General features: G+C 38.4%; 57 protein-coding genes and 2 tRNA genes. 28 read left to right on the forward strand and 31 right to left on the reverse strand.

Annotated elements, in window-relative coordinates; genetic code table 11:
* From CCY97_RS05245 to CCY97_RS05270, 6 genes are all read right to left on the reverse strand, one after another.
* A partial coding sequence (locus CCY97_RS05245; RefSeq protein ID WP_146744507.1) for a glycosyltransferase family A protein occupies positions 1 to 138 on the reverse strand: 138 nt, incomplete at its 3' end.
* 29 nt (positions 139 to 167) lie between these two features.
* Positions 168 to 1,097 (reverse strand): ribose-phosphate pyrophosphokinase, encoded by a 930-nt coding sequence (locus CCY97_RS05250; RefSeq protein ID WP_112064439.1) that lies wholly within the window; start codon positions 1,095 to 1,097, stop codon positions 168 to 170.
* A 53-nt stretch (positions 1,098 to 1,150) separates the two neighbouring features.
* The gene (gene der / locus CCY97_RS05255) at positions 1,151 to 2,542 is read right to left on the reverse strand and encodes a ribosome biogenesis GTPase Der (RefSeq protein ID WP_112064440.1); all 1,392 of its coding nucleotides are present in this window, start codon (positions 2,540 to 2,542) and stop codon (positions 1,151 to 1,153) included.
* 183 nt (positions 2,543 to 2,725) lie between these two features.
* The gene (locus tag CCY97_RS05260) at positions 2,726 to 3,103 is read right to left on the reverse strand and encodes a hypothetical protein (RefSeq protein WP_112064441.1); all 378 of its coding nucleotides are present in this window, start codon (positions 3,101 to 3,103) and stop codon (positions 2,726 to 2,728) included.
* On the reverse strand, positions 3,090 to 3,287 hold the full coding sequence (locus CCY97_RS05265; RefSeq protein WP_112064442.1) for a hypothetical protein: 198 nt from the start codon (positions 3,285 to 3,287) through the stop codon (positions 3,090 to 3,092). Before CCY97_RS05265 ends, CCY97_RS05260 begins: the two co-directional genes overlap by 14 nt.
* Before the next feature lie 110 nt (positions 3,288 to 3,397).
* Positions 3,398 to 3,601, reverse strand: a complete 204-nt coding sequence (locus CCY97_RS05270; RefSeq protein ID WP_112064443.1) for a hypothetical protein — start codon at positions 3,599 to 3,601, stop codon at positions 3,398 to 3,400.
* Between CCY97_RS05270 and CCY97_RS05275 the strand changes: the two genes are divergently transcribed.
* Complete coding sequence (locus CCY97_RS05275) at positions 3,601 to 3,861, forward strand: hypothetical protein (RefSeq protein WP_112064444.1); 261 nt, start codon at positions 3,601 to 3,603, stop codon at positions 3,859 to 3,861. The genes CCY97_RS05270 and CCY97_RS05275 overlap by 1 nt on opposite strands.
* Positions 3,862 to 3,872: 11 nt before the next feature.
* Here CCY97_RS05275 and CCY97_RS05280 read toward each other — a convergent pair whose 3' ends face one another.
* The 5 genes from CCY97_RS05280 to xseB form a co-directional block, all read right to left on the reverse strand.
* Positions 3,873 to 4,997 carry a site-specific integrase gene (locus CCY97_RS05280; RefSeq protein WP_112064445.1) on the reverse strand — a complete coding sequence of 375 codons (1,125 nt, stop codon included), beginning with the start codon at positions 4,995 to 4,997 and terminating at the stop codon, positions 3,873 to 3,875.
* A gap of 191 nt (positions 4,998 to 5,188) precedes the next feature.
* Positions 5,189 to 5,276, reverse strand: a tRNA-Ser gene (locus CCY97_RS05285).
* Positions 5,277 to 5,313: 37 nt separating this feature from the next.
* Positions 5,314 to 5,391 (reverse strand) — tRNA-Pro (locus tag CCY97_RS05290).
* A 60-nt stretch (positions 5,392 to 5,451) separates the two neighbouring features.
* Complete coding sequence (fliR, locus tag CCY97_RS05295) at positions 5,452 to 6,225, reverse strand: flagellar biosynthetic protein FliR (RefSeq protein ID WP_112064446.1); 774 nt, start codon at positions 6,223 to 6,225, stop codon at positions 5,452 to 5,454.
* A 4-nt stretch (positions 6,226 to 6,229) separates the two neighbouring features.
* Positions 6,230 to 6,526 (reverse strand): exodeoxyribonuclease VII small subunit, encoded by a 297-nt coding sequence (xseB, locus tag CCY97_RS05300; RefSeq protein WP_112064447.1) that lies wholly within the window; start codon positions 6,524 to 6,526, stop codon positions 6,230 to 6,232.
* A gap of 69 nt (positions 6,527 to 6,595) precedes the next feature.
* Between xseB and CCY97_RS05305 the strand changes: the two genes are divergently transcribed.
* Together CCY97_RS05305 and CCY97_RS05310 are read left to right on the forward strand one after the other, a co-directional pair.
* Positions 6,596 to 6,952 carry a hypothetical protein gene (locus CCY97_RS05305; RefSeq protein WP_112064448.1) on the forward strand — a complete coding sequence of 119 codons (357 nt, stop codon included), beginning with the start codon at positions 6,596 to 6,598 and terminating at the stop codon, positions 6,950 to 6,952.
* On the forward strand, positions 6,953 to 9,163 hold the full coding sequence (locus CCY97_RS05310; protein WP_112064449.1) for a Smr/MutS family protein: 2,211 nt from the start codon (positions 6,953 to 6,955) through the stop codon (positions 9,161 to 9,163).
* A 37-nt stretch (positions 9,164 to 9,200) separates the two neighbouring features.
* On the opposite strand, the gene CCY97_RS05315 is transcribed toward CCY97_RS05310, so the two are convergent.
* From CCY97_RS05315 to CCY97_RS08270, 8 genes are all read right to left on the reverse strand, one after another.
* Positions 9,201 to 9,461: a hypothetical protein gene (locus CCY97_RS05315; protein ID WP_112064450.1), complete on the reverse strand. Its 261-nt coding sequence runs from the start codon at positions 9,459 to 9,461 to the stop codon at positions 9,201 to 9,203.
* Positions 9,462 to 9,480: 19 nt separating this feature from the next.
* Positions 9,481 to 10,353 (reverse strand): carbon-nitrogen hydrolase, encoded by an 873-nt coding sequence (locus CCY97_RS05320; RefSeq protein ID WP_112064451.1) that lies wholly within the window; start codon positions 10,351 to 10,353, stop codon positions 9,481 to 9,483.
* Positions 10,353 to 10,493 (reverse strand): hypothetical protein, encoded by a 141-nt coding sequence (locus CCY97_RS08265; protein WP_181562836.1) that lies wholly within the window; start codon positions 10,491 to 10,493, stop codon positions 10,353 to 10,355. The genes CCY97_RS05320 and CCY97_RS08265 overlap by 1 nt, the downstream gene beginning before the upstream one ends.
* Entirely contained in the window at positions 10,490 to 11,311 is an 822-nt protein-coding gene (surE, locus tag CCY97_RS05325) for a 5'/3'-nucleotidase SurE (protein ID WP_112064452.1), read from the reverse strand. The genes CCY97_RS08265 and surE overlap by 4 nt, the downstream gene beginning before the upstream one ends.
* Before the next feature lie 46 nt (positions 11,312 to 11,357).
* A complete protein-coding gene (locus CCY97_RS05330; RefSeq protein ID WP_112064453.1) occupies positions 11,358 to 12,227 on the reverse strand; it encodes a polyprenyl synthetase family protein in 870 nt (289 codons plus the stop codon).
* Between the two features lie 50 nt (positions 12,228 to 12,277).
* The gene (locus tag CCY97_RS05335) at positions 12,278 to 12,583 is read right to left on the reverse strand and encodes a YbaB/EbfC family nucleoid-associated protein (protein WP_112064454.1); all 306 of its coding nucleotides are present in this window, start codon (positions 12,581 to 12,583) and stop codon (positions 12,278 to 12,280) included.
* The gene (gene panD / locus CCY97_RS05340) at positions 12,583 to 12,936 is read right to left on the reverse strand and encodes an aspartate 1-decarboxylase (protein WP_112064455.1); all 354 of its coding nucleotides are present in this window, start codon (positions 12,934 to 12,936) and stop codon (positions 12,583 to 12,585) included. The genes CCY97_RS05335 and panD overlap by 1 nt, the downstream gene beginning before the upstream one ends.
* A gap of 69 nt (positions 12,937 to 13,005) precedes the next feature.
* Complete coding sequence (locus CCY97_RS08270; protein ID WP_181562837.1) at positions 13,006 to 13,152, reverse strand: hypothetical protein; 147 nt, start codon at positions 13,150 to 13,152, stop codon at positions 13,006 to 13,008.
* A 23-nt stretch (positions 13,153 to 13,175) separates the two neighbouring features.
* Here CCY97_RS08270 and flhA point away from each other — a divergent pair, with 23 nt between their 5' ends.
* From flhA to CCY97_RS05390, 10 genes are all read left to right on the forward strand, one after another.
* Positions 13,176 to 15,350 carry a flagellar biosynthesis protein FlhA gene (gene flhA, locus CCY97_RS05345; protein ID WP_112064456.1) on the forward strand — a complete coding sequence of 725 codons (2,175 nt, stop codon included), beginning with the start codon at positions 13,176 to 13,178 and terminating at the stop codon, positions 15,348 to 15,350.
* A gap of 22 nt (positions 15,351 to 15,372) precedes the next feature.
* On the forward strand, positions 15,373 to 16,467 hold the full coding sequence (locus CCY97_RS05350) for a DHHA1 domain-containing protein (protein ID WP_112064457.1): 1,095 nt from the start codon (positions 15,373 to 15,375) through the stop codon (positions 16,465 to 16,467).
* 13 nt (positions 16,468 to 16,480) lie between these two features.
* Complete coding sequence (locus CCY97_RS05355) at positions 16,481 to 16,708, forward strand: hypothetical protein (protein ID WP_112064458.1); 228 nt, start codon at positions 16,481 to 16,483, stop codon at positions 16,706 to 16,708.
* On the forward strand, positions 16,705 to 17,313 hold the full coding sequence (gene purN / locus CCY97_RS05360) for a phosphoribosylglycinamide formyltransferase (RefSeq protein WP_112064459.1): 609 nt from the start codon (positions 16,705 to 16,707) through the stop codon (positions 17,311 to 17,313). The genes CCY97_RS05355 and purN overlap by 4 nt, the downstream gene beginning before the upstream one ends.
* Positions 17,314 to 17,353: 40 nt before the next feature.
* Positions 17,354 to 18,520, forward strand: a complete 1,167-nt coding sequence (locus tag CCY97_RS05365; RefSeq protein ID WP_112064460.1) for a cation:proton antiporter — start codon at positions 17,354 to 17,356, stop codon at positions 18,518 to 18,520.
* 40 nt (positions 18,521 to 18,560) lie between these two features.
* Positions 18,561 to 18,884, forward strand: coding sequence for a histidine triad nucleotide-binding protein (locus CCY97_RS05370; RefSeq protein WP_112064461.1), 324 nt, complete (start codon positions 18,561 to 18,563; stop codon positions 18,882 to 18,884).
* Positions 18,885 to 18,916: 32 nt separating this feature from the next.
* Positions 18,917 to 20,137 (forward strand): phosphoglycerate kinase, encoded by a 1,221-nt coding sequence (locus tag CCY97_RS05375; protein ID WP_112064462.1) that lies wholly within the window; start codon positions 18,917 to 18,919, stop codon positions 20,135 to 20,137.
* A gap of 150 nt (positions 20,138 to 20,287) precedes the next feature.
* Positions 20,288 to 20,569 carry a NifU family protein gene (locus tag CCY97_RS05380; protein WP_112064463.1) on the forward strand — a complete coding sequence of 94 codons (282 nt, stop codon included), beginning with the start codon at positions 20,288 to 20,290 and terminating at the stop codon, positions 20,567 to 20,569.
* A 37-nt stretch (positions 20,570 to 20,606) separates the two neighbouring features.
* Entirely contained in the window at positions 20,607 to 21,230 is a 624-nt protein-coding gene (locus CCY97_RS05385) for a hypothetical protein (RefSeq protein WP_112064464.1), read from the forward strand.
* The gene (locus CCY97_RS05390; RefSeq protein WP_112064465.1) at positions 21,199 to 22,569 is read left to right on the forward strand and encodes a UDP-N-acetylmuramoyl-L-alanyl-D-glutamate--2,6-diaminopimelate ligase; all 1,371 of its coding nucleotides are present in this window, start codon (positions 21,199 to 21,201) and stop codon (positions 22,567 to 22,569) included. The genes CCY97_RS05385 and CCY97_RS05390 overlap by 32 nt, the downstream gene beginning before the upstream one ends.
* Here the strand turns inward: CCY97_RS05390 and CCY97_RS05395 are convergent.
* On the reverse strand, positions 22,566 to 24,119 hold the full coding sequence (locus tag CCY97_RS05395; protein ID WP_112064488.1) for a glycosyltransferase: 1,554 nt from the start codon (positions 24,117 to 24,119) through the stop codon (positions 22,566 to 22,568). The two genes, CCY97_RS05390 and CCY97_RS05395, sit on opposite strands and share 4 nt — an antisense overlap.
* Before the next feature lie 87 nt (positions 24,120 to 24,206).
* Here CCY97_RS05395 and CCY97_RS05400 point away from each other — a divergent pair, with 87 nt between their 5' ends.
* A complete protein-coding gene (locus CCY97_RS05400; RefSeq protein WP_112064466.1) occupies positions 24,207 to 25,205 on the forward strand; it encodes a YeiH family protein in 999 nt (332 codons plus the stop codon).
* Here the strand turns inward: CCY97_RS05400 and CCY97_RS05405 are convergent.
* The 4 genes from CCY97_RS05405 to CCY97_RS05420 form a co-directional block, all read right to left on the reverse strand.
* Entirely contained in the window at positions 25,195 to 25,902 is a 708-nt protein-coding gene (locus tag CCY97_RS05405) for a TonB C-terminal domain-containing protein (RefSeq protein WP_112064467.1), read from the reverse strand. The two genes, CCY97_RS05400 and CCY97_RS05405, sit on opposite strands and share 11 nt — an antisense overlap.
* Before the next feature lie 3 nt (positions 25,903 to 25,905).
* Positions 25,906 to 26,307, reverse strand: coding sequence for a biopolymer transporter ExbD (locus CCY97_RS05410; protein WP_112064468.1), 402 nt, complete (start codon positions 26,305 to 26,307; stop codon positions 25,906 to 25,908).
* Complete coding sequence (locus tag CCY97_RS05415) at positions 26,300 to 26,875, reverse strand: MotA/TolQ/ExbB proton channel family protein (protein WP_112064469.1); 576 nt, start codon at positions 26,873 to 26,875, stop codon at positions 26,300 to 26,302. The genes CCY97_RS05410 and CCY97_RS05415 overlap by 8 nt, the downstream gene beginning before the upstream one ends.
* 261 nt (positions 26,876 to 27,136) lie before the next feature.
* Positions 27,137 to 28,603 (reverse strand): major outer membrane protein, encoded by a 1,467-nt coding sequence (locus CCY97_RS05420; RefSeq protein ID WP_112064470.1) that lies wholly within the window; start codon positions 28,601 to 28,603, stop codon positions 27,137 to 27,139.
* 256 nt (positions 28,604 to 28,859) lie between these two features.
* On the opposite strand from CCY97_RS05420, the gene CCY97_RS05425 reads away from it, so the two are divergent.
* Together CCY97_RS05425 and recG are read left to right on the forward strand one after the other, a co-directional pair.
* Positions 28,860 to 29,885: a glyceraldehyde 3-phosphate dehydrogenase NAD-binding domain-containing protein gene (locus CCY97_RS05425; RefSeq protein WP_220091891.1), complete on the forward strand. Its 1,026-nt coding sequence runs from the start codon at positions 28,860 to 28,862 to the stop codon at positions 29,883 to 29,885.
* A gap of 9 nt (positions 29,886 to 29,894) precedes the next feature.
* Positions 29,895 to 31,832: an ATP-dependent DNA helicase RecG gene (gene recG, locus CCY97_RS05430; protein ID WP_258457032.1), complete on the forward strand. Its 1,938-nt coding sequence runs from the start codon at positions 29,895 to 29,897 to the stop codon at positions 31,830 to 31,832.
* A gap of 3 nt (positions 31,833 to 31,835) precedes the next feature.
* Here recG and CCY97_RS05435 read toward each other — a convergent pair whose 3' ends face one another.
* Both CCY97_RS05435 and CCY97_RS05440 read right to left on the reverse strand, forming a co-directional pair.
* Positions 31,836 to 33,155, reverse strand: coding sequence for a peptidase U32 family protein (locus tag CCY97_RS05435; protein WP_258457034.1), 1,320 nt, complete (start codon positions 33,153 to 33,155; stop codon positions 31,836 to 31,838).
* 5 nt (positions 33,156 to 33,160) lie between these two features.
* A complete protein-coding gene (locus CCY97_RS05440; RefSeq protein ID WP_112064472.1) occupies positions 33,161 to 33,853 on the reverse strand; it encodes a chemotaxis protein in 693 nt (230 codons plus the stop codon).
* Positions 33,854 to 34,138: 285 nt separating this feature from the next.
* On the opposite strand from CCY97_RS05440, the gene CCY97_RS05445 reads away from it, so the two are divergent.
* Positions 34,139 to 35,302 (forward strand): glycosyltransferase, encoded by a 1,164-nt coding sequence (locus tag CCY97_RS05445; RefSeq protein ID WP_112064473.1) that lies wholly within the window; start codon positions 34,139 to 34,141, stop codon positions 35,300 to 35,302.
* A 293-nt stretch (positions 35,303 to 35,595) separates the two neighbouring features.
* On the opposite strand, the gene prpD is transcribed toward CCY97_RS05445, so the two are convergent.
* From prpD to CCY97_RS05465, 4 genes are read right to left on the reverse strand one after another with little or no spacing between them, the layout of a single operon-like run.
* A complete protein-coding gene (gene prpD / locus CCY97_RS05450) occupies positions 35,596 to 37,050 on the reverse strand; it encodes a 2-methylcitrate dehydratase (RefSeq protein ID WP_112064474.1) in 1,455 nt (484 codons plus the stop codon).
* Positions 37,051 to 37,077: 27 nt separating this feature from the next.
* The gene (gene prpC / locus CCY97_RS05455; protein WP_112064475.1) at positions 37,078 to 38,223 is read right to left on the reverse strand and encodes a 2-methylcitrate synthase; all 1,146 of its coding nucleotides are present in this window, start codon (positions 38,221 to 38,223) and stop codon (positions 37,078 to 37,080) included.
* A 9-nt stretch (positions 38,224 to 38,232) separates the two neighbouring features.
* Entirely contained in the window at positions 38,233 to 39,108 is an 876-nt protein-coding gene (gene prpB / locus CCY97_RS05460; protein ID WP_112064476.1) for a methylisocitrate lyase, read from the reverse strand.
* Positions 39,109 to 39,115: 7 nt separating this feature from the next.
* Entirely contained in the window at positions 39,116 to 41,020 is a 1,905-nt protein-coding gene (locus tag CCY97_RS05465) for a propionyl-CoA synthetase (protein WP_112064477.1), read from the reverse strand.
* A 389-nt stretch (positions 41,021 to 41,409) separates the two neighbouring features.
* Here CCY97_RS05465 and CCY97_RS05470 point away from each other — a divergent pair, with 389 nt between their 5' ends.
* From CCY97_RS05470 to CCY97_RS05505, 8 genes are all read left to right on the forward strand, one after another.
* Positions 41,410 to 42,222 (forward strand): substrate-binding domain-containing protein, encoded by an 813-nt coding sequence (locus CCY97_RS05470; protein ID WP_112064478.1) that lies wholly within the window; start codon positions 41,410 to 41,412, stop codon positions 42,220 to 42,222.
* Positions 42,219 to 43,073 (forward strand): phosphate ABC transporter permease subunit PstC, encoded by an 855-nt coding sequence (pstC, locus tag CCY97_RS05475; protein ID WP_112064479.1) that lies wholly within the window; start codon positions 42,219 to 42,221, stop codon positions 43,071 to 43,073. The genes CCY97_RS05470 and pstC overlap by 4 nt, the downstream gene beginning before the upstream one ends.
* 10 nt (positions 43,074 to 43,083) lie before the next feature.
* Complete coding sequence (gene pstA / locus CCY97_RS05480) at positions 43,084 to 43,908, forward strand: phosphate ABC transporter permease PstA (protein WP_258457038.1); 825 nt, start codon at positions 43,084 to 43,086, stop codon at positions 43,906 to 43,908.
* Positions 43,905 to 44,663 carry a phosphate ABC transporter ATP-binding protein PstB gene (pstB, locus tag CCY97_RS05485; RefSeq protein ID WP_112064480.1) on the forward strand — a complete coding sequence of 253 codons (759 nt, stop codon included), beginning with the start codon at positions 43,905 to 43,907 and terminating at the stop codon, positions 44,661 to 44,663. Before pstA ends, pstB begins: the two co-directional genes overlap by 4 nt.
* Before the next feature lie 34 nt (positions 44,664 to 44,697).
* Positions 44,698 to 45,357, forward strand: coding sequence for a response regulator transcription factor (locus CCY97_RS05490; RefSeq protein WP_112064481.1), 660 nt, complete (start codon positions 44,698 to 44,700; stop codon positions 45,355 to 45,357).
* On the forward strand, positions 45,347 to 46,633 hold the full coding sequence (locus CCY97_RS05495) for an ATP-binding protein (RefSeq protein WP_112064482.1): 1,287 nt from the start codon (positions 45,347 to 45,349) through the stop codon (positions 46,631 to 46,633). Before CCY97_RS05490 ends, CCY97_RS05495 begins: the two co-directional genes overlap by 11 nt.
* Before the next feature lie 9 nt (positions 46,634 to 46,642).
* Positions 46,643 to 47,674: an agmatine deiminase family protein gene (locus tag CCY97_RS05500; protein WP_112064483.1), complete on the forward strand. Its 1,032-nt coding sequence runs from the start codon at positions 46,643 to 46,645 to the stop codon at positions 47,672 to 47,674.
* A 72-nt stretch (positions 47,675 to 47,746) separates the two neighbouring features.
* Positions 47,747 to 47,986, forward strand: coding sequence for a hypothetical protein (locus tag CCY97_RS05505; RefSeq protein ID WP_112064484.1), 240 nt, complete (start codon positions 47,747 to 47,749; stop codon positions 47,984 to 47,986).
* 39 nt (positions 47,987 to 48,025) lie between these two features.
* Here CCY97_RS05505 and CCY97_RS05510 read toward each other — a convergent pair whose 3' ends face one another.
* The gene (locus tag CCY97_RS05510; RefSeq protein WP_112064485.1) at positions 48,026 to 48,313 is read right to left on the reverse strand and encodes a hypothetical protein; all 288 of its coding nucleotides are present in this window, start codon (positions 48,311 to 48,313) and stop codon (positions 48,026 to 48,028) included.
* A 173-nt stretch (positions 48,314 to 48,486) separates the two neighbouring features.
* Here CCY97_RS05510 and rpsO point away from each other — a divergent pair, with 173 nt between their 5' ends.
* The 3 genes from rpsO (at position 48,487) to tilS (ending at position 50,773) form a co-directional block, all read left to right on the forward strand.
* Positions 48,487 to 48,759 carry a 30S ribosomal protein S15 gene (rpsO, locus tag CCY97_RS05515; protein WP_112064486.1) on the forward strand — a complete coding sequence of 91 codons (273 nt, stop codon included), beginning with the start codon at positions 48,487 to 48,489 and terminating at the stop codon, positions 48,757 to 48,759.
* A 131-nt stretch (positions 48,760 to 48,890) separates the two neighbouring features.
* Positions 48,891 to 49,748 (forward strand): signal peptide peptidase SppA, encoded by an 858-nt coding sequence (sppA, locus tag CCY97_RS05520; RefSeq protein ID WP_181562838.1) that lies wholly within the window; start codon positions 48,891 to 48,893, stop codon positions 49,746 to 49,748.
* A 2-nt stretch (positions 49,749 to 49,750) separates the two neighbouring features.
* Positions 49,751 to 50,773 (forward strand): tRNA lysidine(34) synthetase TilS, encoded by a 1,023-nt coding sequence (gene tilS / locus CCY97_RS05525; protein ID WP_112064487.1) that lies wholly within the window; start codon positions 49,751 to 49,753, stop codon positions 50,771 to 50,773.
* The last annotated feature ends 238 nt before the right edge of the window (positions 50,774 to 51,011 follow it).

Genomic DNA, 51,011 nt, shown 5'->3' on the forward strand with positions numbered 1-51,011 from the left:
TACATGCAGATTCTTATAAGTCTGATTGATTACAGAATCAAGACATTCTCTTAAGTAAGGAGCTACATTGTAGATTGGGATGACGACACCTATGGATTGGTTGAGAGTAGGGGGATTTTGGAGTTGATTATTTAGCATGATTTATCCTTAGTTTAAATACAAAGTGACTAGATAAAAAGCGAATTAACACTTTCGCTATGACAGATTCTTCTGATGACTTCAGCAAACAATGGAACGACACTTAAAACTTTTATTTTCTTACTTTGTGTGTGCAGGGGAATTGAGTTTGTCACAACAACCTCATCCAAACTACTTTTTTCAATCCTCTCATAAGCTGGACCACTCAGTACAGGATGAGTGCTTAGTGCTATGACATTATTTGCTCCACGTGATTTGAGAGCATCTGCGGCTTTGCACATCGTGCCCGCAGTATCTATCATATCATCAACCAAAATTACATCTTTTCCACTGACATCACCTATGATATTCATAACTTCGCTTTGATTGGCTTTCTCGCGCTTTTTATCTACAATCACCAAATCAAGCCCTAATTTGTTAGCAAAATATCGCGCACGTGCTACTCCACCAATATCTGGGCTTGCCACAATGGGATTACCAAAGTGTTTGGATTTGATGTAGTCACGAAATACAATCGACCCATACAAATTATCGACCGGAATATCAAAAAATCCTTGAATCTGCCCTGCATGCAAATCCATAGTAATAAGCCTATTGATACCTGCATTTTGGATGAGATTGGCCACAAGTTTGGCAGAAATAGGCACACGTGGTGCTGCCTTTCTGTCTTGTCTCGCGTAGCCAAAATACGGCATAACAGCATTGATACTATTTGCTGCGCTTCTCTTGAGTGCATCGGTCATAATAAGAAGTTCTAAAAGATTGTCGTTTGTAGGGGCGCAAGTTGGCTGGATAATAAATACATCTTTCCCTCGCACAGATTCTCCAATCTGCACGCTTATCTCACCATCACTAAAGCGTGTAACACAAGCATCTGAGAGCATAATATCAAGATATTTGCTCACCTCAGCTCCAAAGCTAGGATGGGCTGAACCACAAAAAATTTTATAATTTCGCATAACAAACCTTAGAGACGAAGTTTTAGAGCCCGTCAATTATAAGAGACTTTAACTTAAAAGTTCGTTTTCTTATCAGTGGGGTTTAAGATAATAGGCACGCCTTTGAAACCAAATTCCTCACGCAAGCAATTTATCAAATATCGTTTGTAGCTAAAGTGTAATGCTTTTGGGCGATTCATCACTAGGCTGATTTGTGGTGGGCATGTAGCAAATTGTGTAGCATAATAGATTTTAACAATCTTGCCTCTATCACTTGGTAGATGGTGTCTCATGCCTGCTTGTGCCATAATCTCATTGAGTTTAGCAGTGGGGATTCTGTAATTGTAGTTTTGCCATACTGTTAGGATCATTTCCTTCAGGGAGTTGATATTGCGTTTATTTTTAGCACTCACACATACTATAGGCGCAAATTCTAAGAATCTAAACTTGCGCTGCAATTCTTGCCTCATACTTTTAAAATCCATACATGCAATATCCCATTTATTCAGCACGATAATCACAGCAAGATTGTGCTTTGGGATAAGCGCGCTGATTTTTTCATCGAGTTCTACAAAGTTTTGGGAAGCATCGAGGACTAAGAGTGCAATGTGTGACCTTTCTAATGCTTTATTTGTCCTATCAAGTGCATACTTCTCAATACCCTCAATCTTGCCTGCGCGCCTAATACCAGCAGTATCCACAAAACACAATCTATAGTCATGAAATTTTGTGTAATCATCAACTGGATCAATCGTAGTTCCAGCCACATCGCTCACAATACTGCGATTTTTTCCAAGCAGTGCGTTTAATAGGGAGCTTTTGCCTACATTCACGCGTCCAATAATGCCAATTTGGATATTCTCTTGCTCTTGTGATTCTAAAAATTCTTCAATGCTCTGCTGCTCTTGGCTGTCTCGTGGAGTTTGTGCCACAAGATCAAAAACCTTTGCAATATGGTTTTGCAGAATACTTAAACCCCGATTGTGGCTTACAGAAATAAAGAACATGTCTTTTATGCCAAGTGTGCTAAAACTCCAGGCCTGTTCTTTGAGCTTGTCATTGTCAATTTTATTTAGCACCAACCATACTGGGACTTGCTTTTGTAAGATTCTTACTACACGTTTGTCTTCATCATCAATACATGAGCGTCCATCAACCACATACAGCACCAAATCAGCATTTAATCCCGCATCAATACTCGCTTGGCTTACTTGTTTGAAAAGTTCTGAATACTTTCTGTTGTCTTGCAGGCTACTTTTTTTGCTAAGTTCTGGATTATAGGATTTGTCGATACCACCGGAATCTAGCAAGCTACACTCATATCCATTGATAATACACACACCTTTTTTTATATCTCTTGTCGTGCCGCTTATCTCAGACGTGATAGCGACATTTTCTTTACAAAGCCGATTGAATAGGGAGCTTTTGCCTACATTTGGTCTGCCCAAAATCGCAATGGTTTTCATCTATTCTCCTTAGTCAAAATGGCGTTACTAGAGAGGTATTTGTGAAGTAGAATCTAGGAATAAAAAAAAGCTATGGCAGAGAGGATATGCAACCTATTGCTAAATGTTACAAATTCCTTGCGCCCACTTCTTTTGCTACGAATATAGAGTTTGAGAAATAGGAGAACCTAATTCTGATTCTCGCTAATCCAAAGGAATATGATATTTTTTGATGTATTTGTTAATATTATCAAAACCTTTTAAATCCTTTTTAATGTCATCTTTAAAACATTGAATTGCCCCTTTGAAGAATTCTGTATTATTACTAGACAACTCTTCATCTAAGTGTCCATTGACTTCATATTTGCAATACAAATCTATTGCTGTTAAAAACTGATTTTTTGCATTTTCTTTTTTATCTGTTTCCATATAGTTTTTATAGGCGTTGAGAAAAAATATCTCTGCCTCTAAAGTGGTAGTTTTTCTAAAAACTGAAATTGTAGCTCTAACCGCTATTGCTGCGGTTATTATTGTAACCAATATGGTAAGAATATCACCTATGGCTATTTCACACTTCATCATTAGGGTTATCTTCTGAATTTTGATTTGAACTATTTGTATCGGATTGCTGTGGTTGTATGTTTTGGGATGTGCTGAAATTATCACTTTGGTTATCTGTATTCTTTAAGTCTTTTAGTAAGGGGTTAAAACTTTCTGTTGAAATTGTTAGATTACTTTCAGATTTATTATTATTTTGATTAGCCATTTTGGCTCCTTTATGAATTGAATTTGCCTTGTAATGTCCAAAACCTCAAGGCAGGTAAATAATATCGTCCATTTTTGAATTTTCTTTAGAGTTGTTTTTCATTTTTTGAATTAAGGTTCTAAAGCTTTGGCGACATCGTCCAAAGTTTTGGCTTTAGCATAATTCTCTAGCCACGAATCTACCCAAATAGGGATAGGCTTACTCTCATCTTTCCAATTTGCCACAGAACTATAGGCTAACCCTGTCATATCGCAAAAATCTTGCCGTGAAATACCAAGACTCTTAAGTTTGGCATCAAAATCTTTTTTATTCATTGTTTTATTCCTTTACAGATTTACTCGCGGAACATAATCTCTTGGAATCTTGTGCGATTATGGCAGATTTTGCGCAAAATGCACATTTTTTAGCAAAAGTGCTTAGGAAGCTTGCACAAAAATATGAGGCAAATGCGCAGTTTGCAGAATCTCGCCTTAAATCAGCTCTCAAACATCGTCCCGATGTTTTGAAAAAAGCAAGGAATATAAGCAAAGATAATGAATCAAGTCGGATAGAGTTGAAGTTTTTCTTGCATTGAATAGTGCGGGGCTACTCCCATAGCTTCTCTACCCATTCACGCCCACTATTAGGGAGCAAATGAGCATACCTCATCGTCATTTGTATGTCTTTGTGATTTAAGAGCTTTTGGATTATTTGAATCGGCGTGCCTTTGATAGCGAGATGTGAGGCAAAAGTGTGTCTTGTGGTATGAATCACCACTCTATGTTTTCTATCCTTAGGGTCTAATTCTTTGTTAAAAAGTTCATTAAGTATCGTTTGCATAGCTCTAGTGATGGTGCGTTCTGGAGTTTTGAAAATAATATTTTCTGTATGCTCTTGCAACACTTGCCTCGCTAAAGGTGTAAGAAATGCTGTGTATTTAGAGTTATTCTTAAAATCTTGTATTTTAATAGTGTCATTCTTAAAGTCAATATCTTCTAACTTGATATTGAGAATGCTATTAAGCCTTGCTCTTGTGCTAAAAGCAAGGACAAAGAAATAATATACTTCTTTATTCTTATGCTCTTTTGCCACATGTAAAAGTTTTTCTATCTCATCTTTATACAAAAATCGCTCTCTTGCATTATCGAGCTTTAGCTTTTTGATGAGTTTTAGTGGATTTTGCATAGGGATTTTGTATTCTGTTATGGCAAATTCCATAATGGAGTGTAATCGCTCAAGGAGCTTATTGATTGTTTTATTGCTTTTGCCCTCAAGAGATAGCATAAAATCAGTAATATGCTTTGTTTGGATATTTTGCGGGGCAAATGCACCAAAAAATGGAGTAATGTGCAAAAGACATTGTCCTTTGTAGTCTATAAAAGTTTGATGTTTTAGTCTTATTTTTTGGATTTCAAGATAGCGTGTGATGATAGATTCTAAAGTAAGATTTGTGGGCGTGTGTGGCTCATTGATAATGTCCATTCTTTTTAAGTGTGCCTTTTTCTCACTCCAGCCACTTGCCTTTGTGCCAACCTTACGCTCAAATCTATTGCCATTTGTATCAGTCCATCGCACATAGTAAGCAATATCACCATTATTAAGCTCTTTGCTTCTTACTCCTTCATATTTTTGACTTGTTTTAAGTGTAGCATTGCGCTTATGATTTGTTTTATGTATCCCCATTTTACTTTTTTGAGTGCTATTTTCTATTGCTATTGTAGAGTTTTTCATAGTTTTTCTATCCCCAATCTATCCCCACTAAAAAAATATTTTGCGGTATTTTTTAGATTTTCTACAAGATTATGTATGATTATTGCTTATAATCAAAAGAAGCGTTTAATACCATAAAATAGAGTATTTAGAGGTTATTTTATAATATAAAATATTGTAAGTGATAATTTAAGATTTGAAAGTTAAAGCTATGGCAGAGAGGAAGGGATTCGAACCCTCGAAAGCTTGCACTTTACACGCGTTCCAGGCGTGCTCCTTCAACCACTCGGACACCTCTCTAAAAAATTTATCCAATCATTGCAAGAAATTATTGTAATGGTCGGAGTAGCGGGATTTGAACCCACGACCTCACCCACCCCAAGGGTGTGCGCTAGCCAGACTGCGCTATACTCCGAAACTTCGCAAAGCCTGCATTATACAAGCTTTCAATAATAATTAAAATGCAATCAAAGTCCTAAAATCGCATAAATAGCGAACTCATTGCAAAAAATGCATCATTGATCTCTGTCTTAAAATGTACAAAAATTGCAGGTAAAACGATGATAAGCACCACTAATGCAACAGCAATTTTTATCGGGAATCCAATAGCAAAAATATTGAATTGTGGATGGGTTTTCATAATCATCCCAAAAATAATGTCTAACAAAAGAATGATCGCCAAAATAGGAAATGCCATGCTAAAGCCTACAACAAAGAGATTTCCAAAAGCCTTAATAAAATATTTCGCATTATTCTCTAAGACAAATCCGCCAAGTGGCACAGAATCTAGGCTATGTGCTACAAGCATAAAAACAAGATGGTGAAAATCAAGTGCTAGCGCTAACATCAGAGCGAGCAGACTCAAAATCTGCGCAACTATTGGCTTTTGTGTTCCGCTCATCGGATCGTATGCACTTGCCATCGTAAGCCCCATAGAAAAGCTGATGATTTCGCCGCTAAAACTCACCATAGCAAAGACAATCTGTAGGCACAATCCGGCCAAAAATCCAAAAGCAAACTCAAACATCCCAGCTATCAGTAAATCTGTCAGAGTAATATGGGAAAAACTTGTGTTTACAAGCGGAAAAAAAACCAACGCCATAAAAAAAATCATCGCCCCACGCACACTTGGAGGAACGAGATTATTGTCAAAAAATGGAAAAAAGCTAAACACTCCACTAAAGCGCAAGATAAGCAACAAGAATGCAATCACATTGGTTTCATTTGTAAGATATGGGATTATCTGCATTGGACTAGAACTGGTTTTGTAGCTCTTCAAATTCAAGTTGGGCAGATTCTAAAAGCTTTTGTGCTAGTGATAGGGTATGTACCCCTTGCTTATAGAGGCTAAGAGAATCTTTTAAGTTTATTTCTTGGGAATTGAGCTTGGTGATAATCTCACGCACACAAGATAAAAGCTGCTCAAAATCTTGATTTTCAAGCTCTTGTGAGTGTGTCTTGGCGGTATTTGGGTTATTGTAATGTTGAGATTCCATAAACAAACCTTGGGTTATAAAGTCTTCTAAGTAGAGGTGCGCGGATTCTATCATAACTCCCACAACACCCTTTGTTGCGAATTTGCTACAATTGCACCCAAGTTTGTTCCAAGGATTATCAAGATGGGTTATTTACTCTTTATTCTTTTTATCTTTCTGTTCATTGCATTGGGAGTTGTTATCTCAAAAGATTCTCAAGATTTCACGAAACGCAAAAAAATTAGCATTATTGCAGTCCTTGCTCTAACCATTGGGCTTGGTGTGATTTATACGCAATTACAAAATAAAGATTCCCAAACCCTTGTAGATTTGCAAAGTCGCTTTGAGCGACTAGAGACACTCACGTGTAATTTTGAAGATAAAGAGATTGCAGTGCATAAAAAAGACTTTGATGTAACAAGTGGAATCAAGTCCTTTGTCGGCAGAAAAGGAAGTGAATACGAAGGCGTGAGCGTGCTTTTTAGTTCGTGCAGGATTTAGATGCGATTAGTACAAACGCTTGATTTACAAGAGTATATAGCGCAATTTTCAGCTTTCTTAGCCCGAGAAAAAAGCTTCATACCACAGGGTGATAGGCAGATTCTCTCGCATCTTATTCAAGAGTTAGAAGTTCTTGATCTAAAAGCTCCTATGCGAGTGAAAGATCTTAGCAGCGAGCTAGCATCTCTCCAGAAGTTTGGGATTCTCAATCTCAATGAGATTTTTGAATTTGTAAAAATCATTCGCTATTTTTCCTATCTTAAGAAATCATTCACTCCTAATTCCAAGCATCTCTTTGCTTGGCTACAAACCTTTCATATCCCACAGGCTCTTTTGGAAATAAGCGATTGTTTTGAAGACAATGCAAAGCTTAAGTATGGAATCTTTGCGCAAATTGACAGCATGCATCTTGCGCTAAAAACTTTGAAAGCAGAAATCCAGCTTGCACTGAGCAATGCCAAAGAAAATCCCAAACTCCAAAGCTATCTTGTGGATTCCCAAGTGCATTTTATTGAACAAAACCAATGCTTACTACTAAAAGCGGGATTCCATAATGTAATAAAAGGCATAGTGCTTGCACGCTCACAAAGTGGATTTTTCTATGTACTTCCACAAAATGTCGCAGATCTCAAAACACATTTAAGCATGCTCTATGATCGCTTGCAAACACTGATTTTGGAAGTCTGCTCTGACTTTAGTAGGACATTCAATAAATACTTTTTATTTCTGCGGTATATAGACAAAGAGTTTGATAAGTTTGATCATCTTTATGCGCGCGTTGCCTTTGCTAAGGCTTCTGGCTTAGAATTTATCTATCAACTAGAATCCCAAGGTGCTATTATCTTAGATAACTTCTCTCATCCAGCATTAAAAAATCCAACGCCAATCAGCATAAGTCTTGAGAAAACCATAACCTTTATCACAGGCGTGAATGCAGGCGGGAAAACTATGCTTTTAAAATCAATTCTTAGCGCTTGTTTTCTTAGCAAATACCTACTTCCTCTTAGGCTTAATCCCCACAAATCGCGCCTATTAAGTTTTAAAAACATCTTTTCCATCATCTCTGATCCACAAAATAGCAAGAATGATATATCTACATTTGCGGGTAGAATGCTAGGGTTTTCTGAGGTTCTAGAGAAAGACCATTTCTTACTCGGGATTGATGAAATCGAGCTTGGTACAGATTCTGATGAGGCGGCAAGCTTGTATAAGGTGCTTTTAGAATTTTTGAGCAAAAAAGATTGCAGGATTGTTGTTACAACCCATCACAAACGCCTAAGCGCACTTATGGCGCATAGAAGCGATGTAGGGCTGATAGCTGCGCTTTATGATGAGAAAAATATGCGTCCTATTTTTCGCTTTTTGGAAGGCAGTATTGGTAAGAGTTATGCTTTTGAAGTGGCTCAAACTTATGGGATTCCCCAAGCTCTCATTGCCAAAGCCAAGAAAATTTATGGTGAGGATAAAGAGCGGTTAAATGAACTTATCACGCGCTCAAGTGCTTTAGAGCTAGAACTACAAGAGCGTATTGCTGCATATAATGTAAAAATAGATGCGCTAGATTCTCAAAAGATGGAGCTTCAAAATACGCAAACCCTTCTGCAAAAAGAGTTTGAAAACAAAACTCTTGCCTTGCAATCGCATTACAACCAAGCATTAAACGAGCTCAAAACCGTGATGAAAGAAAATGACAACAAACAGATTCATAAAGCACTTAATAATGCACACAAAATCTTGCAAGGCAAACCCACCCAAGCACCACAAGATTCTCTTAATACAGAATTGTGTGTGGGTGATTGTGTGAAATTTGGTAATACACAAGGAATCATCTCTTCACTCGATGCAAAGTTTTGCACAATCCAAACACAGTCTAACAAACGTCTTAAAGTGCCGCGTGTAAAACTCCAAAAAATACCCCAGCTCTTGCAAACAACCTATCTGCAAGCAAAACCCAGAAGATTCAATAATAGTGCTCATGTAAAACTTGACTTGCATGGCAAAAGGATAGAGGAGGCATTAGAAGAGCTTGAGGTATTTTTGTCAAATGCACTTATAGCTGGCTTTGATGAGGTGCTTGTCTTTCACGGAATAGGTACAGGTAAGCTAAGTGCGGCAGTTGCAGAATTCCTAAAAACGCATCCAAAGGTTTTAAGCTTTGAGCATGCACCTGCGGATTCTGGTGGGTTTGGCGCAAAGATAATAAGGCTTTAATTGTTAATCTTAGTGGGCAATGCAAGCGAATATTCTTCTAATCTCTCCATAATACCTCTTGGCTTGGATATGTAAATACGATGGGGCTATAGTCATTGAGATTTGTAGAGCCAGAGATACTCACAGGAATAATGCGATGTGTAAGTTTGAGCTTACGCGGTATATCGAAGTCAGTGGCGTTGAGGTTTTTTAGGTATTGGATTTGTGCTGGTGAATCCTTCTCTTGCAGGGCTAAATCTCTCTTTAAATCCTGTGTATGAGACGAATTGCAGCCAATACAGAAAAGAATGAAAGCCAAAAAGAGACAATCTCATCACCTAATCACAAAAACGTTTTAGCAAAGGCGCATATTCCTCAATGCGTCTATCGCGCAAGAATGGCCATATACGGCGCACTTCCTCGCTTCTTTGCGTCTCAAGTGTCAATAGCAGGCTTTGTGCTTCATCTTGGGATGCTTGGGCGAGAATCTCGCCTTGTGCTCCACAAGCAAAGCTATTCCCCCAAAAGCGAATGCCTCTAGCTGTAACACTATCTTTTTCAACACCCACACGATTGATGCAGAGTGTAGGCAGTCCATTTGCAATACTGTGGGCGCGCTGGATTGTAATCCATGCATCTAGCTGGCGAGCTTTTTCTGCCTGTGTGTCCTCATCAAACCAGCCAATTGCTGTGGGATAGATAAGAATCTGCGCACCTTTAAGTGCCATGATTCTCGCGGCTTCTGGATACCATTGATCCCAGCATACAAGTACTCCGAGTTTTCCGATGCTTGTGTTGATTGGCTCAAACCCAATATCACCTGGCGTGAAATAGAACTTTTCATAAAACTGTGGATCATCTGGAATATGCATTTTGCGATACATTCCTGCGATTTCTCCATTAGATTCAAAAACCACTGCGCTATTATGATAAAGACCTGGTGCTCTTTTTTCAAAAAGCGAAGTTACAAGTACGATATTTGCGCTCTTAGCAATGCTGGCAAAATAAGCAACATCTTGTGAAAAATCATCTGCATAATCAAAAAATTGTGGATTCTCACTTTGACAAAAATATTCCCTTGTGTGTAGCTCTTGTAAACATACAAGCTTTGCACCATTTTCTGCTGCTTTGAGAATCTCTTTAGTTGTATAGGCTATCGTGGCTCCTTTGGAACCTAAATATCTTTGCTGCAAGAGCGCAACTTTTAGCATTACTCTTCCTCATATTCAGAATCTGGATTTTGGTAGTCATCATCATCATACCCGCCAAATGAGTCACCATAACCTTCATAATCCTGCTCATATATTTCATCATCGGTATTTTCGATTTCATCATCATTATAAGTTTTCATTTTTGCTCCTTGTTGTGTGTTGTTTTAAGAAAATCTTCTAACCGCGCTATATCCTCATAACTTGTAAGATCAAGCTTTATTGGTGTGACAGAGACAAATCCTTCTTTGATCGCATCAAAGTCATTCATTCCATCAAAATCCAATGCAGATTCTGCCATATTACGAGATTCCCAAATCAGTGGGTGCAAACCAATCCAATAATATTCCTCACCACGTGGATTGCGGTGCAAGAGCGCATCATTACCATAGACACGACATCCCATCTGTGTGATTTTGTAGCCTTTGGAATTTTGTGCGCTAGGGATATTGACATTTAAAAACTTGCGTTCTGTGAGTGGAAAAGAGTTTGTAAGAATCCTTTCTGCCAAATCCCTAATGACATTTTTTGCCAATCTAAAATCAAATTCCTGACTGAGATTCTTATCTCTTAGCACCTGCGAGATAGCAATAGAACTAATTCCATGCAAGCAGCCCTCTATAGCACCTGCGACTGTCCCAGAATAGGTAATATCCTCTCCCATATTTGACCCAATGTTTATCCCTGAGATAACCAAATCAGGCTTTATATCCTCTGTATAAAGTGTATGGAGTGCCAAATACACGCAATCACTCGGAGTGCCATCATCAAGCTTATAAAAATCATCATCTACTTGTAAGAGCTTTAAAGGTTTTGTAATGCTTAGTCCATGTCCGCAGGCTGACTTCTCACTTGAAGGCGCTACGATTGTAATATGTGCTAGATCTTTTAGTGCTTCTTTGAGCGCTCTCAGACCGCTGGATTCGTAACCATCATCATTGGTCAGCAAGATTCTTTTCATTTTCTTCTCCTTTAGGTTAAGAGTTGATTGCAAGCAAGCCATGGACTTAAGAGATTGTCTCAAAATATGGATTAAGAAGTGTATGTAGACTTTCTCTCAGTCTTATAGGCAGACAAAGAAGCTTTGCTGCAATAGAATCTTTGAGATTTGCCCATTGCCCTTGTGCGCCTTGCAAACCTAAGAGATTGACATAGGTATTTTTGCCTGTGTCATTTTGTGTTGCCTTGCCTGCTTTGTTTTGGCTTTCTAATGCATCAATCAAATCATCACGCACTTGAAAAAACAACCCGAGTTCTTTGCCCAAGAGTTCCAAATCATCCAAAATTTTCTGGCTAGTATTTGCAATCAACCCGCCAAAACGCAGACTTGTGGCAATGAGTTTGAGTGTCTTGTTGCTATGGATAAGTTTGAGTTTGTCTAACGGAAGAGTTGTGTCTTTGAACTCACAATCAAGAATTTGCCCAAGTACCATGCCGCTTGCACCACTATTATGTGCAAGCTCATACACAAGAGAGACTTTGACTTCTGCTGCAAGCTTTGCTTGTGATAGTAGCTCAAACGCATAGGTATTGAGCGCATCGCCAATAAGAAGAGCTAAGGTCTCATTGTAAGTAGTGTGTAAAGTAGGATAACCGCGTCTAAGAGGAGAGTTATCCATACAAGGCAAATCATCGTGTATAAGTGAATAGGTGTGGATACATTCAAGCGCTAAGGCAGGAAGCAAGGCATTATCTAGCATAGAAGGCTGCAGGGAATCCACCACACAAAGACAAAGCATAGGACGAAATCTTTTGCCACCTGCTAGCATCATCTCCCAAAGTGCTTTTTGGTAATGCGGATGGAAACTCTCAATCACTGGAGCACTGGATTGCAGAAAAGATTCAAATTTTTTAGCAAGGGAAGCCAGCTGAGACATAATATTCCTTACATACATGCACCAAGTTAATCTCAATAAGTTTAAGACAGCTAGTTTTTAGGAAAAAGATTCAAATCACCAAGCATATTCAAAGCATTGCTTTGTTTGTTTTGTTCCATATTTTTGTATGCATCATTGAGCGCACCAAGTAAAAGAATCTGTAAAGAATCTCTATCCTCCAGCAAACTCTCATCTATGTTGAGATCTACTATCTCGCCAGCACCATTAAAGCTGACCTCAACAAGCCCTCCACCACTTTTAGCGGTAAAGAGCGTGTCCTTGTTTTTTTCATTCATTTGTTTGAGGCTCTCTTGCATATTTGCAAATATATCGCCTAACTGCTTTGGGTCAAACATCACTCTACCTTTAAGATCTTATTTTGAGAATCTACTTGCACTATCCTTGGTTTAAAAGCTTGTGCTTCTGTGGGATCTAGCAGCACATACGCCACGATAATGACTATGTCTCCAACTTGTGCTTTTCTTGCGCATGCACCATTTAAGCAGACTTCGCCTTCTTTGTCTCCTAAAATCACATAAGTACTGAAACGTTCTCCATTATTGATATTTAATACATCAACTTTCATATTTTCCAAAAACCCTGCAGCAAGGGCAAGATTCCTGTCTATAGTAATCGATCCTACATAGTTGAGATTGGCATCACTGATCTTTGCGCGATGGATTTTAGAATACAGCATTTGGAGTTGCATGCACAGCCTTTATAAGCGAGTGGAAAGCACTTAAATTCTGGCGGGATTGTAGCATATTTGGATTTTGTTTCATCTTGCCAAAATAACCGCCATGCTTGTTTTAAATTGCTGTAATCCAAACTTTGCTAAAATCTGCGCGATTCCCAAACAAAAATCATTTTCTACAACAACCAAACTTGTAAGTTTTCTAAAGGTATCTCTTGGCAAATACTGCACAAAAAATCTTTTCACAAAAGCTTATGCCTTTTTTGCGCACACTTCTTAGCTCAAAAGACCTTACGGTTGTCATATTTATCGCAACAATCCTAGCTATTATCATAGTGCCTTTGCCTAGTGGGATGCTAGATTTGTTGCTTAGTATTTCTATTGCCCTTTCAGTGTTGATTGTCCTCATAGCACTCTATATTGACAAACCTACAGAATTTTATGCCTTTCCCACGATTTTGCTTATTGTTACACTTTATCGCCTAGCACTTAATGTCGCTACCACCAGGATGATACTTTCAGAAGGCTACAATGGTGCAGATTCCGTAAGCAGTATCATTGCTTCGTTTGGGAATTTTGTGGTTGGTGGAAACTATGTGATTGGCGTGATTGTCTTTACGATTCTTGTCCTGGTTAATCTCATTGTGATTACTAATGGTTCTACGCGCGTCACAGAAGTAAGAGCGCGATTCACCCTCGATGCGATGCCCGGTAAGCAAATGGCAATTGATGCGGATTTGAATGCTGGACTTATCAAACAAGAAGAGGCCAAAGCGCGTAGAGAAGCCTTGCAGCAAGAGGCAGACTTTTATGGCACGATGGATGGTGCTAGCAAGTTTGTCAAAGGCGATGCAATCGCGTCTATCATTATCACGCTTGTAAATATCATTGGCGGATTTTTGATTGGCTTTTTCCAATACAATTTAAGCGCGCAGCAGAGCGCAGAGATTTTTACGATTTTAACCATTGGTGATGGATTGGTAGGGCAGATTCCAGCGCTTATCATTGCCACAGCCACAGGTATAATGACCACACGTGCGGCCAAAGGAAGTGGTGCGAATTTTGCAAGCGATATCGTTACCCAAATCACAAGCAATGCAAAAATCCTGCTCATTGTGGGCTTTATTCTTTGTCTGTTTGCTCTTGTGCCAGGTCTTCCTCTCTCTCTTGGATTTGTTGGGTTATTTTTCTTTGTGATTGCTTGGCTTAGTGGCAGGGAAGATACCAAAAGCTTTTTTGTATTGTTTGAAAAATGGCTGAACAAATACTTTGACAAAAAACCAATAAAAACAGCCAAAACCCAAACTTCCCAACAAGATGGCTCACAGCATAGCAAGGAGAGAGTGGTAAAGAGTGAAGAGGAGATTATAAAAGAGGAGGAAGCTTCATTAAATGAAGCACTCAAGATTGAAGTATTGGAGATAAACCTAGGCTATGAGCTTATCAAACTCGCTGATATAGCACAATATGGGAATCTATTAGAGCGTATTAGACAGGTGCGCAAACAAATTGCTCGAGATTATGGATTTCTTGTGCCCCAAGTGCGTATCAAAGACAATCTCAATCTCTCGCCATCAAGCTACAATATTTTGCTAAAAGGCGTGGCAATAGGTGGGGGCGAAGTCTATCCAAATAAGGTCTTAGCAATGAATACAGGACTGGCCGGAGGTGATATTACAGGTGAGGAAGTCACCGAGCCTGTATTTGGACTTGCAGGAATCTGGATTGAATCAGCACAAAAAGACAAGGCCAGTGCATTAGGATATGTCATTGTAGAACCCACAGCCATTATTACTACACATCTTACAGAGCTTATTAAGGAATATGCACAAGAATTCATTACAATCGATGAAGTAAAGATGCTTATGGATAAGGTTGAAAAAATCTATCCTGAAGTTGTGGCAGAAGCAAGGAAGATTCCAATCAGTACAATCAGAAAAGTCCTCCAGGCACTCTTGCATGAAAAAATTCCAATCAAAGACATGCTGACTATTTTAGAAACTCTTATTGATGTGTATCCAATCTTGCAAAATGATTTGGATTCCATTGTCGAGCAAGTGCGTTATGGGCTCAAGCGTACAATCACTGATCTTTTTATGGACCAAAATGACAAGACACTCAAAGTAATGGCATTCTCACCAGCTACTGATAGCTTTTTGCTAAGCAAGCTCAAAGAACAGCCAGCGAACAAAACATTTTTGCTAAATATCAAAGAAACAACAGCACTAAGCGATGCTATTACAACACAAGCGCATAATCTGATACAAAAAAATATCTCACCTGTGGTGCTACTTGTTGATTTCAGATACCGCAAGGCCATAGCAAATTTCTTAGAACAAAATGGTATCAATGTCATAGCACTCAGTAATGTAGAGATTGATACCCATGCAAAATATGAAGTGCTCGCGACAATTGATGTGAATTTATGATTTGTGACTTTAAAGGAGTTTCATGAAGGTTTTTCACCTGTCTCATACTGATTTGGATGGCTATATGTGCCAATACATAGCAAGGGAATTTTTCAAAGATATTGTATTTTTTAATGCAAATTATGGCAGGGAGGTAGGAGTGAGACTAGATTCTATAATCGAAAGAATCGCCAATGACCCTACCGCGAAATTAAGCACGAAATTCCACACACAAAAGAATGCGCAAAGCTACCTCATACTCATTACCGATTTAAATCTTACCCTCCAAGAATCCCAAGCTCTTACACAAAAAGTTGAGGCTCTAAGAAGTGAAGGGAGAAATATCATGCTCTCTTTATTTGATCATCACATCAGTGGACAGGAATGCGCGAATAAATTTGAGTGGTATTTTTTGGATTCCACGCGGTGTGCTAGCAAAATCACTTGGCATAATCTCCTAAGCACCTATACACTTCTTGATGACAAGCGTGCCAATTGGATTGACAACCTTTCATCTATGACAAATTCTGTAGATATTTGGCAAGAAAATGGCTATGAATTTGAGTTTGGCAAGGTAGCGCTTAATGCAATAGCACAAGCTAGCGAGCTAAATCGTTTTATGTTTGATAATGAACACAGAGATTACAAATTCCACATCATAGAATCTATGCAAGAATTTTTGGGCAAAAAAAATAGCGCGGTGCAGTTTGATAATGCTTTATACAAGCTTAAAAAACAGATACTAGGCGGTAATCCAGAACAAGAAACTATGGACTATGTCATTTCGCATGCACAAGTAAAGCTTCTAAGCGCGAAAAAACAAGAGTGCAGTATAGAAGTGCATGGTTATCTTGGATTTTTGAGTTATTGTATGGGAGGCATTAGCGTGCTTGCAAATCTTTTTTTGACGCAAAATCCAGAATATGATTTTTATATTGATATAAACAATAAAGGCAATGTAAGTTTGCGTGCTAATGGCAAATGTGATGTGAATGCATTGAGTAAAGAGTTTTTTGGTGGTGGGGGGCATAAAAATGCTTCTGGTGGGAAATTTGATGGTTTTAAAGAAAGCTTTTCTTATGCAGACATTAAATCTCAGGTCTTGATGCGTTTTGCAAACCCATCAAGACTTATATAACTAGGAGAGTGTCATGGATGAGGATTTCTCGATAGAAGAACTAGCCCAACAGCTTGTAGATACACTCAGTGCAGCGCTGTTTTTTGCAGGAGTCAAAAAGCATAAAATCCCACAGGCTTTAGAAGCCTACGAGAAACTGCTTGATGATGAGAGTTTTGAACAGAATGAATTTTATGGACTTGATGAGATTATCCAAGCGATAAAGCTCTTGCGCCAAAGACACAAAGAATTTTTTGTATGAAATCCCAAGAGAGAAAAATCGTCATTTTATTTAGTGGTAATGGAAGCAATATGCTTAACCTTATAGAGAAACTCCACCAAAGAGAATTTCTAGATTCCCAAAACAAACTATGCCAAATCATAGTTGCAGCATGTATCTGTAATAACCCACAAGCAAGGGGATTGCAGCATTTAGAATCCAAAAACATTCCGCACTTTATCATCCCAAGCAAAAACAGAAGTAAGCAAGACTTCGAATATGAGTTGGTAGAAAAGATTCAGATGTTTGATCCCGCTTTATGTGTCTTAAGTGGATTTATGAGAATCCTAAGCCCATATTTCACAACACGTATCAAGGCGCTTAATATCCATCCATCGTTTTTACCGTTACATAAAGGTGCATATGCTATAAAAGAGAGTTTTCAAAGTGAGGAAAATTATGGTGGAGTAAGTGTGCATTGGGTAAATGAGGAGTTGGATTCCGGAGAAATTATCTTGCAAGAAAAACTAGAAAAAATAACCAATGAAAGTTTTGAAAGTTTTGAAACTCGCATACACGCGCTAGAATATGATCTTTTTCCTCAAGCAATTTTACTAGCGCTAAATTTGAAACGAGTAAAAGTCTAGGTTTTCAAGTCTTCTCTGCAAATATATTTCAAGGATATGCATGGAGAGTATAGAATCTATCTTGCCTTTTGTGATTATTGTGATTTTGATAGTGCTTGCTACACCATTAAGCAATCTCATAAAGATTCCAATTGTTGTCTCTGAAATCATGCTGGGGATTTTTGCGGGATATTTTCGATTGGTTGATACACAAGAAGAGTATATAGCTATCATCGCCAACACCGGGCTTTTGTTCTTGATGTTTTTGTGCGGTATGGAAGTTGATTTAAAAACTTTACGTTCTATGGGTAAAAAATTCCTCTCTCAAGCACTTGTTTATTTTTTGAGTCTTTATTTGCTCTCAGCTCTTGTGGTGGTTATATTCCAGCTTCCTATGATCTTTATTGCGCTTTTGCCGGTTATGAGTCTGGGCATGATTATGGTGCTTATACGCGATTATGGTAGCAATCACGCTTGGCTCAATCTTGCATTAAAAATTGGAATCTTAGGCGAGGTCGTAAGTATCACCATACTCACAACACTTGAAGGAATTTATAAGTACGGCTTGAGCTGGCATTTGGCTGAGAATCTCATCATACTATTAGTGTTTTTGCTCTGTGTGGTTGGTGTGTTTAAGCTCGCAAATATTCTCTTTTGGTGGCTTCCACACCTCAAACTTTTGCTTCTACCACATGATGATACAAACTCTCAAGACATACGTTTTGTCATTATGCTTTTTGTGCTTTTTATTGTGTTAACCACTGTATTAGAGTTAGAGAAGGTACTAGGGGCATTTATTGCAGGCGTAATACTTGCTACCTATTTCAAATACAAACACACATTGCCACAAAAGCTTAGTGATTTTGGTTTTGGATTCTTTGTTCCATTCTTTTTTGTATACGTTGGTAGCACTATTAATCTTTCTGTAGTTTTTACAAATCCTAGCATTTTGCTCCATGCGCTCTATCTTGTCATCGGTATGCTAGCTATAAGAGTTATATCAGCAGGTCTAGTATTTTTACACTATTTCAAAAGCTTCCAATACACCTTACTTTTTGCGCTTAGTGATTGTATGCCGCTTACCTTTTTGGTTATTACTGCGAGTATGGGACAGAAATTTGGCGTGCTTTCAGACTCGCTTTATGCTTCTTGTATTTTTGGTGCAATCTTTGAAGGAATTTTCTTTAGTGTGTTTATTAAGGCTCTGTTTAAGAAAAATTCGATGTGATATAATCCCCAGCTTGTAGCTTTAGATTCAAAGGATCAATATGAATGTTTTTGAAAAAATTGTTGCTGGAGAGATACCTTGCAAGAAGGTATTGGAAAATGATGAATTTTTAGCATTTTATGACATAGCTCCAAAAGCGAAAATACATGTGTTAACGATCCCTAAAAAATGTTACAAAGACTTCCAAAATGCTCCAGCAGAAGTGTTGCTAGGCCTAAGCGAGTTCACCAAAGAGGTAGCAAAAAAACTAGGAGTTGATAAAAGCGGCTATAGGATAATTACTAATATTGGAGACGATAGTGGGCAAGAAGTTCCGCATCTGCACTTTCATATTTTGGGTGGAGAGAAACTCAAAGGATTCTAGCAACTCAATATTTAAGACTTTAAGGAGTGACAATGAATAAAATGGCTAGCATTGAAATAATGCGAGGTGTCAAGAGTGTGCGTGATATCGAACTGACAAACAAACGCATACTTATTAGGGTAGATTTTAATGTGCCACTCGATGAAGATTTCAATATCTCTGATGATACGAGAATCCGCGAAGCACTACCAACGATTAATTATTGTATTGATAATGGCGCAAGAAGTATCGTATTGATAAGCCATTTAGGACGACCAAAAGGGCGTATGAATGAATTTTCCCTCAAGCATATTCTCAAGCGTGTTGAGCGTCTGCTTGGTAAGGATGTGGTGTTTGCTGATAGTATAGAATCTGCAAAGACACTACAAGAAAGCCTTAGTACAAACAATATGGTCATTTTATGTGAGAATATCCGTTACTACGAAGGCGAGGAAGCTAACGACAAAGAATTAAGCGCGAAGTTAGGAGCACTTTGTGATGTATATGTCAACGATGCCTTTGGCACAAGCCATCGCGCACATGCTAGTACCTATGGTATAGCAGCATTTGTTAAGGAAAAAGTCGCAGGGATCTTGCTAAAAAAAGAGATAGATTCATTTACAAAAGCTCTAGCAAATCCACCTAAGCCTGTGTTGCTTATCGTAGGTGGAAGCAAGGTTAGCTCAAAATTAGGTTTGCTCTATAACATCTTAGATTCAATTGACAAAATTATCATAGGTGGAGCTATGAGTAATACTTTTTTGAAAGCTATCGGATTTGATATGCAAAAATCGCTCGTGGAAGATAATCTTGTTCTAGAAGCCCGCAAGATCCTTGATACAGCCAAACACAAAGGGGTAAAAGTTTATTTGCCTGTAGATGTAGTAAGCACTGATGATATTAAAAAACACGAGCATATTAAAATTACACCAGCCCAGGATATACCAGTTAATTATATGGCAGTGGATATGGGTCCTGCAACCACAAGGCTTTTTAGCGAAGTAGTAAGAGATTCTCAAACTATTATTTGGAATGGGCCGCTTGGAATCTATGAAATCGGAGAATTCTCACGAGGGACATTTAGTCTTGCACATGCAGTAAGTGATACCTATGCTTTTAGTCTTATTGGCGGTGGGGGTACAACAGATGCGATTGACAAAACTGGCGAGCGGGGTAATATGAGCTTTATCTCTACAGGTGGTGGTGCTAGCCTTGAACTCTTGGAGGGCAAGATTCTGCCAGCTTTTGAAGTATTAGACAAAAAACAATCTTAAAGATGGCAATGGAAGAAAAATACATTATCGCAGGGATTTTGATCGCATATGTTATATTTCTTATCTATCGTAACAAAGACTATTTCAAAAGAGATTGATTGGCTTTGTTTGCGAGCGATAAATTAGTTGAGACTAAGCAAAGGAGTTGGTATGCAAGATTTTCCTTTCAGTGACGAAGAATTAAAAACTCCCGTAGAATTGGTAATCCAAAAAGTGCGTCCTACTTTACATCTAGATGGCGGGGATATTAGTGTTTTAGGTATCAAAGATGCGCGTGTTTATGTAAGACTAGAAGGTGCTTGTAATGGCTGCGCAAGCAGTGCAAACACATTAAAATATGCTATAGAAAATCGCTTAAAAGAAGAGATTCATCCGGATATAATGCTTGTTAATATCCCTCATAATGAGCCAAATCCCTTCCAATTAAGATAGTTTTGTGAGCTAGATAATTTTGCTTGGATAAATCAATATGAAGCTTTCCTCTATCAACACGCGTTATGTCATCAACAAAACAAATAAGAAAGGTTTTGAGCAGTTTTCGCAAAAGCAATATGCGCTTGCTTTTCGCACATTTGCCCATGTATTGTCTTTGGATCCCACAAACAAAGAAGCAAAAATCGGATTACTTCTTAGTGATAGCGCGCTGGACTTCCCAGAGCATGCTTCGCATTTATTTGACTACTATCAGATTCTTTTGAATAAAACCACAAAATCAAAAGCTACTGCACAGATTCTTGAGATTTTAGAATCTATGGACAAAGCGACCTTTTTCCTTTCATCAGTATTCAAAAGTGCTGACACAAAAAAAGCAGAAGAGTTAGATGGAATTTTGTACCAAGATTTTTTGAAAGCAGTCAAATCCCGCTCTAGCTTCAAAACTGCCTTTGAAGATCTGATGTTTAGCACACGCATTATTTTTGTCAGTAAGCAAGAGTTTTATAGCTTCTTGCAACAACTTATTGAAAATGGTTTTCTAGACATCGGATTAGAATATATTGAGCATTTACGCGAAGTGTATTATGACTATGAACTCGATGAGATTATTACCAAAGCACTAAAAAATGATCATAAAAAAAAACATAAACTTTCCTAATATTTGCTTTGATGCAATCACAGACGACACAACACAAATAACCAAAAGTTGCCTTTTTGTCCAGACAAAGCTCAATGCAAGATATACTCGAAATCTCCCGCTTTGCCCACTTGATTCTTATACACACAACCCCCAAGCTATTGCATATATAGAATCAAAAAATCTTGCGCAGATTTTCTCCCTCCCCAAGTATATTGTTGGAATCACAGGGACAAATGGCAAAACAACTACTGCTGCGTGTATATCCTCGATTTTGCTTGATTGCGGCTTTCGTGTGGCTGTACTTGGCACGCGCGGGTTTTTTATCAATGAGCGTGAGATAAAGCCAAAGGGGCTTACAACCCCAAGTGTGCTAGAGCTTTATGAGGATTTTGAGCTAGCAAAAGATTGTGATTTTTTCATTATGGAAGTAAGCTCGCATGCAATAGTCCAAGAGAGGATTATAGGCGTGCCATTTTTTCTCAAACTCCTAAGTAATATTACAAGCGATCATCTTGATTTCCATGAAACCCTAAATGAGTATATCCGTGTCAAAAACAGCTTTTTTCGAGATACTGAACTAAAAGTCATCAATGCCGATGAGGCAAATGCGAGTTTTGAATCTACAAATGCTTATACCTATGCAATCACTAAAGAAGCAAATTTAAACGTTACTACATTTAGCCTGCAAGATGGAATCTCTGCACATTTAGAATCTAAGATAGGGCAGATAAGCGAGAATGCGCTGCTTACAAGCCCGCTTCTTGGCAAGCACAATCTCTACAATCTCTTATGCGCACTTTGTGCTTGCAAGATTCTGAGCCAAAATATTCAGACAAACACAGGAGGGTTTAAAGATCTGAGTTTGCAAGACTTCTGTAATAAGGTAGAAAAATTTAGAGGTGTAAGCGGGCGTATGGAGGTGGTGAGCGAGAATCCATTGGTGATTGTAGATTTTGCTCACACTCCTGATGGCATGGAGCAAATCTTTGCGAGTTTTCAAGGCAAGAAAATCGTGGTGCTTTTTGGGGCTGGTGGCAACAGAGACAAGAGCAAGCGTCCAAAAATGGGTGCTATAGCGCAAGCTTATGCAAACAGAATCTATCTTACAAGTGATAATGCGCGAGATGAAGATCCCCTCGCTATCATAGAGCAGATAGCACAAGGTATAGATACACAACAAGCTCTTATCATAGAACCTGATCGTGCCAAAGCCATAAAGTTGGCTTTAAGAGATTTACAACAAGATGAAATACTGCTCGTGCTTGGCAAGGGTGATGAGACTTCCCAAATCATTGGAGATGCAATCTGTAATTTTGATGATAGAGAGGTTATAAAAAATTTGCTGGCCACACTCTAAGAGTTTTTACAAAAAGTGGATTTGTTTTTTATCGTTTCTAAATACAGAGCGTGGTTGGCTTCCAAAGTACCTTTGGGTGATTCATCGTGGTAGAGATGGTAGGCTATCGCGCTAAATTTTAGTCGCCTAAACTCTCCTCCGGCAAACAAAAATCTTGCGACGAATTCAGAATCTTCTCTCCCCCAGCTTTGAAACTTCTGACTAAATCCACCGATACGCATAAAGTCCTGCTTAAAAAATCCCATACTACACCCACGCACACCTTTAATCAATGTTTGTTTGTCAAATACACTTGAATCTAGTGTGCTTGTAGAAAAGATCAATTTCGAGAGAAGGTGGCATTTATATGATTTCAAAGACTTCTTTTGAAACGCAAGACGGTAGTCTTGAGATTTTAAGATATTCTCTGTGTTTTTGGAGTCTAAAATCACTCTTGAGCCTTGAGTGAATACACCTTTTCTGGCTGCTTTGATGTAATCATCCACAAAGTGAGAATCCAAAATCATATCTCCATCTATGACAATAATATACTCTCCTTGCGCTTGATTTATGGCTTTGTTGCGGATTGCGCTGAGTTGGAATCCTCTATCCTCTTGCCATACATGCTGCAATTTACAAGGAAAGTCATGTTGGTATTTTGCAATCAGCTCTCTTGTATCTTTAGTGCTTCCATCGTCTGCGATAACGACCTCAGTGGGTAATACAGCTAAGTTTTTAAGAGAATCTAGCACTAATGCCAAACGTTCTTTTTGGTTGTAGGTAGTCACCACAAGAGAGCAAGACAGAGGTTTTTTTTGTAATTCATAAAGTTTCATGTATTTAAAAAATACACCTAAAGAATTGCACACACTGATAATAAAACCCTTATAGCCATATGCAATGCCTTTTTTAAAAAAATAATTCCTTATAAAACTCCACAACCCTCTTGTATATGCTTTGAGTGGAGTGGCTTTGGTATTATAGATATGCTCATTTGCCCAAAGCGTAGAATATTTTTGCAATTTATCCAGCAGATGCTCTATATCGCGATATGCATAATGCTTTATCGTGCTTGTGAGATAAAGCTTTTGGCAGTCAGTTGGGATTATGATGCTTTCATGCACGAGATTTTGATTAAAGCGTGTATAGGTTTTGTTAAAAATTCTTAGCACAAAATCTGGACTCCACCCACATGCTTTAATCCATTCTTTGTTATAGAGATTCTTACGCGCTAGGGCATAGATATGGTTTCTTGCAAATTCGAGACTTTCTAGTTCCTGATACACACAAGACTCTACCACCTCATCAGAATCCAGAACAAAAACCCAATCATTTCTTGCATAACTTACGGCTAGATGTTTTAATGCACCAAAGCCAAGAAACTTGCTAGATTCTATCCTCAAAGCCCCAAAGCTCTTTTGAAACTCACGTGCAATCTCTAGAGTGGAATCTGTGCTGCCATTATCAAGCAAAATAATTTCATCAAATCCACGGACGGATTCTAAGCATTCTTGCAAAGTTTCTTGTGCATTTTTTACTAGAATACACACGCTAATTTTTTGCATACACACCTCACTTATGGCGCGCATTATAACAGATTGCGATCGTGGGTTTTCTCACCGTTAGAGCGCATCATCTCAAATAAAGGAATCACAAACATGAACAAAAACATCCTTAATCTTTTGAATGGTTTTATATTCACTTCTGTACTTGCTCTTGTAAGTATGTATATTGCCTCCTTGCAAGTTTTTTATAGCCTCTCTATTTCACCATTATTAATTGGTGTGCTTGCTGGAATATTGTTTTCAAGTGTGTATAGGGCTAAAGAGCAGTTCTGTAATAAAGGTGTAAGTTTTAGTGCAAAAAAATTATTGCGACTAGGGATTGTGCTTTATGGGTTTCGTATTACCCTTGAGGGACTTGCAAGTGTTGGGGTAAGTGGCGTTGCTATAAGTCTTAGCGTGGTTGTTGGGATTTTGTGTATTGGTACATTTCTTGGCATAAGAATTTTTAGGCTTGATAAAGAGATGGCCTTGCTTATTAGTGTAGGAAGTGCTATATGCGGCGCAGCAGCCATCCTAGCTTTAGAATCTGCTCTAAAATCCCCACCCTATAAGAGTCTTATCGCTATTGGCTGTGTGGTGGTATTTGGGCTTTTGGGTATGTTTTTTTATCCGCTACTGTATTCATTTTCTGCATTGGGATTGGATTCTATGCAATGGGGGATTTTTCTAGGTGTCAGCTTGCATGAAGTGGCCAATGTCGTAGCTGCAGGAAGTGCTATATCAAATGAATGCCAAGATTTTGCAGTAATTGTCAAAATGCTACGCGTGCTTTTACTTATACCGGTGCTATTTATTGTGCCTCTGTTTTTTACGGATTCTCGAGGCGCAAAAACGCTGCAAATCCCATATTTTGCCTTTGGATTCTTAGCTGTGATTGTGCTTCATTCCACTTGCAATCTCCCTCAAGTATTCGTGGAATCTGCCAATATGCTTTGTACATTTTGTCTTGTGATGGCAATGAGCGCATTGGGATTACAGATTGATTTTAAAAAATTTGCTGCATACGGATTAAAGGCATTTAGCTTTGGTTTTGTGTTATGTCTTATTTTGGGAGTTGGTAGTTATGCTCTTGTGCGTCTTTTTACCTACTAGGGTTGCTTTTAAATTCCACCAAAATAGTCCGAGAGCCATTTGGCGGAGGCGGGAAACTCGCCAGCTCAAGATTCTTTAGTGTTGACTCTAAAGCAGCGTCAAACTGGCTTTCTTGTGCATAACGTTTGATAATAAAGTGCATTTGGCCTCTCTGATTGATTGTGATAGCAGCCACGCCCAAGAGATCACTTGGTAGAAAATACAAGCTGTTATCCCACTCTTTTTGTAAAATCAAACTCACCTGTGCATACCATGCATCAAATTCACCATCTTGCTTATTTGAAGAGATATTACTGATACTTAGGGTCTTTATATTCTGCAGGGCATTTGTCAATGCACGGGATTTATCGGCGAGCTCGTTGAGTGCTTTGGTGTTTTGGGCGCGAGTGGCTCTATCATCATCAATTGTCTGTGCTTGATTGGTAGTTTGAATATCTGTCCTAGCAAACATCTCTTGCAATCCACCACCTTCGAGTGGATTATTTTTTGGCATATCTTTTTGGATGCTTTTAGATTCCAGCTCCAAGTAGGCTTTTATATCAATAGATTGGATAGCAATACTTGAGTTAGCAACAGTAGTGTATTTCTTGGGTTTAGTAAAAAATGCCAGAAATAATCCAATCACGAGCAATGCCTGCAAGCAAAACGCAATAACACCGCTTGAGATAAGTAATGAGGTATTTTTTTTCTCTCTCATATTCTAAGCACTTGTTACAAGTGATACGCGTAAAAACCCAGCTTCTTTGATGGATTTTAAGATATAAATTACATCGTCATAGCGCAGATTCTTATCCGCACGGATAAAGACTTGCATATTTTTGTCAAATGGCGCTGAGAATAATGTGAAATTATCAGTAAATCCCTCAAATTCATACACATTATCGCGTATATAGATTTTTCTATCAATGCTCACACGTACTTCTAGCATAGAATCTTGACTAAGCTTCTGGCTTTTTGAACCACGAGGCAATGTGATATTTTCTTGATAAGCAATTGATGGCACACTTACCATCAAAATAGCTAAAAGCACAAGCATTACATCAACAAGTGGAGTGATATTAAGCTCTGGTTTTTCGTCTAATTGTAATTCTTCATCAGTCATAACGTGCACCATTTAAGATAAGATTTATTTGCATTTGGATGCATACTCCGAGATTATAAACCTTGCGTTTTAAAAGCAGATAGAAAGAATATGCAGGTATTGCTGAGAGAATCCCACAAGCTGTAGCTATCAAAGCTTGAGAGATAATAGGAGCTATCACATCAAAAGAGATATTCCCTCCACCAAGGCGAGAGAATGCTTCTAGTATCTCAACAACTGTGCCAAAGAGTCCTATAAAAGGTGCAGTCGATGAGATGATACTTAAGACCACGAGTCCTTTTGTTGCTTGCTGGAATGCTCTAGTTTTCCATACACCTAAAAGCTCACTATCAAGTTGTGAAATATTCTTGTTGTTTAAGATCGTTCGAAGAATAGTGTTGTTTGGCACTTGCACAGAATTTGTCAAGAGCATATCAAGATTATGGTTTTCAGAATCCAACCACACACGAAGTGAAAAAGATTTATAAATATAAATCCAGAATGTACTAAACAAATATACACTAAGCCAGATAATCACAATAAGCGTGATAGGAGTACTTTGCGTAAGAAACGCCCAAAAAATTTCCATAACTACCCTTTCAATAAAACTTCCGGTGTTTCCTAGCATTTTTAGTGCCATTTTTCTAGAAACTAAGACGTTGCAAAATCTTATGAGCGTTTTAGTCTCTTTGTGCCTGGGAGTCTATTTAAGAAAAAGTAACGCTTAAGGATGCTTTGAGTTGTCTTTAATCAGAAAGTAAAGATACTGTAAGACAAGGTGAGAAAAGAGAGTTAAATGTGAGCGGGTCAGGTCGCAATTAAGCGACTGAAAACCTCTGTGATTCAAAGTTTAGAATACGAACTTAAGTTCAGCTCTTGCTATGCTAAGCTTCATATCACCAACAGTTTGTCCATACCATCCTGTAAATGTGAAACGTTCATTGAGTTTATATGTAAGCGAAGGTGTAAATTCCACAAACTGCGTATTGTTATTATTTTGTGTTTTCTTTGTGAAATTGTTGTCATCACCAGATAAGTTGTTGTTACCACTTACATAGGCGACATCAAATCCAACATTGATTTTCTTAGTAGGGCTGACTACGAACTTTGCATAACCTACCATAATGTTTGTGTTTTTGACACCACCAGTTCCAAACATACTTGCACCGTTTCCTCCATAAATCAACATGTTATGCCATACCACACCGCCAAGATTGAACTGTCCTTGGTTGTCAATAAGCGCACCGTAACTTTGGCCAAAGCTTCCCGTAAAGCCTGTTTTGAAGTTAAAGCTCGAAGCTTTGTAGCTTGCTTGGACATTGTAAAGTCCAGCATCACCTGCTAGCAATTTCTCTGGATTGATTCGATCTGATTTATCTACTGCCTTACTACGAGGTTCATACATATTTCTCAAAGCATTTCCACGCATATTAGGAACACTATCATAATTGCTAGCAAATGGAGAACCATTAAGTGTGCCAAAATATGTATAAGCCACCTGTGTGCCAAGTCTAAAATCACCTATGTTATAGCCCAATTCAAGATACGCACTTGCATCTACTATTCTCTTTATACCCCAAACATAAAGTTTAAGATCGAATCCACCATCTTCAGGCGCAGTTTTTTCCAATCCGACATAGTAAAGATTGTTTTTAAAACTCATTTGGGCATCGGTAATAGTAGATAATTTACTTTTATCACCATTAGCCTTCTTATCTTTTGCAAGACCATACATAAATGACACATCCAAAGCTATCCATGAATCATACATAGCACCTACTAGTGTGGTACTACCAGCTTTTCTTTGCACGACTAGTCCGACACCTCTATCTGCGCCAGGATCAGTAAAAGGCGTCCTGATGTAAGTGATACCCATTTTGGTTGTATATTTACTGTCCTCTGTTTTTGCACTCAAAAATGCTTCTGATATACCAAAAACATTGAGGTTTGCAATAACACCCTCTCCACCTAAGTGTGATCCACCATTACCCAACAAGTCGTTATGTGCGCTATTGCTACCCTTAGCAAAAGGCATGCTGCTCCCTTGATTGTAGTAAAACCCTAAACCACCTTGGAAGCCACCGTAACTTTGTGTCAAAAGGTTGAGATAAGATACAAGCTTAAATCTCGATCCAGATGCAGTAGAAGCGGCATCTCCCAAACCTGTTTTTGATGTGTATCGCATAATAGTTAAATTTGAGATTTGCACATCTTCAATTGCTTCCTGCAGACTTGCCGCGCTCACAGAGCTAAGTGCGCCGCTTAATGTACTAAGAGCAGTAATTGCCACCAACGAAAATTTAAATGTCTTGGCCATGTGTAAGAACCTCCTTCTGTGATATAAACGTAAGTATGATTATTTCGCATAATGCGCTACCCATTATAATCAAAATTATCAGATTGTCTATATATTTACATAAAATTTATATAGCGTTGCTTTTTGTTTCATTTTGTAGTGATAGTCCTGGAGTTTGTCAAATCCATCCATCTCCAAAGAATCTCGAGTATGCATGTGTTAGAATCTCGCATATTTGAAACCATTAAATCTCAAAATCCCACAAGGAAAATCCATGATAAGAATCGCTGTGAATGGGCTAGGAAGGCTTGGTCGCAGTATTGTATATGCAGGCTTGCAAAGAGATGATATAGAGATAGTATGTGCACACGATATAGCTCACGGCGAGATGCTTGCCTATCTTTTTGAAAACGATACTATGCATAGTCGTGATTTTGCTTATGTTTGCTATAAGAGCGATTTTCCAAGTGGTGTTTTAGAATTTGGCCTTAAAAACAACCAAAGTAAATCTTTTAGACTTTTGCACAATATACAGCGAGAAAATCTGAATTTTGGCGTGCTTGATGTAGTTATAGAATCTAGCGGGAAGTTTTTGGATTCTCAAAGCGTGGAATTACATCTTATAAATGGTGCAAAGAAAGTCATAATTTCTGCTCCAGCTACTGATGACACACCTACATTTATATTAGGGGTAAATGAGCAACTCTATAACAATGAACAAATTATTTCAAATGCTTCTTGCACAAGCAATGCCCTCGCGCCTATCTGTAAGCTGCTAGATTCTGCATTTGGGATAGAATCTGGCATACTCAGCACAATTCACAGCTATACGAATGATCAAAATTTGCTCGATAACGCCCACAAGAGCGACAAAAGACGCGCGCGCACTGCAGCACTTAATATCATTCCAACAACCACAGGCGCAGCAAAAGCACTCTATAAAGTCTTGCCAAATCTTAAAGACAGATTCCACGGGCATAGTGTGCGTGTGCCAGTGGCTGATGTTTCTATGATTGATTTAAACCTCAAGTTCACAAAATATACAGACGCAAAAGAAGTTAATGCACTTTTGCGCGAAGCAAGCAAGATGCAGCTCAAAGGAATTTTGGGTATGGATTCTTCTTTTAGGGTTAGCAGCGATTTTATAGGCAATACTTTAAGTGCGATAGTCGCTGAGGATCTTACATTTACTCTGCCTTCTGGTAGTGGAAGTATGCTCAAACTCATGGCATGGTATGACAATGAAACAGGTTATGCAAATAGAATCCTAGACATGTCAAAATTTATCACACAAACACGCTAAGCGCATAAAGTGAAAAATAAGATTTTAGAATATGCCTCTTTGGAGAATGCATATTTTGGATTGACAAAAAATGAGCTAAAAAGCGCACAAGAAAATGATCTTAAAAGTCTTTTTGATGTTTTGCTTTGCGCACCTAAGGGCTATGAATACAAAGAATTTTTAAAAAGCTTGGATTCTATAAATTCTGAAGTTTGCGTGCGTGTGCAGATCATTGAATGCAAAAAAAACTATGCAAAATCCTATATGAAAATAACTGCATATATGCTTGATTTTTCATGCAATATAGAGCTAATTGTTTTCCATCCAAAGCCTTTTATGATGCATATTTTTGCGCCTCATAAACAATGTGTAATCTATGGTAAACTCACACACGATAGGAATGCAGGGTTGTGTATGATTCAACCCAAGATATTAACTGAAAATGCAGTGCAAAACATCAATACAATAGACTTAAAATTTAAAACCACACCGTCAAAGACAAAAACCATCAAAGCCCTTATACCAAAGCTTATAACCTTAGAGAATCTTCTTTATTGCAAGATTCCCCAGCACTATGCCAAGGAGCTTGTAAGTATTTTTGTGCCGGATACAAAATTTGTAGGCGAATTCAAAGCAAATGGTGGATTTACAAAAAAACATACAGATTCTCTGAAATTCATTGAGATTTTTAGACATATTATGTTGCTACAGGGGAAGCGATTAGAATGCAAGGCAAACTTTGTCTGCAACGGCGATTATAAAGCATTTATAGATTCTCTCCCATTCAAGCTCACACAAGGTCAGAATCAGGCGATACAAACAATTGCTAATGATTTATCTCAAGACCTTGCATCACGTAGGCTCATCATGGGTGATGTGGGCTGTGGCAAGACTATTGTAATACTTAGCGCCGTAATGATGGCATATCCTAAGAAAAGCGTGCTGATGGCCCCTACAAGTGTGCTTGCAAAGCAGCTCTATGAGGAAGCCAAAAAGTTTTTGCCAGATTTTATAAAAATTGCATTTGTTACAGGGCAGACAAAGGATTTTAAAGGACAAGAATCTACAACCCTTTTTGGCAACCAAAAGATTCCAGCAGACTTTATCATCGGTACGCAAGCGCTACTTTATCGCGATCTTGATTTGAGTGATTGCGCATTGATAATGAGCGATGAGCAACACCGCTTTGGAGCCAACCAACGTTATAAATTAGAAAAAATGTTTAGCACAAATACCTTTCTGACATCCTCTAAACCACATTCTTTACAGTTCTCAGCAACGCCTATTCCTCGAACAATGGCGATGATAAACTCGCAATACATCAATGTGAGTACAATCACGGATTTGCCTTTCAAAAAAGACATCACCACTTCTATTATCCACAGAAATGATTTCAAGACTCTTTTGTCTCATCTCAAAAGCGAGACTGATTCTAAGCGTCAAGCAATCATTGTCTACCCACTTATAGAAGAAAGCGAGCATATTGATTATCTCTCAATTGCAGAAGGCAAAGAATTTTGGTGTAAGCATTTTGACAATGTCTATGTAACTTCTGGAAAAGACAAGCAAAAAGAATCCATTTTAGAGGAGTTTAAGCAAAAGGGAAAGATCTTGCTTGCGACGACTGTTGTAGAAGTAGGAATCTCCTTGCCTCATCTCAGCACGATTGTAATCGTAGCACCAGAGCGTCTAGGACTAGCTACACTTCATCAATTGCGCGGTAGAGTGAGCCGTAACGGCTTAAAGGGTTATTGCTTTTTATATACGAATGCACAAAATACACAAAGACTAGAGAAATTTGCGCATACAACCAATGGTTTTGAGATAGCAGAGCTTGATTTACATTATCGCAATAGCGGGGATTTACTCAGCGGTTCGCGACAAAGCGGCAATGAGTTTGAGTTCTTTGACTACAAAGACAAAGAGATTTTAGAATCTGCTACACAAATCGCAAATGAGCATATTTGATTGTCATCCAAGCTCTTGTCGCAAGAAGCTAAAGGGGGGCAATTTACTTGGTAGCAAAAAGAAGTTTGTATTACCACTATGGATAGAATCTAGCTCCTTACCATTTTCTAGCACTATCTTAAAAAGCCGTAGATAATAGTTCTCTCCGTCTTTAAAAATCTCGCCAATATCATTCTTACTGCACTCTATAGATAAATACAGCGGAAAGACAATCTGCATAACTTTATGCGGCGTTATACTAAATTTGCACAGTGCTTTTGTACCACATTCTGCTATCTGTGCATTCACCTGAAAGCTTCCTTGGCTTATCGCACTCTGCTGATTCTGTGTATCAAGCCGTTCAAATGGACGGTGGATTATATAGCCATCAGTAAACCCGCGGTTTTTCAATGTATGGAGTTCATCTTGGTAGTATGCATTGCGAAGCTGTCTACCTGCATAGTAATCATCCAATGCACATTTATAAGTGCGTGCAGTGATAGCAGCATAATATGCAGATTTTGTGCGACCTTCAATCTTTAACGCGTCAATGGCACCAGAATCTAGAATCTCTTTGATATGGCTTGCGAGATTGAGGTCTTTTGCATTAAAAATATGCGTACCTACCCCTTCTTCCTCTTCAAGACGCATCATCACGCCAGAATCAGGATTGCGCACATAGTATTCATAGTCAAATCGGCAGTCATTAGCACAGCTCCCACGATTTGGCACACGCCCATTTTGCAGTGCAGAGATAAGGCAGCGCCCTGAAAATGCAAAGCACATACTTCCATGCACAAAAATCTCTAGCTCTAATTTTGGGAGCGCTTCTCTTATCTGCACGGCATCTTTGAGACTAAGTTCACGCGCACACACAATGCGTTTCACGCCCATCTCATAGAAAACTTGCGCATCAAGGACATTGAGCACATTTGCTTGGGTAGAGAGATGTATGGGAATGTGTGGTGCGATCTTTTGCGCGAGCTTAATAACGCCAGGTGTAGCGATGATAAAGCCATCTGGGTTTAGCTCTGCCATTTTGGCGATATGGGATTCTAAAAGTTTGAGTTGTGCATTAAAGGGAAAACCATTGATGGTTACATAGATTTTCTTGCCTCTTGCATGCGTGTATGCTACAGAATCTGCAAAAGTCTGCATATCAAATTCTTTGCCTGAGCGCGAACGTAAAGAAAAATGGCTCACCCCGCCATACACGACATCAGCACCATATGCAAGCGCAATTTTGAGTTTTTCAAAATTCCCTGCCGGAGAGAGCAATTCACATCTTTTGGAGCCATCTCTCGTACAAGTCTGCAGATTTGTAGAATCTCTAGAATCTAGCACACAAACTACTTCTTGCCAAAAGATGCAATCAATGCCTCTATATCATCATCGTTTGCTACATCTGGATTATCATCACCCGCGATATAGGTGGCAGAACCTACGCGCTTACTGTCATCTACCTTACCTTCAAAAAGTGAGTTCATATATTGTGCAAGCGCACGCATTACATTGATAACGCGTTCAATTTTTTGTCTATGAATATCTTGGTATTGCATGAGATCCATTGCCTGCATACACGCATCAGAAGCATCATCACAAGATAGGGTGATTTCTTTGCAAAGTTTTTGGGCATTTTGTATTTCAGTAAGGGTGTTTGAAAAAGTCTCGATATTTGGGAAAGAATCGCAGAGCTTTTGGAAAAGCTCCTCTTGGGATTGGAGGAATTTTTTGAGTTGTTTGTTTTTCTTGCTCACTTCATCAGCGGAGCTGCTCATAATTTCTAATTGGTCAAAAATCTGGGTGCCTTTGACTTCTGAATCTTTTGTAACATCATCAAGCTGATGCACCACTTTATGTTCATCAGTGGGTGGTGGAGGTGGCCATTTCTTGTCTGCATCCAATCGGTAGCCTTCTGCTCCCTGGATTTCAGTATCACTTTTTGATTCTTGAGAATGAGCCTGTGCTTCGTTCTCTAGGTTGTCTAAATCTGCATCACTAAGATCACTATTCATCAACGCATCAAGTTCTTCTTGTGTCATTACCTGCCTTCAAAATGATTTACGCGCGGCATTATAATTGTTTTTTGCTTTATGCTTTTTGAAAATAAGAACTGGGGCTGATCTTTGAACTTGATTTACTCTTACCTACTTGAGGAGATTTGCTTTTTCTTTGTCTTGATGATGTGTGATTTTGGTACATATGCTTTGATTGCTAAGTAAATAGCTTTTAATAAAAATTTGGCCAATAAAGTGCTTACAAAATTTAGATTTGATCTCAAACCTTAGAAGATATAATCACGCATTTTTACAAAGGAGAGAATTTATATGGAAGATAAGATTGTGATCCCTGTTGTATTTTGTTTTGACAATAATTATGTAATTCCTGCGAGTGTAGCGTTTTATTCATTATTAGAAAATGCTAGTAAATATGTAATGGGGGGGGGGGGTAAAACAGATTTATCACAAAATTCTCTCACTTTACCTAGTCAAACTCCACAAACTAAAACTCCAAACCGCAAAAAATCCAAAATCCTCTATAAACTCTATGTGATGCACAATGACATCACATCAGAAAATCAAAATCTACTCAAATCTACTATCGGGCAGTTTTCTTATGCGACATTAGATTTTATAAATGCCAAAAATGCCTTAAAAGAAGTGTGGGCTAGCAATCGATCCAAAAACCATTTTGCTTTGGAAGTGTTTTACAAGCTGCTTTTAGAATCGTATTTTTCTCAATACGACAAGGTGATTGTAAGCGATGTGGATGTTGTATTTTTGGGTGATGTTTCAAGAAGTTTTTTGGATTTTGACGCGAATTCCCACTATTATATAGCTGGAGTGAGGGCGAATAATCCAAATGAGATATATCCTCTCAAAGGTTGGAAAGAGGGATACAAGGCATTTAGCAAGAAGGAATTTGAAGCAATACAATATGGTGTGGGAGGCGGGTATCTTATAGCCAATATAAAGCTATGGAAAAAAGACAATATCCAAAAAAAGCTTGTAGATTATGCGTATAAAAATGCCCACAGACTAATCTTAGCTGAACAAGATACATTGAATCTCATCCTATATCCACACATTGCCACGCTTACTCCAGCACATATCGTAGGCCATAAAATGTGGGAGCTGTATGGAGAAAATTGGGAAGGGTATATCCCAAATATTTATACCCAAGAGCAAATAGATGATGCTAGAAATAATCCTATCCAGCTACATTTCATAGGGCATTTAAAACCATGGAATACTCCAAATGTAGCTAAAAGTGAGGTATGGATAAATTATCTAGTCAAAACACCATATTTAAAAAAATGGCTAGGAACTCTTACAGATGTCATAGTCTCGGAATATCTCAAAACGACATGGCGATATAAAATAATGAAATACATAAAAGAGAATCCCGCTTTTGTGTTGGACTTCCGGTTTTACTGCAAATTGACAAGAAAGATATATAAAGGACTATGGAGTAGGATACACCCCAAATAGCGTCATTATAGATTATCTCAAATGCGAAGATAATTTTAAAAACTCAGCAGAATCTGCTTTCGTCTTTATAGCGTGAGGGAGGGATATTTAATGTCATAGTAACAAAAATACCTACAAAACCTTTTTTGCTTAGTAGAAAGTAGTATTTAGAGTAAGTGATTGCCTTAAAAGGCAAATGAGCTTAAAAAAAAAAAAAAACCATTTGGATATCTCAATTTCAAATGGTAGCTTTTAGATCTTTAGGAGTTTTTTGGGAATTTTATATCCGGTTAGAGTGGTACTCAAATAATTTGCTACAACCCAAACAGATCGCTGAATTCATTGAAAGCCATTGATTCTAGTGTCGATTGGTTAGAGCAAATATTTTTGATCTGTTCGCATTTTTTGGGACTTAGTTTTTTTGAAAGATTTTTTTCAAATTTTGCTACAAGCAGTGGGATACCTTCATCTCTCCTTCTTCTATGGCCTATGGGATATTCAACCTCTACTTTTGCGCTTTGTGTGCCATCTTTATAAAAGATTTGTACGGCATTTGCAATTGATCGCTTGTCTGGTTCTAGATATTCCTTTGTATAGCGATCATCTACTTTTACAACCATCTTCTCTCGCAATACATCTACTCTCGGATCGTTTGCGACACTATCCTCATAATCATCAGCGCTTAATCTTCCAAAGATGAGTGGTATAGCGACCATATATTGTATGCAGTGATCTCTATCAGCAGGGTTTGCTAGCGGTCCTACTTTATTTATGATTCTATGTCCAGATTCTTGAGTGGTGATGATGATTTCTTGGATTGCATCTAATCTGTTTTTGACTTCATCATGGAGCTTGAGTGCGCACTCTACTGCAGTCTGTGCATGGAATTCTGCTGGGAAGCTAATCTTAAACAATACATTTTCCATCACATAGCTTCCAAATTCTTGAGGAATAGTGAGCCTTGCGCCTTTCATCTTAACATCTTCAAATCCCCAAAATTTTGCACTCAATGCACTAGGATAACCCATCTCACCACTTAGTGCTTTTAGCGCTAGATTCACTCCTCTTGAGCTTGCATCTCCTGCTGCCCAGCTTTTCCTAGAGCCTGTATTTGGAGCATGGCGATAAGTCCTTAATGCTCCACCATCAATAAATGCATGGCTTACAGCATTTCTGACTTCTTCAAAGCTCCCACCAAGCATAACACAAGCTACGGCAGTAGAAGCAATCCGCACAAGCAGCACATGGTCTAGCCCTACTTTATTAAAGCAGTTTTCTAAAGCCAAGATTCCTTGAATCTCATGCGCTTTGATCATCGCGGTTAGCACATCTTTGACTGTAAGGGGAGATTTATTGGCGACAATATTTTTTCTGCTCATATAATCAGCTACTGCCCATATAGCACCGAGATTATCACTTGGATGTCCCCATTCTGCTGCCAACCAAGTATCATTAAAATCAAGCCATCGCACCATCGCACCGATGTTAAAAGCCGCTCTCTCTGGTTCTAATTGATAGCTAGTCCCTGGGATTTTTGCTCCTAATGGACGGAATTCTGCACCTTCTACCACAGGGCCTAGAAGTTTTGTGCAAGCTGGAAATTCTAATGCCAACAGTCCACATCCAATCGTATCCATAAGACAATATCTTGCTGTCTCATATGCAAGCGTAGAATCGATTTTATATTCAAGTGCGTATTTTGCAATCTTTGTCAGTATCTCATCAAACTCAGGTCGTTTAGTATCTAAGATTCCCATATCATTACTCATTGCTATCTCCTCGTGTTCTTAAAATTTTTAGCGTTCATTTATTGGCACATATGCACGGTTTTCTGGTCCGATATATTCACTGCTTGGACGAATAAGCTTATTATTAGCTCTTTGCTCATAGATATGAGCGAGCCAGCCACTCACCCTGCTCATAATGAAAATTGGCGTAAAGAATGGAGTTGGAATACCCATAAAGTGATAGGCTGAAGCACTATAGAAATCAAGATTGGGGAAAAGTTTTTTCTCATTCCACATTACTTCTTCGATTACTTCGCTGATCGGATAAAGTTCCTTAGTATCACCGACATCTTGGGCTAGTTTCTTGCTCCATTCTTTGATGACTACATTTCTGGGGTCAGCCTTTACATACACCCTATGACCAAATCCCATAATCTTAGCTTTTCTAGCGAGTTTGTCCAAGATACCTTGCTTTGCTTCTTGTGGTGTTTTAAACTCAGAGAGCAAGTCCATTGCTGCTTCGTTCGCACCGCCATGCAAAGGCCCTCTTAATGCGCCAATAGCAGCAGTGATGGCCGAATATACATCAGAGAGCGTAGCCGTTACGACACGTGAGGCAAATGTAGAAGCATTAAATTCATGTTCTGCATAGAGAATCAAGCTCACATGTATAGCCTGTATCCATAAGTCTTTTGGAGCTTTATCATGGAGCTTTTCTAAGAAATAGCCTGCAATAGAATCTTGGTTGCTTTTTGTGCTCATTTCTTTGCCAGAGTTATGCCAGTGATACCAAAAAAGCAGTATTGAAGGGAAAACCCCAAGCAATCTTATGCCTATTTTCTTTTGGTCTGGGAATTGGAGCTGCTGTACATTGATATGCTCTTGCTCTAGACACCCTAGTACAGAACAGCCAGTTCTCATCACATCCATAGGATGAGAATCTTTTGGCAAAAGCTTGAGGGCTTCCTTCAGATTCTGTGGTAGCTCTCTTGCCTTGATAATCTCTTGTTTGAAAGATTCTAATTCTTGCTTGTTTGGCAACTCCCCGTTAAGTAATAAATATGCTACTTCTTCAAATGTTGCATATTTGGCTAAGTCGTAAATATCATATCCTCTATAATTTAGTCCATGGCCTGTACCTACAGTGCATATTGCTGATTTTCCAGCTACGACACCTGCTAATCCACCAACCTTATTTTTCGCCGCTTCACCCATTTTATCTCCTTATTTTTGAAATAATTTGTCAAGTTTTTCTTCAAAGCTGTGATAGCCAAGCATTTCGTAAAGCTCCTCTCTGGTTTGCATCTTTGCAATGCTAGCCTTTTGAGTTCCGTTCTGTATGATGTCTTGGAATACCTCTAGTGCCGCCTTATTCATAGCTCTAAATGCTGATAGAGGATAGAGCACCATAGCAATTCCCACGCTCCTTAGCTCCTCTACACTAAAATAGGGTGTTTTCCCAAACTCCGTGATATTTGCTAATACAGGGACTTTGATAGAATCCGTAAATTGCTTGTATTCCTCTAGTGTATGGATAGCTTCAGCAAATATCATATCTGCTCCAGCTTCTACATATGCTTGTGCTCGCTCAATTGCTGCCTTTTGTCCTTCGCTTGCGTGAGCGTCTGTGCGTGCCATAATCACAAAGCTAGAATCTGTTCTACCATCGAGGGCAGCTTTGATTCTGTCGCTCATTTCTTCCTTACTTACAAGTTCTTTGTTGGGTCGATGTCCGCAGCGCTTTTGGGATACTTGGTCTTCTATATGGCAGCCAGCAGCACCTGCTCTTACAAGTTCTTTTATGCTTCTAGCGATGTTAAATGCCCCACCCCAGCCTGTATCAGCATCTACAAGCAATGGCAAGTCGCTTGCCGCTGTGATTCTACGCACATCGATGCATACATCTTCAAGATTTGTCATTCCCAAATCAGGCAATCCTATACTTGCATTTGCTACCCCAGCGCCACTGAGATACAATGCTTTTGCTCCACTTTTTTGTGCCTGCATAGCAGAATATGCATTAATAACCCCTAGAATTTGCAGAGGGCCATTTTGTTTGATTGCTTCTCTTAGTTTATTGCCAGCTGTTTTATTCATCATACCTCCTTTATTTAGATTGTTTTAATGGATAACCAAGAGCATTGATAGCCTGAGTGATTTCATCTAGCACACTAGAATCTTCGATGGTTGAAGGCATTTGGAATTCCTTGCCATCAGCAATACTCCTCATTGTGTTGCGCAGAATCTTTCCACTTCTAGTTTTGGGTAGTCTTGCTACAAGTGTTACGAGTCTTAATGAAGCAATTGCGCCAATTTCCTCTTTTACAAGTTGTATAACCCCATCGGCTATAGCTTGAGGGTCTCTTTCTCGTCCATCTTTTAAGATGACAAATGCCATTGGTACTTCTCCCTTTAGCTCATCATTAACACCTATGACAGCGCATTCTGCGATATCAGGGTGTTTGGATATGGCCTCTTCCATTCCTCCAGTTGATAGGCGATGGCCTGCTACATTGATCACTCCATCCATTCGTCCCATCACAAAGACATATCCATCTTTATCGATATATCCACTATCTCCCGTAAGATAATAGCCTTGGTAGTGGTTTAGATACGAATCTCTGTATCTTTTGTCATCATTCCAAATGCCCATCAAGCAAGCGGGTGGTAGTGGAAGTTTTAAGACGAGATTCCCTAATTTCCCGGGTTTGCATTCGTTGCCATTTTCATCAAGGACTTTGAGATTGAATCCGGGCATAGGTTTTGTGGGGGAACCAGCTTTTATAGGCATTTCCTCAAGACCAAGAGGATTAGCAGCGATTGCCCATCCTGTTTCTGTCTGCCACCAGTTGTCTATAATTTTTTTGCCTGTTACCTTTTGTATCCAATGCAGTGTGTCGCTATCACATCTCTCGCCAGCGACGAAAATGCTTTTTAAGTTGCTCAAATCATATTTTTTCGCCCATTCTCCATTTGGATCTTCTTTTTTGATTGCCCTAAATGCAGTTGGCGCAGAGAATAAAACATTCACTTTATACTCAGAGCATACTCTCCAGAATGCCCCGGGATTTGGAGTTTTGACAGGTTTTCCCTCATATATGATGGTTGTGCAGGCATTCATTAAAGGTGCATATACGATATAGCTATGTCCTACCACCCAGCCCACATCACTTGCTGCCCAAAACACATCGCCGGGTTTTGCGTTATAGATATTATCCATTGACCATTTCATAGCTACAGAATGTCCGCCATTACTTCGGACAACACCCTTTGGCTTGCCAGTTGTACCAGAAGTATAAAGAATATAGAGGGGATCAGTTGCATCAACAGGCACGCAATCTACAGGTTGTGTCTTTGCTTCCTCACTTTCCCAATCAACATCTCTCCAAGGAAGCATATTCGCACGTTCTTGTGGTCTTTGCCAAATTAAGCAAGTTGTAGGTTTGTGGTTTGCAGACTTAATAGCTTCATCAAGAATAGGCTTATATTTTATAACGCGACTTACCTCTATGCCGCAGCTTGCAGAAATAATAACACGAGGCTTTGCATCATCGATTCTTGTGGCTAATTCATGTGCTGCAAACCCACCAAATACCACACTATGAATTGCACCTATTCTTGCGCATGCAAGCATCGCAATCACTGCTTCAGGAATCATGGGCATATAGATTAATACCCTATCGCCTTTTACAACCCCTTTATTTGTGAGAATACCTGCTGTTTTTGCTACCCTTTCATACAATTCACCATAAGTGAAAGTTTTCTTGGTGTCTGTCACTGGAGAATCATAGACCAATGCGAGCTGATTCTTTCGTCCATTATGGATATGCAAATCCAGTGCGTTGTAGCAAGTATTCATACAGCCACCTACAAACCACCGATAATGGTCATTAACGACATCCAAAACCTTATCCCACTGATGATACCAATGCACTTTTTTAGCAGCTTCCGCCCAAAATCCGTGCGGATCGTTGATAGAGGAATCATATACTTCTTGATAAGTCTGTGCCATGCGCTTCCTTTATGTTTATTTTGGAATAGCTCACATTGTATTTTAGTTTCATAATTTTTCTTTGATACGAGGAAGAAAATAACGCAATAAGTTAATTTTTATATAGTCTTAAGAAAGATATAAAAGAGTTTTAACCCCATCAATACGGATTTTCATGTGATGTATTTTGGATGTTACCTTTTTAAACAATAAGATATGTTGCCTCTTTGAGATGATTGGTGGTGGTTTTTTTTGGATTCTTATCTTTTTGCCAAGAATTGAGAAACTGATAAAGACATTTTAAAACAGAGAATTTGTCCCTTGAGGTTTTACAAAATTTTTACACACATCGCATAAGTCTCTTACAACTGATTTTTATAATTTCCAAACATCATTTTTAAGGAAAAACCATGAATAAAATACTTCTTTTTATCCTAAGCGCACTAACCCTACTAAGCGCAGATTCTATCTATCCTATCACCAGAGAGATGGGTTCTGGAAGCAGAAGTGCATTTATCGAAATCTTTGGAATCTACAAAGAATCAAATGGCAAGAAAATTGATGCCATCACCAAAAAAGCAGAAGTTACAAATTCCACAGGTGTCATGCTAGCAACAATTGCGACTTCAAAGAATGCTATTGGCTATGTGTCGTTAGGCTCGCTCAATGAAAGTGTCAAAGCACTAAAAATCGATGGAATCGCCCCTAGCAGAGAAAATATCACTAACCAAAGCTATAGAATTCTGCGTCCATTCCACATTGTTACTAAGCGCGCAAATCCTCTTGTAGATGACTTTTTAGCTTATTGTCTCAGTGCAAAAGATGTCATAGAACAATCTGGATACATAGTGAGTAAATCCCACAAATACCATCCACAAAAGCCAAGTGGTAAGATTATTGTCGCTGGTTCTAGCTCTATTACTCCATTGATGGAAAAGCTCGCTGAAAGCTATCAAGCTATCAATCCAAATGCCACTATACAAATCCAACAATCAGATTCAAGCACGGGGATAAGCTCTGTGTTTGAAGGGATTGCAGATATTGGCATGGTCTCTCGCAACCTCAAACAATCAGAATTGGATAAAGGTTTGAAAGTGCAAGTGCTAGCTATTGATGGCTTAGCAGTGGTTGTTCATAAAGACTCAAATATCAGCAATCTTTCAAAAGATACAATCAAAGCGATCTATACGGGTCAAGTGAGTACCTGGGAGCAAATCAAATGAAAATCTCTACACTAAGAGAATCTTTGTTTGAGTGCTTATTTGCCTTTTGTGCTATTTTCTGTCTCTTTGCTGTAGGGATGATTTGTTTTTTTCTTTTTGGTAATGCAATACCCACAATCGCACACATCGGATTGTTTGATTTTATCTTTGGCTTTGAGTGGTATCCGGAGGAGGAGGTTTTTGGGATTTTCCCTATGATTATTGGGAGCTTGTATATTACTGCATTAAGCCTAGTATTTAGTGTGCCTTTGGGGATCTCTTGTGCCGTGTTTCTCTCGTACTTCTGTCCTAAGAGTATAAAACGATATGCCATCCTCGCCATAGAATTGCTAGGGGCTATACCTTCGGTTGTGTATGGATTTTTTGGTCTTGTGGTTCTGGTGCCATTTATCTCGGATATTTTTGCTATCTCTGGCAAAAGCATTCTTGCAGCATCAATCATCCTCAGTATTATGATCTTACCCACAATCATTTTGCTATCCAAAGTCGGCATTGATAGTGTGCCTAGAATCTACTTTGAAGCAGCTCTTGGACTTGGAGCAAGTAAGCAAAGAAGCGTGTTTTTCGTGCTTGTACCTGCGGCAAAATCCGCGATTTTAGCATCTGTCATCTTAGGTTTTGGGAGGGCTATTGGCGAAGCTATGGCAGTCATTATGATAGCGGGCAACCAAGTCCAAATCCCCTCATCTCTCCTTGATGGCGTGCGCACACTCACTACAAATATCGTTATCGAAATGGGATATGCCCAAGGATTACAGAGAGAAGTGTTGATTGCAAATGCTTTGGTGCTTTTTGTTTTTGTCTTAGGGATCAATCTTTGTTTTAACGCGTTGAAAGAAAAATCCAGATAAGGAGAACATAGTGCAAAGAGATTTTTTATCAATACTTATTTCTTGCTTTATGTATCTTTGTGTGGGAATTGTGTGCAGTGTGTTTTGTATCGTGCTTGGGTTTATTTTCTTCAGAGGTGTTCCATATCTCAGTCTGGATTTATTTGCCTTCCAATACACAAGCTCTAATCTCTCTATGCTGCCTGCAATTATAAATACTTTTTGTATCGTGCTTTGCTCGCTATTACTCGCCATGCCCTTAGGAATCTTTGGTGCGGTATTCTTGAGCGAGTATGCTAATAAAAAAAGCAAGATGCTTAGTCTTATAACTCTTGCGTGCGAGACTTTAAGTGGGATTCCATCGATTGTGTATGGACTTTTTGGCTATCTTGCGTTTGTGATCTATTTTGGTTTAAAAATCAGCTTCTTAAGCGGTGTATTGACACTTTCTATCATGGTCTTACCTCTTATCTTACGAAGCAGTGAGGAAGCACTCAAAGCTGTTTCAGATAGTCTTAGAGAAGCAAGCTTTGCGCTTGGTGCGACAAAACTTCGCACAATATTTTGTATCGTTTTGCCTGCTGCTATTCCTGGGATTCTCACAGGGATAATCCTTAGCATTGGAAAGATTGTAGGAGAGAGTGCAGCGCTCCTTTATACAGCCGGCTCTGTAGCGCAAATAGCGGGATTTTTAGAATCTGGACGCACACTAAGTGTGCATATGTATGCTCTTAGCTCTGAGGGGCTACATACCAATCAAGCTTATGCGACTGCTAGCGTGCTTGTATTGTTCATACTCGGGATAAATCTGCTTTCAAATTTCATAGCCAGCAAACTCACAAAGGACACAAAATGAGCAAAAAGATTTGTTTTAGCATAAAGGATTTGAATCTATTTTATGGGGACTTCCATGCACTCAAAAATATCAATATTGATATTCTAAAATCCGAAGTGAGTGCATTTATTGGTCCTTCTGGTTGCGGAAAAAGCACATTTCTTAGAAGTCTCAATCGTATGAATGATTTGCTTACAGATTGCTCCATCAAGGGCAAGATTCTTTTCAATGGCGAGAATATTTACAAAAAGTACAATGTCAATGTCTTACGTAAAAAAATAGGAATGGTATTCCAAAAACCCAATCCTTTTCCTATGAGTATTTATGACAATATCGCTTTTGCACTTAAAACACATGGGATAAAAGACAAAGAGAGACTTGACTCTTGTATAGAAGAAAGCTTAAGAGATGTAGGGCTTTGGAAAGAGTGTAAAGATAAGCTCAAGCAAAATGCACTCAAACTCAGTGGAGGACAGCAGCAAAGGCTTTGTATAGCAAGAAGTATATCAATAAAGCCAGAGGTGATTTTGATGGATGAGCCTACAAGCGCACTTGATCCAATAGCAACTCTCAAGATTGAAGAGCTTATCACTAAGCTCAAGAAGGACTACACCATAATTGTTGTGACCCACAATATGCAGCAAGCTTGTAGAATCTCTGATAGAACTGCGTTTTTCTTACTAGGTGAGATGATAGAGTTTGCAAGCACACAGAGTATTTTTACGAAAGCAAAAGACAAGAGGACACAGGATTATATCAATGGAAAATTTGGTTGATTGGCTATAATCCCAGCCTATCAAGAGGAATAAAATGGTATATGTTTTAGAAGATGAGAAATCAATCCTAGAGCTTGTAGTCTATGCGCTTAATTCTCAAAATATCCTAGCTTGTGGATTTGATGAGGTAAAGGCTTTCCAAGATGCGCTTAAGAATGAGATACCAAAAATTGCTATCTTAGACGTGATGCTTCCTAATACAAGCGGATTTGAAGTGCTAAAAAGTCTCAAATCTAATCCAAAAACTAAAAATATATGTGTGCTTATGCTTACAGCACTCAGTGATGAATACGAGAAAGTCAAAGGCTTGGATTTAGGCGCTGATGATTACATCACCAAACCCTTTGGAATCATGGAGTTGATAGCGCGTGTGCGTGTGATACTCCGTAGATTAGACACAGATACACCAGATTTCACTCTCAATGGATTAGAGTTTTCTAATACCAAGCACGAAGTCCGCATTAATGGCGAAAAAATCAAGCTCACCCTCAAAGAATTTGAACTCTTAGGATTCCTGCTAAAAAATCCCAATCGCGCCTTTATGCGTGAAGAGATTATGCACATTCTTTGGGGAAATTACGAATCTTATTCGCGCACACTTGATATACATATCAAGACCTTGCGCCAAAAACTCGGTGATTATGGACAAATAATAAAAACCATACATGGCATAGGCTATAAGCTTGAATGCTAAAGTGCTAAAGACAAAGAAGATAGGAGTAAAAATCTTTTTTGCACTTTTTCTAAATAGCTTGCTTTGTCTGGCTATAGCTAGTAGTTTTGTGTTTTTTAGTCTAGATTCTGTTTTGAAGGCCAAGATTTTTGATGTATCTAAAACTCCTTTGTTTTTGGTGATACTGCTATGTATTTTGCTATGTGTTTTACTTACAAAGTGGCTTGTAGATATGCTTTTATTCCAAGAGCAAAGCGCTAGATTCCCCATTCAGGTTCGCGGATTAAAAAAAGCCCAGATGCTTACTCTCACACAAAATATGCGCGATGGACTTATGTTGCTTAATAAAAATGGCAGAATCTTACTGAGTAATACACCCATACACAAGCTCTTTGGAGAGTGGGAATACATCCATAAGTTTGGGGATTCTGCGTTTTGCCAGATGATATTGCAGGATTTAAACATCCTGAAAAAGTCAAAAACCCATTCCTCACAAATCCACACCATCAAGATTCTAGACAAAGAGCACGAAGTGCAAGCTATACCAATCTATTCGCAGAATAAATTCAAAGGGCTCATAGTGATTGTACGTGATATAAGTGCGCAGTATCTTGCGCAAAAAATGCGCAAAGAATTTAGCGCGAATGTTACCCATGAGCTAAAGACCCCTTTAACCACAATACTTGCTAGCTCTGAAATGCTCCAAAATAATCTGATTGCTCCACAAGATGTGCCAGAGTTTGCAGCCAAGATTCAAAAGGAAGCTACAAGACTTATTAATATGACAGATGAGATTCTCAAGCTTTCATTCCTTGATGAAAATAGAGAATCCAGCAAAGAAAGCAGGCACAACTTCCAAAGACTTGATTTGAAAGAAGTTATCTTGAATGTAATTGACAATGTACATTTGCTTGCCAAGCAATACACGATTACTCTGCACACAAATCTCAAAAGCTGTTTTATTTTAGGTAATGCAGCTCTTTTAGAAGAAATGGTCTATAACCTCATAGCCAATGCCATCAAATACAATAAGCCCAAAGGTTTTGTGCAGATAGAACTCAAAGCAAAGAATCTCTTGAGGATAAAAGATAATGGCATAGGTATCCCAAAAGATTCTCAAGAACGTGTGTTTGAAAGATTTTATTGTGTGGATAAAAGTAGGAGTAAAGCACTTGGTGGCACAGGTCTTGGACTCTCAATTGTCAAATCAATAGCAAACCTGCATAACGCACAAATCACACTCAAGAGCACGCCACACAAAGGCACGGAATTTACCATAAGCTTTCCATTTGTGTAAGGAGAAAATATGCTAAACAAATCCTCCGCAATACGACTAAAAGCAGAATGGGAGGAGCAAAGAGCGATTTTGCTTAGCTTCCCACATAAACACAGCGATTGGCAAGACTTATTGCAAAGCGCCAGAAAATGTTTTGTGCGCATAATAAAATGTATCGCTAAATTTGAATCTGTCTATGTATGTGTCGATCCGCGTGATAAAAAAGGCTTAGAGCTTGTACAAAAATCTTGCAAGAAAGAGTTAAGAGTAGGCAATGTGCAGATATTTAGAGTTTACAGCAATGATATTTGGGCAAGGGATTTTGGGGCTATTAGCATCCAAAAAAATGGTGCAAATACCTTGCTTGACTTTGGATTCAATGGCTGGGGATTGAAGTTTAGAGCCAATTTTGACAACCAAATAAATAGAGCGCTCTATAAGCTTGGTGTTTTTGAGAATCTCTTGACGCAAGATTTGATTCTCGAAGGAGGGAGTATTGATAGCAATGGTTGTGGTTTGTTGCTCACGACTTCACAATGCTTGCTTGAAGCAAACCGCAATCCCCATCTGAGCAAGCAAGAGATACATTCAAGACTGCTAAAGATTTTTGGGCTCAAAAAGGTGCTATGGCTTGAAAATGGAAGTTTGTGTGGCGATGATACAGACAGCCATATTGATAATCTCGCTCGCTTTATTGCGCCTAAAACTATTGCTTATGCAAAATGCGAAGACAAGCTTGATGTGAATTTCAAGCCGTTAGAGGCTATGGAGCGCGAGCTTTTTGCCTTGCGCGATGAAAACGACAAACCTTTTAGACTTATCGCATTGCCTTTGCCAAAAGCGAGATTCTATAAGGGGGAGCGTCTGCCTGCAAGTTATGTGAATTTTCTTTTTGTCAATAATGCTTTATTAGTGCCAACTTACAAGGATAAGAAATCTGATAAAAAAGCCTTGCAAATTCTCTCGGATGAACTACCGCATCTTAAGGTGCTAGGGATTGACTGCACTACTCTTATCAAATGGCATGGAAGTATTCATTGCGCAAGTATGCAGTTGTATTGATGCTTGAGCTAAGAAAAATCAATAGCGAAAAATATAGCATTCATCAAATTCATAGCGCACCAAAGAGGGCAGTTGAAATTCATTAGGGCAGTGGCAAAGAGCCTTAGACTCGCTGATGTAGATTTATACATCATAGAATCTCCGATTTGTAGATACTCTGTCACTAAAAATCTTTTGCGTTGTATCTTTAGAGTGCTGCTATCACCCATCAAGGAAGCCCAAACTGGTATCGGGTCTTTCCATGATATGGGCATAAGTTCAAGGCCTACTCCAAAAAATGCCTCTACCTCTTTGGCTAAAGTAGTGAGTTAGTATTTAAAAATATCTCTGCACCATTTGTAATCCTAGAATCTACTGACTTGCAACCTGAAGTTTACTAGGGTATGTCGCTCTGAAGTTTGTGTTTATGTAGGCTATGCCAAGCCCCAAAGTCCTATCATCTGTTTGGGGTGCAATATAAATTTTTTTACTAGTAGCTTTTCTTGCAGATAATCCTATCGTTATCTTTGTGGCAATGAACCACAACCCACACTCAAAGTCCAAATACACTAACAGCCTCTGAAAACTAATCCTGTGTTTTAGCTTGTTTAGCTGTTCTTTGACTTCATCCCACTTATAATTCGTTTTTAAGTATTTCAAGATTTAGTTCAAAATTCTTTAAGTCCGTGTTATTGCCCAAATGATCAATTTGCTTTTTCATGCATTTTATAGTAGCATCCCACGGCTCAAAAATTTGTGATTCTGAGAGTTTGAAATTTTTATATAACCTCTCCACAAATGATTTATCATCAATTCAAAACCAAGGTTTGTTAATGGCTTTAGATGTAGCAAAAAAACAAGAGATTATTGCAATGTTTGCGAGAGATTCACAAGATACTGGTTCTTCTGAAGTGCAGGTTGCTCTTTTGACGCAGCGTATAGTTGATTTGACAGAACATTTGAAAACAAACCCTAAAGATCATTCAAGTCGGCTAGGTTTGCTTAAACTTGTAGGACAGAGAAAATCTCTTCTTTCTTATCTTAAACGTACTAGATACGAATCTTACATAAAGCTGATTAGTCAATTAAAACTCAAAGATAGATAGTCAATCAAATAACACGATTTAGGTAAGATGTGTTACTTGATTTTCTGATAGCTTTGTATTCCCTCGGCTTTTGATTTTAGAAATTTTTGTACTTCAGAATATGTTGGTGTATTAGACTTAAGGAGTGGTGATTGGGCTTATTTCGTGCTATTCCAAGGTTTGTGAGTTTTATAAATACAAATTTCAAAACAGTTCTTTTGCTTATCGCTTTATTTTTTGTATTTATTGGTTTATATGCGCCAGATGGTAAAGAACCAAATCTGGCAAAACTGTATTTAGATAAGCCTATCTTCAATAGCACACTTGTAGCTTCACAAATTGAAGCGATTAAGAAAATCGATACTATCCAGGGAGTATTGCTAGTGATAGATTCTCCAGGTGGAAGTGTGAGTGCTAGCATAGAAGCAGCTGATATGATTAAAGAATTAGCGCAATATATCCCAGTTGTAGCGTATGTAAGAGGTAGTATGGCCAGTGGCAGTTATTATGCGGGTATGTATGCTGATGAGATTATTGCCAATAGAGGCTCTATGATTGGATCTATTGGTGTCATTTTAAGTGCGTTTAACATTGAGGAATTACTCGCAAATCTTGGTATAAAAGAACAAGTGTTAAAAATGGGTAAATACAAAGAGGTTGGCACAATCATGCGAGCTTGGAATGAAAATGAAAGAGAATTTCTGTCAAATTTTTTACATGAGCAATACGAGATGTTTGTAAATGATGTCAAACTAGCGCGTAAAGATAAATTACATACAGATCCTATTCATTTTGCAGAAGGCAAGATTTTTAATGCTAAAACTGCATTGGAGTTAGGACTTATTGATAAGGTAGGTTCAATGCAAGAAGCCATAGAATCTCTTAAAGAGAAAGCGCAGGTGCAAAATCCAATATGGCTGGAGAAAGATAGAATCGATGTTTATCTACAAAGATTAGAAGATTCTCTAATAAGCAAGATTGTTTCTTTTGCATTTTTATACAATAGGTAAAAATGCAGCTTTTTGGGTTAGATTTTTTGCAATCTGACGCAAAAAACTTACTTGCTTTTTCTGGTGGAGCGGATTCTAGTGCCTTGTTTTTCTTGCTACAGGAAAAACAAATATCCTTCGATATGGCAATTGTCAATTATGGAACAAGAGAAAATTGTGCTGATGAGGTTGCATACGCGCAAAAATTAGCACAAACCTATCATAAACAGATCCATGTTTTCCAAGCACCTGCTATAGAGTCGAATTTTGAACACAATGCGCGAGTTATTCGATACAGGTTTTTTAAACAATTGAGTGCAGTCCATAATTACACAAATATCATTGTCGCACACCAGCTTAATGATAAATTAGAATGGTTTTTGATGCAATTATGTAAGGGTAGTGGGATTGTGTCATTGCTAGGATTTCATGGAATAAGTGATTTTGAGGGTATAAGGATTGTGCGTCCATTGATAAATACTAGTCGTAATGAGATATTGGAATATTTACACCAAAACAAGATAGTTTTTTTTAATGACGTAAGTAATGATGATTTGCAAATCAAACGTAATTATTTCCGACATAAAATCTCAAATGATCTTTTGTTAAAACATCGAAATGGGATCTTGCGTAGTTTTGAGATTCTTTATCGTGAAAGCAAGTTTTTAGAATCTGACACTACTAATGTGAAGCTTTTAGAGAATCTCTATATTGTCAAACGTGCTTACAACGAACTAAGAGACTTGCAGAATGTTGATTTTGCACTCAAAAGATTAGGATATGTCATGAGTTTTAAGCAACGCAAAGAGGTTTGTAAGGCTAATTTTTCATGTGGAGTCGGTAGGAATTTCATTATAGATTGTAATCAGTCTTTGCTTTTTATAGGTCGCAATCATACAAACGTACAAAAACCTGTACCAAAAAAATTCAGAGAACAATGCCGTAAAAATAAGATTCCACCAAAAATACGAGCCCTTCTCCAAGAAGCAAAATACAATGTTGAAGAGATAAGAAATCTTATTTTAGATGTAAGTTTGGGGTATTAAAACCTATTTGGAAGTTTTTTGCGTTTCTTTGGGTGATTACAAAATCTATACATCTAAGATAAAAACGTACAAAATTGCTGGTGATTTGGCTTATTTGAAAATTTTATTTTAGTTACGATTGTGATGTTGCTCGCCCCTACTTAATCTCCAATTAAGCTATTAGTTATATAATCACGCCTCTCATTTTTTAGAATCAAGTTGTTTCAGAATTTAGAGTAGATTTGGTTTGGAATAAATT

The sequence above is a fragment of the Helicobacter sp. 10-6591 genome, from assembly GCF_003288805.1.
Taxonomy (GTDB): Bacteria; Campylobacterota; Campylobacteria; order Campylobacterales; family Helicobacteraceae; genus Helicobacter_F.

Bases quoted from the DNA above. Each gene is read 5' to 3' on its own strand.
- CCY97_RS05250 (WP_112064439.1), bottom strand. From the start codon at position 1,097: ATGCGAAATTATAAAATTTTTTGTGGTTCAGCCCATCCTAGCTTTGGA.
- der (WP_112064440.1), bottom strand. From the start codon at position 2,542: ATGAAAACCATTGCGATTTTGGGCAGACCAAATGTAGGCAAAAGCTCC.
- CCY97_RS05260 (WP_112064441.1), bottom strand. From the start codon at position 3,103: ATGATGAAGTGTGAAATAGCCATAGGTGATATTCTTACCATATTGGTT.
- CCY97_RS05265 (WP_112064442.1), bottom strand. From the start codon at position 3,287: ATGGCTAATCAAAATAATAATAAATCTGAAAGTAATCTAACAATTTCA.
- CCY97_RS05270 (WP_112064443.1), bottom strand. From the start codon at position 3,601: ATGAATAAAAAAGATTTTGATGCCAAACTTAAGAGTCTTGGTATTTCA.
- CCY97_RS05280 (WP_112064445.1), bottom strand. From the start codon at position 4,997: ATGAAAAACTCTACAATAGCAATAGAAAATAGCACTCAAAAAAGTAAA.
- fliR (WP_112064446.1), bottom strand. From the start codon at position 6,225: ATGCAGATAATCCCATATCTTACAAATGAAACCAATGTGATTGCATTC.
- xseB (WP_112064447.1), bottom strand. From the start codon at position 6,526: ATGATAGAATCCGCGCACCTCTACTTAGAAGACTTTATAACCCAAGGT.
- CCY97_RS05305 (WP_112064448.1), top strand. From the start codon at position 6,596: ATGGGTTATTTACTCTTTATTCTTTTTATCTTTCTGTTCATTGCATTG.
- CCY97_RS05310 (WP_112064449.1), top strand. From the start codon at position 6,953: ATGCGATTAGTACAAACGCTTGATTTACAAGAGTATATAGCGCAATTT.
- CCY97_RS05320 (WP_112064451.1), bottom strand. From the start codon at position 10,353: ATGCTAAAAGTTGCGCTCTTGCAGCAAAGATATTTAGGTTCCAAAGGA.
- CCY97_RS08265 (WP_181562836.1), bottom strand. From the start codon at position 10,493: ATGAAAACTTATAATGATGATGAAATCGAAAATACCGATGATGAAATA.
- surE (WP_112064452.1), bottom strand. From the start codon at position 11,311: ATGAAAAGAATCTTGCTGACCAATGATGATGGTTACGAATCCAGCGGT.
- CCY97_RS05330 (WP_112064453.1), bottom strand. From the start codon at position 12,227: ATGTCTCAGCTGGCTTCCCTTGCTAAAAAATTTGAATCTTTTCTGCAA.
- CCY97_RS05335 (WP_112064454.1), bottom strand. From the start codon at position 12,583: ATGTTTGACCCAAAGCAGTTAGGCGATATATTTGCAAATATGCAAGAG.
- panD (WP_112064455.1), bottom strand. From the start codon at position 12,936: ATGCAACTCCAAATGCTGTATTCTAAAATCCATCGCGCAAAGATCAGT.
- flhA (WP_112064456.1), top strand. From the start codon at position 13,176: ATGCCTTTTTTGCGCACACTTCTTAGCTCAAAAGACCTTACGGTTGTC.
- CCY97_RS05350 (WP_112064457.1), top strand. From the start codon at position 15,373: ATGAAGGTTTTTCACCTGTCTCATACTGATTTGGATGGCTATATGTGC.
- CCY97_RS05355 (WP_112064458.1), top strand. From the start codon at position 16,481: ATGGATGAGGATTTCTCGATAGAAGAACTAGCCCAACAGCTTGTAGAT.
- purN (WP_112064459.1), top strand. From the start codon at position 16,705: ATGAAATCCCAAGAGAGAAAAATCGTCATTTTATTTAGTGGTAATGGA.
- CCY97_RS05365 (WP_112064460.1), top strand. From the start codon at position 17,354: ATGGAGAGTATAGAATCTATCTTGCCTTTTGTGATTATTGTGATTTTG.
- CCY97_RS05370 (WP_112064461.1), top strand. From the start codon at position 18,561: ATGAATGTTTTTGAAAAAATTGTTGCTGGAGAGATACCTTGCAAGAAG.
- CCY97_RS05375 (WP_112064462.1), top strand. From the start codon at position 18,917: ATGAATAAAATGGCTAGCATTGAAATAATGCGAGGTGTCAAGAGTGTG.
- CCY97_RS05380 (WP_112064463.1), top strand. From the start codon at position 20,288: ATGCAAGATTTTCCTTTCAGTGACGAAGAATTAAAAACTCCCGTAGAA.
- CCY97_RS05385 (WP_112064464.1), top strand. From the start codon at position 20,607: ATGAAGCTTTCCTCTATCAACACGCGTTATGTCATCAACAAAACAAAT.
- CCY97_RS05390 (WP_112064465.1), top strand. From the start codon at position 21,199: ATGATCATAAAAAAAAACATAAACTTTCCTAATATTTGCTTTGATGCA.
- CCY97_RS05400 (WP_112064466.1), top strand. From the start codon at position 24,207: ATGAACAAAAACATCCTTAATCTTTTGAATGGTTTTATATTCACTTCT.
- CCY97_RS05405 (WP_112064467.1), bottom strand. From the start codon at position 25,902: ATGAGAGAGAAAAAAAATACCTCATTACTTATCTCAAGCGGTGTTATT.
- CCY97_RS05410 (WP_112064468.1), bottom strand. From the start codon at position 26,307: ATGACTGATGAAGAATTACAATTAGACGAAAAACCAGAGCTTAATATC.
- CCY97_RS05415 (WP_112064469.1), bottom strand. From the start codon at position 26,875: ATGGAAATTTTTTGGGCGTTTCTTACGCAAAGTACTCCTATCACGCTT.
- CCY97_RS05420 (WP_112064470.1), bottom strand. From the start codon at position 28,603: ATGGCCAAGACATTTAAATTTTCGTTGGTGGCAATTACTGCTCTTAGT.
- CCY97_RS05440 (WP_112064472.1), bottom strand. From the start codon at position 33,853: ATGACACAAGAAGAACTTGATGCGTTGATGAATAGTGATCTTAGTGAT.
- CCY97_RS05445 (WP_112064473.1), top strand. From the start codon at position 34,139: ATGGAAGATAAGATTGTGATCCCTGTTGTATTTTGTTTTGACAATAAT.
- prpD (WP_112064474.1), bottom strand. From the start codon at position 37,050: ATGAGTAATGATATGGGAATCTTAGATACTAAACGACCTGAGTTTGAT.
- prpC (WP_112064475.1), bottom strand. From the start codon at position 38,223: ATGGGTGAAGCGGCGAAAAATAAGGTTGGTGGATTAGCAGGTGTCGTA.
- prpB (WP_112064476.1), bottom strand. From the start codon at position 39,108: ATGATGAATAAAACAGCTGGCAATAAACTAAGAGAAGCAATCAAACAA.
- CCY97_RS05465 (WP_112064477.1), bottom strand. From the start codon at position 41,020: ATGGCACAGACTTATCAAGAAGTATATGATTCCTCTATCAACGATCCG.
- CCY97_RS05470 (WP_112064478.1), top strand. From the start codon at position 41,410: ATGAATAAAATACTTCTTTTTATCCTAAGCGCACTAACCCTACTAAGC.
- pstC (WP_112064479.1), top strand. From the start codon at position 42,219: ATGAAAATCTCTACACTAAGAGAATCTTTGTTTGAGTGCTTATTTGCC.
- pstB (WP_112064480.1), top strand. From the start codon at position 43,905: ATGAGCAAAAAGATTTGTTTTAGCATAAAGGATTTGAATCTATTTTAT.
- CCY97_RS05490 (WP_112064481.1), top strand. From the start codon at position 44,698: ATGGTATATGTTTTAGAAGATGAGAAATCAATCCTAGAGCTTGTAGTC.
- CCY97_RS05500 (WP_112064483.1), top strand. From the start codon at position 46,643: ATGCTAAACAAATCCTCCGCAATACGACTAAAAGCAGAATGGGAGGAG.
- rpsO (WP_112064486.1), top strand. From the start codon at position 48,487: ATGGCTTTAGATGTAGCAAAAAAACAAGAGATTATTGCAATGTTTGCG.
- tilS (WP_112064487.1), top strand. From the start codon at position 49,751: ATGCAGCTTTTTGGGTTAGATTTTTTGCAATCTGACGCAAAAAACTTA.